Annotated in this window: 48 protein-coding genes (2 of these 48 running past the window's edge); 30 read left to right on the plus strand and 18 right to left on the minus strand. The window is 65.7% G+C overall.

What is annotated here, in order from left to right:
- From Q0082_RS14755 to glpK, 9 genes are all read left to right on the plus strand, one after another.
- Positions 1 to 55, plus strand: partial view of a sarcosine oxidase subunit beta family protein gene (locus Q0082_RS14755; RefSeq protein WP_298194033.1) — the final stretch only. 1,199 nt of this gene lie to the left of the window's left edge; only the last 55 of its 1,254 coding nucleotides appear in the window; its start codon lies beyond the left edge, outside the window; its stop codon occupies positions 53 to 55.
- Between the two features lie 10 nt (positions 56 to 65).
- On the plus strand, positions 66 to 338 hold the full coding sequence (locus tag Q0082_RS14760) for a sarcosine oxidase subunit delta (protein ID WP_298194036.1): 273 nt from the start codon (positions 66 to 68) through the stop codon (positions 336 to 338).
- Complete coding sequence (locus Q0082_RS14765; protein WP_298194039.1) at positions 335 to 3,199, plus strand: 2Fe-2S iron-sulfur cluster-binding protein; 2,865 nt, start codon at positions 335 to 337, stop codon at positions 3,197 to 3,199. The genes Q0082_RS14760 and Q0082_RS14765 overlap by 4 nt, the downstream gene beginning before the upstream one ends.
- The gene (locus Q0082_RS14770; protein WP_298194041.1) at positions 3,192 to 3,719 is read left to right on the plus strand and encodes a sarcosine oxidase subunit gamma family protein; all 528 of its coding nucleotides are present in this window, start codon (positions 3,192 to 3,194) and stop codon (positions 3,717 to 3,719) included. The genes Q0082_RS14765 and Q0082_RS14770 overlap by 8 nt, the downstream gene beginning before the upstream one ends.
- Positions 3,716 to 4,225, plus strand: a complete 510-nt coding sequence (locus Q0082_RS14775; RefSeq protein ID WP_298194044.1) for a prolyl-tRNA synthetase associated domain-containing protein — start codon at positions 3,716 to 3,718, stop codon at positions 4,223 to 4,225. Before Q0082_RS14770 ends, Q0082_RS14775 begins: the two co-directional genes overlap by 4 nt.
- Positions 4,222 to 5,598, plus strand: a complete 1,377-nt coding sequence (locus tag Q0082_RS14780) for an L-serine ammonia-lyase (protein ID WP_298194046.1) — start codon at positions 4,222 to 4,224, stop codon at positions 5,596 to 5,598. The genes Q0082_RS14775 and Q0082_RS14780 overlap by 4 nt, the downstream gene beginning before the upstream one ends.
- 111 nt (positions 5,599 to 5,709) lie before the next feature.
- Entirely contained in the window at positions 5,710 to 7,488 is a 1,779-nt protein-coding gene (locus Q0082_RS14785) for an amidohydrolase (RefSeq protein ID WP_298194049.1), read from the plus strand.
- A 133-nt stretch (positions 7,489 to 7,621) separates the two neighbouring features.
- On the plus strand, positions 7,622 to 8,437 hold the full coding sequence (locus Q0082_RS14790) for a DUF6454 family protein (RefSeq protein WP_298194051.1): 816 nt from the start codon (positions 7,622 to 7,624) through the stop codon (positions 8,435 to 8,437).
- A gap of 123 nt (positions 8,438 to 8,560) precedes the next feature.
- On the plus strand, positions 8,561 to 10,045 hold the full coding sequence (gene glpK / locus Q0082_RS14795) for a glycerol kinase GlpK (protein ID WP_298194053.1): 1,485 nt from the start codon (positions 8,561 to 8,563) through the stop codon (positions 10,043 to 10,045).
- On the opposite strand, the gene Q0082_RS14800 is transcribed toward glpK, so the two are convergent.
- The 8 genes from Q0082_RS14800 to Q0082_RS14835 all read right to left on the minus strand — a co-directional run bounded on the left by Q0082_RS14800 (position 10,042) and on the right by Q0082_RS14835 (position 16,152).
- Positions 10,042 to 10,626, minus strand: coding sequence for an NTP transferase domain-containing protein (locus tag Q0082_RS14800; protein ID WP_298194056.1), 585 nt, complete (start codon positions 10,624 to 10,626; stop codon positions 10,042 to 10,044). The two genes, glpK and Q0082_RS14800, sit on opposite strands and share 4 nt — an antisense overlap.
- On the minus strand, positions 10,607 to 11,602 hold the full coding sequence (locus Q0082_RS14805; protein WP_298194057.1) for an XdhC family protein: 996 nt from the start codon (positions 11,600 to 11,602) through the stop codon (positions 10,607 to 10,609). The genes Q0082_RS14800 and Q0082_RS14805 overlap by 20 nt, the downstream gene beginning before the upstream one ends.
- Positions 11,599 to 12,138, minus strand: a complete 540-nt coding sequence (locus tag Q0082_RS14810; RefSeq protein WP_298194059.1) for a cytochrome C — start codon at positions 12,136 to 12,138, stop codon at positions 11,599 to 11,601. The genes Q0082_RS14805 and Q0082_RS14810 overlap by 4 nt, the downstream gene beginning before the upstream one ends.
- A 57-nt stretch (positions 12,139 to 12,195) precedes the next feature.
- The gene (locus Q0082_RS14815; protein ID WP_298194060.1) at positions 12,196 to 12,738 is read right to left on the minus strand and encodes a methylamine dehydrogenase light chain; all 543 of its coding nucleotides are present in this window, start codon (positions 12,736 to 12,738) and stop codon (positions 12,196 to 12,198) included.
- Between the two features lie 55 nt (positions 12,739 to 12,793).
- A complete protein-coding gene (locus Q0082_RS14820; RefSeq protein ID WP_298194062.1) occupies positions 12,794 to 13,396 on the minus strand; it encodes a methylamine utilization protein MauD in 603 nt (200 codons plus the stop codon).
- Between the two features lie 4 nt (positions 13,397 to 13,400).
- Positions 13,401 to 13,973 carry a MauE/DoxX family redox-associated membrane protein gene (locus Q0082_RS14825; protein ID WP_298194064.1) on the minus strand — a complete coding sequence of 191 codons (573 nt, stop codon included), beginning with the start codon at positions 13,971 to 13,973 and terminating at the stop codon, positions 13,401 to 13,403.
- Positions 13,973 to 15,166, minus strand: a complete 1,194-nt coding sequence (locus Q0082_RS14830; protein WP_298194067.1) for an amine dehydrogenase large subunit — start codon at positions 15,164 to 15,166, stop codon at positions 13,973 to 13,975. Before Q0082_RS14830 ends, Q0082_RS14825 begins: the two co-directional genes overlap by 1 nt.
- 281 nt (positions 15,167 to 15,447) lie before the next feature.
- Positions 15,448 to 16,152, minus strand: coding sequence for a TetR family transcriptional regulator C-terminal domain-containing protein (locus Q0082_RS14835; protein WP_298194069.1), 705 nt, complete (start codon positions 16,150 to 16,152; stop codon positions 15,448 to 15,450).
- Positions 16,153 to 16,396: 244 nt separating this feature from the next.
- Between Q0082_RS14835 and Q0082_RS14840 the strand changes: the two genes are divergently transcribed.
- Both Q0082_RS14840 and Q0082_RS14845 read left to right on the plus strand, forming a co-directional pair.
- Positions 16,397 to 16,870: a (2Fe-2S)-binding protein gene (locus tag Q0082_RS14840; RefSeq protein WP_298194071.1), complete on the plus strand. Its 474-nt coding sequence runs from the start codon at positions 16,397 to 16,399 to the stop codon at positions 16,868 to 16,870.
- Positions 16,867 to 19,053 carry a molybdopterin cofactor-binding domain-containing protein gene (locus Q0082_RS14845; RefSeq protein ID WP_298194073.1) on the plus strand — a complete coding sequence of 729 codons (2,187 nt, stop codon included), beginning with the start codon at positions 16,867 to 16,869 and terminating at the stop codon, positions 19,051 to 19,053. The genes Q0082_RS14840 and Q0082_RS14845 overlap by 4 nt, the downstream gene beginning before the upstream one ends.
- Positions 19,054 to 19,284: 231 nt before the next feature.
- Here the strand turns inward: Q0082_RS14845 and Q0082_RS14850 are convergent, their stop codons facing one another.
- On the minus strand, positions 19,285 to 21,981 hold the full coding sequence (locus Q0082_RS14850; RefSeq protein ID WP_298194075.1) for a TonB-dependent receptor: 2,697 nt from the start codon (positions 21,979 to 21,981) through the stop codon (positions 19,285 to 19,287).
- Positions 21,982 to 22,380: 399 nt separating this feature from the next.
- Between Q0082_RS14850 and Q0082_RS14855 the strand changes: the two genes are divergently transcribed.
- On the plus strand, positions 22,381 to 24,441 hold the full coding sequence (locus Q0082_RS14855; RefSeq protein ID WP_298194077.1) for a tetratricopeptide repeat-containing sulfotransferase family protein: 2,061 nt from the start codon (positions 22,381 to 22,383) through the stop codon (positions 24,439 to 24,441).
- On the opposite strand, the gene Q0082_RS14860 is transcribed toward Q0082_RS14855, so the two are convergent.
- Positions 24,438 to 26,441, minus strand: a complete 2,004-nt coding sequence (locus Q0082_RS14860; protein WP_298194078.1) for a TonB-dependent receptor — start codon at positions 26,439 to 26,441, stop codon at positions 24,438 to 24,440. The two genes, Q0082_RS14855 and Q0082_RS14860, sit on opposite strands and share 4 nt — an antisense overlap.
- A gap of 148 nt (positions 26,442 to 26,589) precedes the next feature.
- Here Q0082_RS14860 and Q0082_RS14865 point away from each other — a divergent pair, with 148 nt between their 5' ends.
- Entirely contained in the window at positions 26,590 to 27,366 is a 777-nt protein-coding gene (locus tag Q0082_RS14865; RefSeq protein ID WP_298194080.1) for a thioredoxin family protein, read from the plus strand.
- 50 nt (positions 27,367 to 27,416) lie between these two features.
- Positions 27,417 to 28,022: a GNAT family N-acetyltransferase gene (locus Q0082_RS14870; RefSeq protein ID WP_298194081.1), complete on the plus strand. Its 606-nt coding sequence runs from the start codon at positions 27,417 to 27,419 to the stop codon at positions 28,020 to 28,022.
- A gap of 67 nt (positions 28,023 to 28,089) precedes the next feature.
- Here Q0082_RS14870 and Q0082_RS14875 read toward each other — a convergent pair whose 3' ends face one another.
- Positions 28,090 to 30,621 (minus strand): TonB-dependent receptor, encoded by a 2,532-nt coding sequence (locus tag Q0082_RS14875; RefSeq protein ID WP_298194083.1) that lies wholly within the window; start codon positions 30,619 to 30,621, stop codon positions 28,090 to 28,092.
- A gap of 151 nt (positions 30,622 to 30,772) precedes the next feature.
- On the opposite strand from Q0082_RS14875, the gene Q0082_RS14880 reads away from it, so the two are divergent.
- Genes Q0082_RS14880 through Q0082_RS14905 form a run of 6 tightly spaced genes read left to right on the plus strand, consistent with a single transcriptional unit; the run spans position 30,773 to position 38,189 of the window.
- On the plus strand, positions 30,773 to 31,450 hold the full coding sequence (locus Q0082_RS14880; RefSeq protein ID WP_298194085.1) for a GntR family transcriptional regulator: 678 nt from the start codon (positions 30,773 to 30,775) through the stop codon (positions 31,448 to 31,450).
- Positions 31,451 to 32,368: a hydroxymethylglutaryl-CoA lyase gene (locus tag Q0082_RS14885; RefSeq protein ID WP_298194087.1), complete on the plus strand. Its 918-nt coding sequence runs from the start codon at positions 31,451 to 31,453 to the stop codon at positions 32,366 to 32,368. It abuts the gene before it with no gap.
- A 3-nt stretch (positions 32,369 to 32,371) separates the two neighbouring features.
- Positions 32,372 to 34,420, plus strand: coding sequence for a hydantoinase/oxoprolinase family protein (locus tag Q0082_RS14890; RefSeq protein ID WP_298194088.1), 2,049 nt, complete (start codon positions 32,372 to 32,374; stop codon positions 34,418 to 34,420).
- A 13-nt stretch (positions 34,421 to 34,433) separates the two neighbouring features.
- Positions 34,434 to 36,320, plus strand: coding sequence for a hydantoinase B/oxoprolinase family protein (locus Q0082_RS14895; protein ID WP_298194090.1), 1,887 nt, complete (start codon positions 34,434 to 34,436; stop codon positions 36,318 to 36,320).
- A gap of 5 nt (positions 36,321 to 36,325) precedes the next feature.
- Positions 36,326 to 37,528, plus strand: coding sequence for a CoA transferase (locus tag Q0082_RS14900; RefSeq protein ID WP_298194201.1), 1,203 nt, complete (start codon positions 36,326 to 36,328; stop codon positions 37,526 to 37,528).
- Between the two features lie 19 nt (positions 37,529 to 37,547).
- Positions 37,548 to 38,189 carry an isochorismatase family protein gene (locus Q0082_RS14905; protein ID WP_298194092.1) on the plus strand — a complete coding sequence of 214 codons (642 nt, stop codon included), beginning with the start codon at positions 37,548 to 37,550 and terminating at the stop codon, positions 38,187 to 38,189.
- Here Q0082_RS14905 and Q0082_RS14910 read toward each other — a convergent pair.
- Together Q0082_RS14910 and Q0082_RS14915 are read right to left on the minus strand one after the other, a co-directional pair.
- Positions 38,179 to 38,619 (minus strand): MarR family winged helix-turn-helix transcriptional regulator, encoded by a 441-nt coding sequence (locus Q0082_RS14910; RefSeq protein WP_298194093.1) that lies wholly within the window; start codon positions 38,617 to 38,619, stop codon positions 38,179 to 38,181. The genes Q0082_RS14905 and Q0082_RS14910 overlap by 11 nt on opposite strands.
- A gap of 111 nt (positions 38,620 to 38,730) precedes the next feature.
- Entirely contained in the window at positions 38,731 to 40,479 is a 1,749-nt protein-coding gene (locus Q0082_RS14915) for a cation:proton antiporter (protein ID WP_298194204.1), read from the minus strand.
- A gap of 168 nt (positions 40,480 to 40,647) precedes the next feature.
- Here Q0082_RS14915 and Q0082_RS14920 point away from each other — a divergent pair, with 168 nt between their 5' ends.
- Positions 40,648 to 40,947, plus strand: a complete 300-nt coding sequence (locus Q0082_RS14920; protein WP_298194095.1) for a hypothetical protein — start codon at positions 40,648 to 40,650, stop codon at positions 40,945 to 40,947.
- 37 nt (positions 40,948 to 40,984) lie between these two features.
- On the opposite strand, the gene Q0082_RS14925 is transcribed toward Q0082_RS14920, so the two are convergent.
- Positions 40,985 to 41,437 carry a PaaI family thioesterase gene (locus Q0082_RS14925; RefSeq protein WP_298194096.1) on the minus strand — a complete coding sequence of 151 codons (453 nt, stop codon included), beginning with the start codon at positions 41,435 to 41,437 and terminating at the stop codon, positions 40,985 to 40,987.
- 36 nt (positions 41,438 to 41,473) lie between these two features.
- Positions 41,474 to 44,245 (minus strand): calcium-binding protein, encoded by a 2,772-nt coding sequence (locus Q0082_RS14930; RefSeq protein ID WP_298194098.1) that lies wholly within the window; start codon positions 44,243 to 44,245, stop codon positions 41,474 to 41,476.
- A 108-nt stretch (positions 44,246 to 44,353) separates the two neighbouring features.
- On the opposite strand from Q0082_RS14930, the gene Q0082_RS14935 reads away from it, so the two are divergent.
- From Q0082_RS14935 to katG, 9 genes are all read left to right on the plus strand, one after another.
- Positions 44,354 to 46,339 carry a toll/interleukin-1 receptor domain-containing protein gene (locus Q0082_RS14935; protein WP_298194100.1) on the plus strand — a complete coding sequence of 662 codons (1,986 nt, stop codon included), beginning with the start codon at positions 44,354 to 44,356 and terminating at the stop codon, positions 46,337 to 46,339.
- On the plus strand, positions 46,336 to 48,123 hold the full coding sequence (locus tag Q0082_RS14940; RefSeq protein ID WP_298194102.1) for an adenylate/guanylate cyclase domain-containing protein: 1,788 nt from the start codon (positions 46,336 to 46,338) through the stop codon (positions 48,121 to 48,123). Before Q0082_RS14935 ends, Q0082_RS14940 begins: the two co-directional genes overlap by 4 nt.
- A 96-nt stretch (positions 48,124 to 48,219) precedes the next feature.
- Positions 48,220 to 49,605 (plus strand): hypothetical protein, encoded by a 1,386-nt coding sequence (locus tag Q0082_RS14945; RefSeq protein WP_298194104.1) that lies wholly within the window; start codon positions 48,220 to 48,222, stop codon positions 49,603 to 49,605.
- Positions 49,606 to 49,685: 80 nt separating this feature from the next.
- Entirely contained in the window at positions 49,686 to 49,997 is a 312-nt protein-coding gene (locus Q0082_RS14950) for a septum formation initiator family protein (RefSeq protein ID WP_298194106.1), read from the plus strand.
- Positions 49,998 to 50,042: 45 nt separating this feature from the next.
- A complete protein-coding gene (folE, locus tag Q0082_RS14955; protein WP_298194107.1) occupies positions 50,043 to 50,657 on the plus strand; it encodes a GTP cyclohydrolase I FolE in 615 nt (204 codons plus the stop codon).
- A gap of 22 nt (positions 50,658 to 50,679) precedes the next feature.
- A complete protein-coding gene (locus tag Q0082_RS14960) occupies positions 50,680 to 51,555 on the plus strand; it encodes an alpha/beta fold hydrolase (protein WP_298194109.1) in 876 nt (291 codons plus the stop codon).
- Complete coding sequence (locus tag Q0082_RS14965) at positions 51,552 to 52,103, plus strand: MOSC domain-containing protein (RefSeq protein WP_298194110.1); 552 nt, start codon at positions 51,552 to 51,554, stop codon at positions 52,101 to 52,103. The genes Q0082_RS14960 and Q0082_RS14965 overlap by 4 nt, the downstream gene beginning before the upstream one ends.
- Before the next feature lie 230 nt (positions 52,104 to 52,333).
- Positions 52,334 to 53,071 carry a TorF family putative porin gene (locus Q0082_RS14970; protein ID WP_298194111.1) on the plus strand — a complete coding sequence of 246 codons (738 nt, stop codon included), beginning with the start codon at positions 52,334 to 52,336 and terminating at the stop codon, positions 53,069 to 53,071.
- 134 nt (positions 53,072 to 53,205) lie between these two features.
- Positions 53,206 to 55,389 (plus strand): catalase/peroxidase HPI, encoded by a 2,184-nt coding sequence (gene katG / locus Q0082_RS14975; protein WP_298194113.1) that lies wholly within the window; start codon positions 53,206 to 53,208, stop codon positions 55,387 to 55,389.
- A 13-nt stretch (positions 55,390 to 55,402) separates the two neighbouring features.
- Here the strand turns inward: katG and Q0082_RS14980 are convergent, their stop codons facing one another.
- The 3 genes from Q0082_RS14980 to Q0082_RS14990 form a co-directional block, all read right to left on the minus strand.
- Entirely contained in the window at positions 55,403 to 56,032 is a 630-nt protein-coding gene (locus Q0082_RS14980; RefSeq protein WP_298194116.1) for a hypothetical protein, read from the minus strand.
- 45 nt (positions 56,033 to 56,077) lie between these two features.
- Positions 56,078 to 57,076, minus strand: coding sequence for a sterol desaturase family protein (locus Q0082_RS14985; RefSeq protein ID WP_298194206.1), 999 nt, complete (start codon positions 57,074 to 57,076; stop codon positions 56,078 to 56,080).
- Between the two features lie 151 nt (positions 57,077 to 57,227).
- On the minus strand, positions 57,228 to 57,671 hold the 3' portion of the coding sequence (locus Q0082_RS14990; protein ID WP_298194117.1) for a peroxiredoxin. It continues 36 nt past the right edge of the window; 444 of the gene's 480 nt are visible here — the last part of the coding sequence; its start codon lies beyond the right edge, outside the window — the gene reads right to left on this strand; its stop codon occupies positions 57,228 to 57,230.

Genomic DNA, 57,671 nt, shown 5'->3' on the forward strand with positions numbered 1-57,671 from the left:
GTTCCGCAATGGCCGGCTGATCGACGAGGCGGCTGCGGCCGCCGTCGCGCACTGAGGCACACGACATGCTGCTGATTCACTGCCCCTATTGCGAAGAGGCGCGGCCCGAGGTCGAGTTCGCCTATGGCGGCGAAGCGCATATTGCGCGGCCCGTCGATCCTTCGACCTACTCTGACGAGCAGTGGGAGGAATTCCTCTACATCCGCAGCAATCCGCGCGGGCGGCACCATGAGCGGTGGCGCCATTCGCATGGCTGCGGGCGCTTCTTCAACGCGGTGCGCGATACGGTGACGGACGTTTTCGAGACAACTTATAAGGCCGGGGAGGCCCGCAAGTGACCGGTTTTCGTCTGGCAGACGGCGGGCGGATCGACCGCCGCACGAAGCGCAACTTCACGTTCGATGGCAAGGCGCGCTGGGGCTATGCCGGAGACAGCCTTGCCTCCGCGCTGCTGGCGCAAGGGCAGATGCTGTTCGGGCGCTCGTTCAAGTATCACCGGCCGCGCGGTATCCTCGGTGCTGGCGTGGAAGAGCCCAATGCGCTGGTGACGGTGGACCGCGGCCCGGGCCGGGTCACGCCGAACCTGCGCGCGCCTTCGGTTGCGATCCACGACGGGCTCAAGGCTGTGAGCCAGAACCGTTTCCCGACGCTCAAGACCGATCTGATCGCGGTCAACAACGTGCTGTCTGCATTCTTCCCGGCGGGCTTCTACAACAAGACCTTCATGTGGCCGCGCGCCGCGTGGGAGAAGGTCTACGAGCCGATCATCCGGCGGCTTGCGGGGCTGGGCGACAGCCCGACGACGCGCGATCCCGATCATTACGATGCGACGTACGCGCACTGCGAGACACTGGTGGTGGGTGCTGGGCCTGCGGGCATTGCTGCGGCGCTGGAAGCAGCGGCGACCGGCGGCCGCGTGATCCTGATCGACGAGCAGGAAGAAATCGGCGGCGGCGCGCTCAGCGATCCGGCGCAGTGGGCGTGGCTGGCGGAAGCGAGCGCGAAGCTGGCGGCGATGGACAACGTGACCGTCCTCTCACGCACGACGGCCATTGGCCACTATCACCAGAACTTCGTCGTCGCGGCCGAGCGGCTGACCGACCATCTGGCGGTGAACGAGGCCGAAGGGCCGCGCGAGAAGCTTTGGCGCATCCGGGCGGGCGAAGTCGTGCTGGCGATGGGCGCCATCGAACGCCCGCTGGTGTTTGAAGGCAACGATGTGCCCGGCGTGATGCTGGCGAGCGCGGCGAAGACTTTCGCGCTGCGCTATGGCGTAGCGGTGGGCCGCAAGGTCGTCGTCATGGCGGTGCATGACAGCGGTTGGCGCGATGCGCTGGCGCTGCACAAGGCAGGCGTCAACATCGCTGCGATTGTCGATCTGCGGCGCGATGTTGCCTCCGACCTGATCGAAGGCGCACGGGATGCGCGGATCGCCTGCTATCAGGGCTATGCGGTGACAAGCATTTCCGGCGGGCAGGCAGTGAAGGGCGTGACCATCGCGCTGGCAGGCTTCGGCAAGGGGCAGCAGCTCGATTGCGACGCCGTGCTGATGGCTGGTGGCTGGACGCCGACGGTGCATCTGTGGAGCCATGCCAAGGGCACGCTGCGCTGGGACGAGGCCTGGGGCGCGTTCGTGCCCGACAAGACGCATGAGAACCTGCGCTGCGTCGGTGCTTGCGCGGGTGCGTGGAGCTTCGGCAAGGGCCTTCCGGGCGGGCTGTTGCCTGCGCCCAAGCCGCTGCATGAAAGCAAGGCTTTCGTCGATTTCCAGAACGACGTGAAGGCGCGTGATATCGGCCTGGCGGTGCAGGAAGGCTTTCGCTCGATCGAGCATATCAAGCGTTACACCACCAATGGCATGGCGACCGATCAGGGCAAGACTTCGAACCTCAATGGCCTCCAGATCGCCTCAGGCGTGCTGCACCGCCCGGTGACCGAGATCGGCCTTACCACGTTCCGCCCGCCCTATACGCCGCAAAGCTTTGGCGCGATCCTTGGCCACCACAAGGAAGCGCTGTTTCAGCCGCTGCGCAAGACGGTGATCGATGATTGGGCTGCGAGCCATGGCGCGGTCTACGAGAACGTCGCACAGTGGCGCCGTGCGCGTTTCTTCCCGCAAGGCTCCGAGGACATGGACGCGGCGGTGGCGCGGGAGTGCCGCACGGTGCGTTCGGCTGTGGGCGTGTTCGATGCCTCCACGCTCGGCAAGATCGAAGTGGTGGGGTCCGATGCGGCGGAGTTCCTCAACCGCATGTACACGAACCCGTGGAAATCGCTGGAGCCGGGCCGCTGCCGCTATGGTCTGCTGCTGGGCGAGCATGGGTTCATCATCGACGACGGCGTTTCGGCGCGGCTTGCGCCCGACCGGTTCCACTTGACGACCACGACCGGTGGCGCGGCGCGCGTGCTGAACATGATGGAGGACTACCTCCAGACCGAGTGGTCGGACCTCGACGTCTGGCTCACCAGCACGACCGAGCAGTGGGCAGTGATCGCGGTGCAGGGGCCCAAGGCCCGCCGCGTGATCGAGCCGCTGATGGAAGGCATCGACCTTTCGCCGGAAGCCTTCCCGCACATGGCGGTTCGGGAAGGCCGGATCTGCGGCGTGGAGACGCGGCTGTTCCGCGTGAGCTTCACCGGCGAACTCGGCTTTGAAGTCAACGTGCCGGCCGAACATGGGCGCATGGTGTGGGAAGCGATCTGGGCCGAAGGCCAGAAGCACGGCGCGGTCGCCTATGGCACCGAGACGATGCACGTACTGCGCGCGGAGAAGGGCTTCATCATCGTCGGGCAGGATACCGACGGGACGATCACGCCGGACGATGCGGGGCTTGGCTGGGCCGTCGGCAAGAAGAAGCCAGATTTCGTCGGCAAGCGCTCGCTGGCGCGGCCCGACATCGTGGCGCCGGGCCGCAAGCAGCTGGTCGGCCTGCTCACCGATGATCCGCAGGCCGTGCTGGAGGAGGGCGCGCAGATCGTCGCCGATCCGAACCAGCCGGTGCCGATGACGATGCTGGGGCACGTGACGTCTTCGTACCACAGCGCGACGCTGGGCCGCTCGATCGCGATGGCGCTGGTGGCGGGCGGACGTGACCGGATGGGCGAGACGCTGCACATTCCGATGCCCGCGGGGACGATCAGCGCCAAGGTGGTCGCACCGATGTTCTATGATCCGGAAGGGAGCCGCCTGAATGGTTGAGATCGCAGAGATCGCGGTTTCGGCGGCGGAGCTGAAGCTGGGCACCGAGCCGGTGCAGGGTGATGGCGTTCGCCTTTCGCATGCTGACCCCAAGGCGCGCTATTCGCTGCGGGCGCGCGATGCCAAGGTTCTGGCCGCGGTGATCGGGCGCGCATTGCCAGGGAAGATCGGCGATACCGATGGCGGGATTGCCTGCCTTGGTCCAGACGAATGGTATGCGTTGCTGCCCGCGGGGACCGACCTGCCGCGCGTTGAGGGCTTGCCGGCGAGCGTGGTCGACGTTTCCTCGCGCGCGCTGGGACTGGTGCTTGAAGGGCCGGGGGCGCTCGCGGTGCTATCCAGCGGCTGCCCGCTCGATCTGGCGAAGATGGGCGTGGGCCGCGCGACGCGGACGGTGTTTGAGACGGTGGAGATCGTGGTCTGGCGCGAGGCAGAGGATCGCTGGCACGTGGAAGTCTGGCGCAGCTTTGCGACCTGGCTGTGGAACGCGTTCCTAGCCGTGATGCCGCACGCGAAATGAGCGAGGCGGCGCTCAAGGATGCCCTCGCGGCGCTGGGGATCGATTGGTCGATCCTCGAGCATGAGGCGGTCTATACCGTCGAGGAAAGCCTTGCGATCCACGATGCGCTGCCTGGTGCGCATACCAAGAACCTGTTCCTCAAGGACAGCGGCGGGCAGTTCTGGCTGGTGACGGTGGAGCATTCGCGCCGCGTTGACCTCAAGGCGCTGGCCGGCGCGATCGGCGCGAAGAAGCTGAGCTTCGGCAAGGCCGAGGACATGGAGCGGCTGCTGGGGGTGACACCGGGTTCGGTGACCCCGCTGGCCGCGATCAACGATACGGGCGGCGCGGTGCGCGTGGTGCTCGATCCCGAACTTGCGGCGGCGGATGCGGTGCACGTCCATCCCTTGCGCAATACTGCGACGGTGGGCTTGCCGGGCGCGGATCTGGTGCGCGCGCTGGCGGCGTGGGGGCATGACCCGCTGATCGTGACGATCCCCGAGCGCATGGTCGCCGACCCGGCATGACCGTCTCGACCTTCGAGCTGTTCAAGATCGGCATCGGGCCTTCAAGCTCGCACACCGTGGGCCCGATGGTCGCGGCACGGCGGTTCGGTCTGCTGCTGGAGGAGCGCGGGCTGCTGGCCGAGACGGTGCGGGTCGAGGTCGATCTCTATGGCTCGCTGGCGCTGACGGGGAAGGGGCATGCGTCCGATACCGCCGTCCTGCTGGGGCTGATGGGCGAGACGCCGTCCGAAATCGACATCGACGCGGCGCCCGGGAAAATTGCGGCAGTGCATGAGACGGGGCAGATCGACCTGCTCGGCCGGCACCGCGTGCGCTTTGCGCCGGTGGATGATCTTCATTTCCACCAGCGCGAGCGGCAGCCTTTCCACAGCAATGCGATGGCAATTTCCGCGTTCGGCAGGGATGACGCCATCCTGCTGCGTAGGTTCTACTATTCGGTTGGCGGCGGCTTCGTGCTCGACGAGGACGAGGCGGGCCGGAATGCGCCTGCGGGGGATGCCGCGCCGGTGCCCTATCCCTTCACGACCGGCGATGAGCTGATCAAGATGGCGGGTGAGGCTGGCCTGACGATTGCCGAGCTGATGCTGGCAAACGAGACGGCGCTGCGGCCGCTCGCCGAGGTGGAGCAGGGGCTCGACCTGATCGCCGATACGATGGCTGCCTGTATTGACCGGGGTACGTCGCAAGGCGGCGTGCTGCCGGGGGGCCTTCGGGTCAAGCGCCGCGCGCAGGGCATCGCGGCGGAGCTCGTCGCGCGCCAGCAGGCGGCGCTGAGCGATCCGCTGGTGGTGCTGGACTGGATCAACCTCTGGGCCATGGCGGTCAACGAGGAGAATGCCGCGGGCGGCCGCGTGGTGACCGCGCCAACCAATGGTGCGGCGGGGATCATCCCGGCGGTGCTGCGCTATTACGAACGCTGCTATCGCGGCGATCAGGCGGGGCGGCGTGTGTTCCTGCTGACGGCGGCGGCGATCGGCGCGCTCTACAAGCGCAATGCCTCGATCTCGGGCGCGGAAGTGGGGTGCCAGGGCGAAGTTGGGGTCGCGTGCTCGATGGCGGCAGCGGGGCTGACGGCGGTGCTCGGCGGGTCTAACGCGCAGATCGAGAACGCGGCCGAGATCGGCATGGAGCATAACCTCGGACTCACCTGCGATCCGGTTGGGGGCCTCGTGCAGATTCCCTGTATCGAACGCAATGCGATGGGGGCCGTGAAGGCCATCGACGCCTCGCGCCTCGCGCTGCTGGGGGATGGGGAACACATGGTCAGCCTCGACAAGGTGATCGAGACGATGCGCCAGACCGGGTTCGATATGCGCGACAAGTATAAGGAAACCTCGCAGGGCGGGCTCGCGGTCAACGTCGTCGAGTGCTGAAGGCATAAATAGGGACTGTCCCTATTTATGGAGGGCAGGCACATGCTCGTCGACAGCGCTTGCACCCCTTGATACGATCTAGGACAAGTGTTCGGGGTTGGGGGTATCGACATGGCGGTTTCGCGTTTCGGCAAGTGGCTGCAGGGTGGGTTTGTGGCGGCGGCGCTGGCGCTTCCGGCGGGGCAGGCCTTGGCCAAGGAAGCGGTCGATCTGATCCTCCACAAGGGCCAGGTGATCACCGTCGACCGCGCGTTTACGCTCAAGACAGCGGTGGCAGTGAAGGGCGAGCGCATCGTTGCGGTGGGCGGCGAGGAGCTGCTGAATGCCTATTCCGCGCCCAAGGTGATCGACCTTGGCGGCAAGACGTTGATGCCGGGCTTTACCGATACGCACCTCCATCCCAAGCCCGTCTCGCCCAATGATATCGCGGTGCAGGATGCGAAGAGCATCACCGAAGTTCAGGCGATGCTGCGGGCCAAGGCAAAGGAGCTGGGGCCGGGCAAGTGGATCACCGGCTATGGCTGGCAGGAATCGAACTTTGCCGAGAAGCGCAATCTGAGCCGCGCCGATCTCGATGCGGCGGCGCCCAACAACCCGGTCGCGCTGCTGCGCGCGGGATCGCATTCGGCGGCGTACAATACGGCAGCATTCAAGATCGCCAAGGTAGACAAGTCGACGCCTGAGCCTGCGACTGGCCTGATCGAGCGCGGGCCGGACGGCGAGCCGAGCGGGATCATCCGTGAGCGCATGGATGTGGTCTCGAAGTTCATTCCCGATCCAGGCTGGGAAGCGATGCGTGGCCCCACGATCACCTGGCTCAAGCAGATGCTCGCACTCGGCATCACCAGCTTCCATGATGCCAGCGGCACGATCGATGACGAGCCGGTGGACAAGGGCGGCACGGACTCGAAGGACCTGGATCCGCTGTGGGGCGCGTCCAACATGACATGGACGCGCGCGCGCGAGATCTACGCCAAGATGGGCAACGAGCTGCCGCGCATCACGATGTACATCATCCATCCCGGCGCAGAGCGACTGAAGGCATTTCCCTATCACACCGGCTATGGCGACAACCAACTGCGGCTCGGCGCAATCGGCGAGAATGCGGTCGATGGCGGCTTCACCGGGCCGACCGCGTGGCTGCTGGCCGACTACAAGGGCCAACCCGGTTTTCGCGGCAAGGGACGCTTTACCGATGCCGAGTTGCAGGAACTGGTCGACAGCGCGGCCAAGCTCGGCTGGCAGATGGGCATCCATGCCATCGGCGATGCGGCCATCGTGCAGGCAGTGAAGGCTTATCACAACGCGCTGACGACAATCCCCGATTCCGCCCTTGCATCGAATGACCGGCGCTGGTTCCTTGATCACTTCACGATCATGCCGCCCGACGCGACCATGGCGACGATGGCGCAGGATCACGTGATGATCTCGCAGCAGCCCAACTTCCTCTACAATCTCGATGACCGCTATGCCGCGCTGCTCGATGACTGGCGGCTCGCGCACAACAATGCCGTGGTGACGCCGGTCAAGAAGTTCGGCCTATTCATGGCCTTTGCCAGCGACAACCTGCCGATCGGGCCGCTGGTGGGGCTCTATGCCGCGGTAACCCGCAAGGGGCCGAGCGGGGCGGTGCGCGGGCCGGAGGAAGCCGTCACCCGGCAGGAAGCGATCCGCATGTATACGGCGAACGGGCCGTACCTTTCGTGGGAGGAAAACGAGAAAGGCACGCTGGAGCCGGGCAAGCTGGCCGACATGATCGTCCTGCCGTTCGATCCGCTGACCGCGCCGATGGAGACGTTCCTCACTGGTGCGGTCGACATGACTTTTCTTGGCGGGAAGCTGGTCTACCAGCGTCCCGGTAGTGGCAAAAAAGCCGCACTCGCCAAGTAATGGCCTGTGGATAAGGCTGGGGAAGCCGGCAATATTGCAGTAATGGGGCAATTCCCGCGAATTGCCATCGATCTGACTCCGTATCGCGCCAATGCGCGGCCGAAACCCATGGGCTTCGGAAAGCATTACGGCGATGATCGGCAAGCTTCTGCGCAGCGGTTTGATGGCGATGCTGCACCTCGCCTCGAGTCTTTCGGTCGCGACTGTGCCCGGATTGTCTGGCACCGGACTGGAGCATGCGAGATTGATCGGTGCCCTGCAGCTGCAGGGCGAGGTCTTCCATGTTCAGGGTCTGGCACTCGACCCGGCCCATGTCTGGATCACCTCGGTCGACCATGAGCGGCACCGGGCATTCCTCCATGTGTTCGACCGCGCGAGCGGCCAGTTCCTGCGGCGGATCGAGCTCACCGACGGAGCGCGCTACCATCCCGGCGGGCTCTCGCTGGTTGGGGGATCGCTGTGGGTGCCGGTGGCCGAACTGCGGCCGGACAGCTCTGCGGTGCTGCTGGAAATCGATGCTGTGACGCTTTCGGTTCGCCGCCGGATTGCGGTCGCGGATCATATCGGCTGCGTGGCGGCAGAGGGCACACGTCTTGTGGCCGGCAATTGGGACAGCCGGATGCTCTACGAGTTCGATCTGGCGCGTGGCGACAAGCCGGTGCGCGTGGTCCCGAACCCTTCGGCAACGCACTTTCAGGACATGAAGTTCGCCGGCGGAAAGCTGGTTGCGGGCGGTAATGTCGGTTGGCTCGACGGCACGGTCGACTGGATCGATCCGGCAAAGATGCGCGTTACCCGCTCGCTCAAGGCCGGTTTCATCGGCACGGTGCGCCCGTTCGGTCGCGGTGGGCCGATCACCGGCGAAGGCATGGCGATCGAGGGCCGCGAGCTCTATGTCCTGCCCGAGGACGGCCCGAGCCGGGTGTTTCAATTCCGCCTCGACGCCTGAGGACCTTGGGGCTGATCGCCTCCCGATATCAAAATTCTATGGGCTGCATGCAAACGGCGCTTCCGGAGCGCGCGCCGCTTGGATAGGCAGGGGCAAACGGCGCAAGGCCACGAGAGGAGACCCATGCAGCCCCCCTATATTCTTGCCATCGACCAAGGCACCACCTCCAGCCGCTGCATCGTTTTCGATGCCGCCGCGAAGCCGATCGCGGTGGCGCAGCGCGAATTTGCACAGCATTACCCGGCCTCGGGCTGGGTCGAGCATGATCTGGAAGACATCTGGCAGGATGTTGTCACCGTGCTGCGCGAGGCGGTCAGCAAAGCGGGAATCGATGTGGCGGACATCGCCGCCATCGGCATCACCAACCAGCGCGAGACGGTGGCGGTGTGGGACCGAGCGACGGGCAAGCCGATCCACCGCGCGATTGTCTGGCAGGATCGACGCACGGCAGATACGTGCGCAAGACTCAAGGCAGATGGGGCCGAGCAGCTGTTTGCGGCGAAGACCGGGCTTCTGCTCGATCCCTACTTCTCGGGCACCAAGCTCGCGTGGATTCTCGATGAAGTGGCCGGCGCGCGCGCGGCGGCGGACCGGGGTGAACTTGCCTTCGGCACGATCGATTGCTTCCTCCTTTCGCGGCTGACGCGCGGCAAGGTCCATGCGACCGATCCGAGCAACGCCTCGCGCACGCTGATGTTCGATATCGGCAAGCAGCAATGGGATGAGGAACTGCTGCGCCTGCTGCGCGTGCCTGCCTCTGTGCTGCCGGACGTGCAGGACAATTCTTACATATTCGGCGAGTGCGACCCCGCGATCCTCGGCCGCGCAATTCCGATTGCGGGCATGGCCGGGGACCAGCAGGCGGCGCTGTTCGGGCAGGCGTGCTTCCGCCCCGGCATGACCAAATCGACCTACGGCACTGGTGCCTTTGCGCTGATGAACATCGGCACCAAGCCGATCCCTTCGAAGAAGCGCATGCTGACAACCGTGGGCTACCGCCTCAACGGTGAGACGACTTATGCGCTGGAAGGCGCGATCTTTGTGGCGGGTGCGGCGGTCAAGTGGCTGCGCGATGGGCTCAAGATCATCACCCATGCCTCCGACACGCATGACATGGCGGTGCGCGTGCCGGACAACCACGGCGTCTACATGGTGCCGGCCTTCGTGGGGCTGGGCGCACCGCACTGGAACCCCGATGCGCGCGGGCTGATCTGCGGGCTGACGCTGGATGCGGGCGCGGCGCATGTCGCCCGCGCGGCGCTCGAATCGGTGGCGTACCAGACGCTCGATATGATCAATGCCATGCGCGAGGATGCCAACCCCGGCGATGCCGCACTGCGCATCGATGGCGGCATGGCGGCGAACGACTGGCTGGGGCAGTTTCTGGCTGACGTGCTGGTCGCGCCGGTGGAGCGGCCGGTCAGCGTCGAGACGACGGCGCTGGGCGCGGCGTTCCTCGCCGGACTTGCGACGGGCGTGTGGAGCGATCTCGCGGCGCTGGAAGCAACCTGGACCAGCGACCGCCGCTTCGAGCCGAAGATGAGCGCGGCGCTGCGCAGCGATCTTGTCGCCGGGTGGCACAAGGCCGTGGCGCGGGCGCTGCTCTAAAGCAGCGCTGCGGCGCGGACGAGGTCTTCGGGTCGGTCCACATCGAGCGCGAGCGCGGGATCGAGCGGAACGACAGGCGCGCCCTTGAGCCGGCCTGCGCCGCCGCGATCGCCATCGAGTGCGGTGAGGGCGGCATAGTGGGCCGCGCCGAACAGGGCGGGCGGCATGGTCACGCCATCCGCTTCGGTGGCTATGCGGTCTCCATCGAACTGGGTGACGAGCGCGTGGATGTGGGCTGGCGGGACCAGCGGCATGTCTGCCAGCGCCACCAGCACGCCGCGCGGCCCCGCCGCCTGCGCAGCGGCGATCCCCAGCGCGAGGGAGCGGGCCTGCGGAGCGCCGGGCGGTGTCAGCGGCACGCAAGTGTAGCCGAGGTCGGAAAGGTCGGGCACATGAGGTCCGATCACCGCATAGCGCGCGGCGAAGGGCAGGGCCGCCAGCATCTGTGCCGCGTGAAGCGCGAGTGGCTTGCCGCCAAGCGGCGCGATCAGCTTTGGGCCACCGAAGCGCACGGACTGCCCGCCAGCGAGCAGAACCAGCGCGATGCCGGTGTAGTCCGTCTCAGTTGCGGGTGGGGACATGCGCGGCGGGATCTTGCCCCGACCGGCCCGGGGCGTGCCCGCTCCAGCCTGGTAAGCCCGCGCAGGCCTGATAGTCCTGAACCAGTTCACCGAGGATCGAGAGCGCGAGCGTCGCGGGATCGCGCGTCGCCGGGATGAGGCCGATCCCGCCGCGCAGTGCATCGAGGCTGGCCTGCGGAACGCCGATGGTGCGCAGACCCGCAAGCCGCGCCCGGTGCGTGCGCGCGCTGCCGACCGCGCCGTGGTAGAACCCGTCCTGCGCCAGGGCGAGGGGCAGGAGGTGTTCCTCCCAATCGTGATCGTGGAAGAGGAACACGAAGGCCGTCCAGGGATCGCCGAGCAGCAGCGGCAGCGCGGTGCGGCTCGCCAGCAGCGTGATGCCGGGCTCAGCCGCGGCGTGGCGATCGGTTGCAGGTGCGTAGGCCTCCACCGCAAGGCCGAAAGCGCGCGCAAGGCGAACGAGGGCAATGAGGTCTTCGCCGTGCCCGAGCGCGACAAGCCGCAGCGGCGGCGCATAGGCGCGCTGGAAGCCCTGTGCGCCCGGGGCGTCGGCCAAGGTGACTCCATCCTCGCCAAGCCGGAGTGTGGCTGCCTTGCGGCCGACAAGCCGAGCAAGAACCTGCGCGATCACGGCGGGATCGGGACGCGGCGTAAACAGCAGGTCGATCCCGCCGCCGCAGGGCAGGCGGATATCCAGATAGGGCGAGCCGATGCCGTATCGCACCGTACGGCCTTGGCCCCGCGCCAGCACGTCTTGCGCTTCTGCGATCACGGCAGCTTCGACACAACCGCCGGAAAAGGACCCGGCGCTGCGGCCATCAGCAAGCACGGCCATCTGCGCGCCGATCCCGCGCGAGGAGCCCCCTTCGATCCCGGTCAGCGTGACGAGCACGCCTTCGACACCGGTTGCAGCGCCTTCGAGCAGCAGGCCGAGAATGCTGCGATCATCGTGCGCGGCCCCGCTCTGAGCCGTCATTGCTTGGAGCCCGGATACTGGAGACGCAGCGAAGCCGGGGCGCGGCACTTGCGGATCGATTCATTCGCCAGCCGCAGCCGTTCTGCCTTGAGCGAGACACTGGTGAGGGCGAACTGGCGCTCGTGCGCGACTTCCTCGCCGGTGAACGGCTTGGTGCCGGCGGGCACGCTCTTGCCGCCGAGCACGAAGACCACGTAGTTCATGAGGTCCGCGAGCTGCGCATTGTCGGTGATACGGCTGTGCGCGACATTGGGCAGGCGCAGCAGATAGGCGCGGCTTTCCGGCGTGCACATGAACCAGCCGACGCGGTCCTTGATCTCTGGCAGGTGTGCGGGGACGGTCGTGCCGCGCAGGCCATGGCAACCGGCGCAGTTCTCGATAAAGTCGCTCTGCGCAAGTTCAGGGTCTGCCATCATGGCGCGCACATCCGCCGTGATCTCGGGCGAATGGTTGTCCGGCTCAGCCGCGCGGAGCGAGCCGAGCGACACGGCGCCAAGCAGGGCGGCAGCGGCGATGAGGCCCATGCGCTTGTTCATACGCCTATCCTTAGACCCGTTCGCCGCCTGCCGGAACCCCCGTTCGACCCAGCAGCGTCAGGCCGTGCCGACGAGGACCGCGGTCGAGCAGTGGTATTCCATGCTCGTCGTGCCGAAGCACCAGATCACGTCGTTGTTGAGCTGCGGCACGTAGAGCTGCGTTTCGCGGTCCGTGCCGTCGCAATCGCACTTGTTGCAGTAGGCCTTGCCGCAGCAATCGCGGTAGGCGATCAGGTAGGCACGGCCGTCATCGGGATTGATGCAGGTGCCCACCCACGAGACGGGCGAGTGTTCCGCGCCCGGCGGACAGCGGTTGACCGCGCCGCCGCAGCACGAGCAGAGCGAGCCGTCGATGGCGCAGTAGCGCCAGTAATCGCACTTGGTGTCGTCCTTGCTCTGAGCATTGCGGGCGAAGGTCGTCTTTGCCTCGGGTGAGCGATCGGGCTTGGCGGCGCTGGCGCGGCTGACCGGCAGGACCGGGAAGACCGGCGCGGCAACCAGCGCGAGGCCGAGCCGGGCGAGAATGCCGCGGCGCGAGGTACCGCCGGCAAAGCGGCGGAGCAACTTTTCGCCCATGGCGTCGGGATTGAAGGTCTTCATGAGCTTGTCCCCTGTAGTGCGCTGGAACCGTATGCGTTGGATGGGATAAGGGCGATCAATTGGCGACGGCCTTGAGCTTGCCGATATAGTCTTGGACCGAACGGATGCCCATTTCGTGGGCGATGATCAGGCTTTCGAGATGCTCGCGGCTGTTGACGAGGCCCTTGGAGAGGATCGTGCCGTGCTCGTCCATCAGAACGGCATAGGGTAGCTTTGCGACTTCGTAGGCCTGCCCGACTTCCGGACCGTTGATGAACTGATACCCGCCAAGGCTGTGTTCGGCGATCATCTGGCGCTGCGCGGCCACATCGTCATCGCCGATGAAGACGAGCTGCACACGTTCATCGCGGGCGAAGGACTTGGCCATCGGGATGAGGTTCTTGCATAGCGGGCATGAGGGCGAGACGAACATCAGCAGCCGCAGCGGCACGCCGTGAACGTGGCCGCCCACCGTGGTCGCGGTGCCTTCGATCGTCGTGGCGGGGATCGCGGTGGCCGCGCTGCCGACCGCAGGGCCAGCCGAAGTCGTCAAGGCGCCGGCGGGGGCCACGCGCATGTGCAGCACGCCAACCTGACGGGCGAGCGCAAGTAGCGCGACCACCAGCAGCAGGATGACGATCCACGACACGATCGTCGAGACGAGCAGAGCTTGCAGCATTCGGTTACCTCCGCTGGGCCGCGAGCGGCGAAGCCGCCAGCGCCCCGATGGCGTTGAAAAGCAGGTAGAGCAGGTAGACAGCGATGCCGCCGGCATAGGCAACAGCGCGGTCCATCGGGGCAAGCCCGGTTTCCGGCACGAAGACGAGGCAGAGCGCAAGGAGGGCGGCGAGCGCAAGATTACGCCCGACAAGCAGCCAGCTGAGCGGTTGACGCAAGTCCGAACGGCCGCACCCGCAATCAATCTCCCGGCGCCCGCGGACGATGTTGATACCCATCGCAGCGGCGAAGATGACCAGCAAACCGATGGCGACAGGCGCGAAGAGCCAGGTGCCGATCATCAGGCCGATGCCTACCACCAACTCCAGCCACGGCAGCACCGCAGCGACCGGAGCGACCAACGCGGTGGGCAGCAAGCGATAATTGGCGATGACGCCGCCCAGAAGATCGGTGTGGCGCAGCTTGGCCTGGCCAGCGCCTAGAAACACGAGCCCGACGCCCACCGCCCCGGCATAGCCGAGCACGCTGAGCCCCGTCCCGCCGAGCACCGCCAGGGTCAAGGCGCCCCCGTCTGCCATCAGGGCTCCAGCGTCCGCAGCACGCCGCCCGCCGACTTCTCGAGCTTGAACTTCTCTTCGCCCGTCTTGGCATCGAGGATCAGCAGCGTCCCGCTTTCGCCCGCGAGCACCAGCTTGGCGTTCGGTTCCTGGGTCACCGCGATTTCTTCAGCCGGATCTTCCAGCGGGATGCGTTTCACGACCTTCTTGGCCGCGACGTCGAGTTCCCACACTTCGGTGCCGGGCGCCTTGTGCGTCCAGTATTCGCCGGTGTGCATCAGCACGAAAGCGTGACCGGTGCCGAGGTGATAGGCAAGGCCCTGGCGCGCGCCGGGATACCAGTGCACGTCGAGCGGCTTGGTATCGGCGGGCGAAACTCCGGCCGCGGCCTGGATCGAGAAGGGCTCCGAAATGGTCGGCGTCGCGCCGAGCTTGGCGGTGTAGACCTGGCCGGTATAGGTCAGGAACACGGCCTCCTGCTTCGCGCCGTCATAGCCGAAATTGTCGAAGATCGGATCGTTGGTGGCCGAAAAGAACGGCGCGGAGCGGGTGATTTCCGGCTTGGTGGCGGCGACCTTGACGGTGGCGAGCGAGCCATCGGAGCACAGTGCCGAGAAACCGACGCCGGTGACCGGCATCAGGCTGGCGCAACCGGGCAGCTCGATCTTCTTGAGGAACTTGCCCTTCACCATATCGATCACGTTGACCGACGAGGCCGGATCGAGGTTGTAGACATAGGCTGTCTTGCCGGCGTCGGCGATCACGAAGTTGAACTTGCGTCCGCCGATCAGGATGCGGCCGGGCATCGTGATCTCGCTCTTCAGCTTGAGCGTCGCGGAATCATAAACCGTGATCATGTCCTGCCGGGTGCCGCGCCAGCCCTTGGTCCAGATGCTTTCGGACACGTAGAAGGCCTTGCCGGCGGGATCGAGCGCGAGGTCCGAAAGGTTCGAAGACTCGATGAGGCCGAGCATCTTGCCGGTATCGGTGTCGTAGATCGCGTTGCCCGGCATGACGAAGCCGCGCTCAACGAAGACCCAGCTGGGCTTCGGCGCGGGAAGCGTGACGGCCTCCAGCTCTGGATCGGGCTGCAGCGGATCAGCCGCGTGGGCGGCCGGGATGCCGCCCAGCAAGGCGATCGCGCAGGCAGCCGCAGCGGTGTTCCTGCCCATGACGGAGAGCGATGATTTGCCCTGAACCTTCATCATCTTCATCTGGCCTGGCCCCTTCTGCCTGAAACGCCTGAACCCTTCGATCTGCAGCAACGCAGCCCCTGCAGGTTGCGATCCCGCCCGCTACCATGAGGTACTTGCGAGAGGCCGGCAATCTGCTGCGCGTTGTGCAGTTGCGAGAAAGTTTTGACGAGCGTCCAGTTTTAGTCAAGCGCTTTGTCGGGGATTTTTTTGACCGATGCGAATGGCTTGAATGGCAGGTCGGAAGAGGGGTGCGGTGTGTGCCCTGCTGCCGCCACAGCCCGCGTCAGGAACCCGGTTTCCTAGTGCGCCTGCGCAATCTGTTCGGGCGTGATCGACTTGACGAGTGCCACCATGGCCTCGGCGGCAATCGTGGTGATCTGCGGCATCTTGTCGGCCCAGGGCTTCTCGAAACCGAGGAAGGGTGTCGTCCCTTCCATCGAGGCGCTGATGTACAGCGCGAGCGTGTGGACCTGGTCCGGCGAAAGGGCAGGATTGAGCTCGATAACCACCTCGCCGATGAAATCGTGCACACGCTGGTAGAACGCGCGCACGCGGTCGGCGACGAAGGGATTGTGATTGGCCAGCGCCCATAACTCGGTGAACAGGCGCGTGGTGCGCTTGCCGGCGATATCGTCGAGACACAGCTTGACGATCAGGCGCAAGCGGTCTTCCGGCGAGATCGCAGGCTGGCGGACTTCGCTTTCGAGCAGCTTGTCGTAGCTCTCGAGCAGCTCGTCCAGCATGATCTTGATCAGCATTTCCTTGCGCGGGAAATGGTAGCTGACATTGCCGACCTTCATGCCGCTGGCGCTGGCGATGCGGCGGATGGTGAACGCGCTCGCACCTTCCTCGATCAGCACATCGTGCGCGGCTTTGAGGATGACGCCAACGGTTTCGGTGCCCCGCGCATAAGTGCCGGGGCGGGGGCCGCTGGCCATGGCTTCGTCAATGGGAATACCGGCTTCGCGGAGCTCTTCTGCCAGCGTGACGGTATTACGATCCATGCGCGAGGCGTAGCATGGGCGGACAAGCGCCACCAGCCTGCCCTTTCAGCAAATCGCTCTTGACGGAATCTTGAACTTTGTCCAGACTTTACGGGGTAAAGTTTAGTATATGTAATTAAACGGTTATTACCCGGCCTAAGCTCGATTGATACGTTGCTGTATCGCCGAGGAAACAGGGTGGAAATTCTCGCGACTTTGCCGGTCTGGCGTGCCGATGCCGCCCCGGCCACTTGAAAGGACCGCAATGGCGATCTCGCTGACCGTGAACCGCAAGCCCCGCACCGTCGATGTCGAGCCTGACAAGCCGCTGCTGTGGGTGCTGCGCGAGGACCTCAATATGCCGGGCACCAAGTTCGGCTGCGGCGCAGGCCTGTGCGGCGCCTGCACGGTGATCCTGAACGGGGAGGCGGTGCGCTCGTGCCAGACGGCGCTCTCCGATGCTGCGGGCAAGGATATCGTGACAATCGAAGGCGTTGCTGCCTCGCCGGTCGGCGCCAAGGTGGTCGAGGCCTGGACCGCGCTCGACGTGCCGCAGTGCGGCTATTGCCAGGCCGGCCAGATCATGTCGGCCACCGCGCTGCTGACAGCGACGCCCAAGCCCTCCGCCGATGAAGTAACCGCGGGCATGGCGGGCAACATCTGCCGCTGCGCAACCTATCTGCGCATTCAGAAGGCCATCGCCGAGGCGAGCAAGGCCATTTCGGGAGCTGCCGCATGAACGCCGTCTCCGTCTCCCGCCGCTCGTTCCTTGCCGCCTCGCTGGCCGGCGGGGCCGCCCTGACCTTCGAGGCAAAACTGGCTTTCGCTGCTGCACCGGGCGGCGCCGAACCCGCCATGCTGGGTGTTTTCGTGAGCATTGCGCCCGACAACACGGTGACAATCCTCGCGAAGAACCCCGAGATCGGGCAGGGCGTGAAGACCATGCTGCCGATGCTGATCGCCGAGGAACTCGACGTCGCGTGGAGCCAGGTCAAGATCCAGCAAGCCGACGATGATGGCGCCAAGTATGGCCCGCAGTTCGCCGGCGGCAGCATGACGACGCCGCTCAACTGGCTGCCCGCACGGCAGGCCGGTGCCGGCGCCCGCGCGATGCTCATTGCCGCTGCCGCGCAGCAGTGGGGCGTGCCCGCCGCCAGCCTTACGACGAGCGAAGGCAAGGTTCTGCACGCTGCGAGCAGCCGTTCGATCACCTATGCCGCGCTTGCGCCGGTGGCCGCGAAGATGGCCGCACCCGATCTCGAGAAGGTGCCGTTGAAGTCGCCCAAGGACTTCAAGATCGTCGGCAAGCCGATGAAGGGCGTGGATACCCCGGCGATCGTCCGCGGCGAGCCGCTGTTCGGCATCGATGCGCACCCGCCGGGCATGCTCTATGCCGCGATGGTCAAGTGCCCGGTGATCAGCGGCACACTCAAGCGCTTCGACGATGCCGCGGTCAAGAAGGAAAAGGGCGTCCTCGCGGTCGTGCCGATCACCGATGGCGAGGTTGCGGCGGGCAAGCACAATGCCGTCGCGATTGTCGGCGACAGCTGGTGGCGCGTCCACAAGGCGCGCGAGAAGCTGGCGGTCGAGTGGGATACGGCAGGGTTCGACGGCTATTCGACCAACGGCTATAGCGCCATGGCCAAGGCGATGCTGGCGGCGGCGCCGGCGGCGGACCTGTTCAAGGCCGGCAACGCCGACGCGGCGCTTGCCAAGGCGGCCAAGGTGGTGACGGCAGACTATGCCTATCCCTTCCTCGCCCACGCCACGTTAGAGCCGCAGAACTGCACCGCGCTATGGCATCCGGACGGCAAGCTCGAGTTCTGGGCGCCCACGCAGGATCCGGGCACCGCGCGCGGCGATGTCGCCAAGGTGCTGGGGATCGATCCGGCTGCGATGACGATCCACATGACCCGTATTGGCGGCGGCTTCGGCCGGCGCCTGATGAGCGACTTCATGGTCCAGACCGCCTGCATCGCGAAGGCGCTGCCAGGCCGGCCGGTCAAGCTGCTCTATGATCGCACCGACGACCTCCGGAACGATTACTTCCGGCCCGCCGGATGGCACCGCATGACCGCGGGGATCGATGCGAGCGGCGCGCTGGTGGCGCTCAAGGATCACTTCATCACGTTCGGCGCAAACGGCAAGCCGATGCGCGCGGCGGCCATGCTCGCGAGCGAGTTCCCCGGGCCGGCGTTGCCCGATGTGCATTATGGCGTCTCGTACCTCAAGACGAACGTGACGACGGGCTGGCTGCGCGCGCCGACCTCGAACGCGGTGGCTTTCGTGTTCCAGGGCTTCCTCGACGAAGTGGCCGAAGCGGCGGGCACGGACTTGCCCTCGCTGATGATCATGACGCTGGGCGCGCCGCGCCAGTTTCCTTCGTCTGATCCCGATGAGCCGGTGTTCGACACGCCGCGCGCGCGCGGCGTGGTCGAGGCGGTGACGAAGTTTGCGGGCTGGACGGGCAAGCGCTCGACCACCGCCGGCAAGGGGCGCGGTTTCGGGTTCTATTTCAGCCACCGCGGCTACTTTGCCGAAGTGGTGGACCTCACCGTGGCAGACGGCCAGATCACGATCGACAAGGTCTGGGTGGCGGGCGATATCGGCAGCCAGGTGATCAACCCGCTCAATGCCGAACACCAGATGCAGGGCGCGGTGATCGACGGTATCGCGCAGGCGCTGGTGTGGCAGCCGACCGAACAGAAGGCGGGCGCGGTGACGACCGAGAACTTCGGCGACTTCCCGCTGATCCGCATCAACCAGACGCCCGGCGAGGTCGCGATCACTTGGGTGGTGACCGAATATCCGCCGACCGGGCTTGGCGAGCCGACCTTGCCGCCGGTGATCCCGGCGATTGCCAATGCGATCAAGGATGCAACGGGCAAGCGGCTGCGCAGCCTGCCTCTCTCGCTGGCGTGACGTCGCTGGCGCCGTATTGGCGCCGGGTTGACATCGCCTGATGGCGCAAGAAAGGACCCCTCCCGCATTGGCGGGAGGGGTCCTTTCTTGCCTGTTCGAACCCTTGCCGTTTTCGCGAATGTTGAAATGACGGTTGGTGCGCAGCGCGCGCCATCAAAAAAGAACCCCCCGCGGCCGGAACCGCGAGGGGAAGGGTGCCTTTCGGCAGGGTAATCTGATGTAGCCCGCGCCTTAGTAGCGATAGCCCAACTTCAGCCCGAAGAACTGCGGGCGGATCGTGAAAGTGCGCGAGGAACCGGCGCAGACCGAAATCGAGCAGAAGGTATTGCGCGTCAGCTGGCCGCGGCGGTCGAACGCGTTCTGGATGAAGATGTCCGCCGTCCAGTGATCCTTGCGTACGCCAGCGCCGAAATCGAAGCTGACGAAGCCGGGGGTATTGCCGAGCAGGCCGTTGTTGAACTCGTTCAGATCCTGCGTCGCGCCAGTCTGGTAGAGCGCCGCACCCTGGATGTAGCCCTTCATCGAACCGAAATCGGTATCATAGCGGATCGTCGTGGTGCCCTTGAATTTGGGCTGGCGCGGCAGGCGGGTGCCATCGGCCGCCGCGACCGACGGTGTATCGAGGTTGCCGGGGATGAACTCGCCGGGCGCGCACGTCGCGAGCTGCGAGATGATCTTCGTATCGCGGTTCGCAACGAAGTTGCAGAAGTTGCCCTTCAGCTTGCCGTCGTTGTAGGCGCCGCTGCTGGCGATCGTGAACTTGCCGAGCTTGAGCTCAGCGTCATACTCGATGCCCTTGACCTCGGCCTTGCCGGCATTGCCGGTGTAGCCTGCACCCTGCGCGCCCGCCACGACGAGGCCGTACTGGATATTGTTCCATTTTTCCAGATAGATGGCCATGTTGAGACGGAACACGTTGTTGAACGTGCCCTTGAAGCCGAGCTCAAAGTTGGTGAGCGTTTCGGACTCGAAGGGGGGCGCGGCAACCACGACCTGTGGCTGCGTATCGGTCTTGCGCAGGCGCAGCGGGCGGTTGTAGCCGCCGGGTCGGAAACCGGTCGAGTAGTTGGCATAGAGCAGTTTCTGATCGGCAAACTGCCAGTCGACCACGATCTTGTGCGTCTGGCCCTTCTCGCTGTAGCGGCCGATGCTTTCAGGATCGAGCGCGTTGGTGTTGCGGCATTGCAGGCGCGGACCCGTAAGGGGCAGTGGGCAGCCGATCGCACCCGTCGGCAGGAAGATGGAGGGAGCAACGGCCGCGGAGGCGCCCACGCCCTGGAAGCCGGCTGTCTGGAAATCGGTCCAGAAGTAGCGGATGCCGCCCGTTACCTTGATCGTCGGCGTGATGTTGTAGTGCGCTTCGGCAAACACCGCTGTATCGTGGTAGAGCGTATCGAACTCTTCGAGGTAATACGCATCACCACGCACCGCAGGGGTGCCCAGGATCATCGTGCCGCCTTGCGCCTGCGGGATGCCAAAACCGGCCGGATTGCTATCCCCGCCGCCGGATTCGGTATAGCCGACGATCTGATCAAGCCCGCGAATGGCATAGTTGTTGTCGGTGATGTTTTTCTGGCGCTGATAGAATGCGCCAACTGTCACATCAAATGGCCAGGTCTTGGGCGTGGTCAGCCGGACTTCCTGCGTGAACTTCTTGTTCTGCTGCACAGTGTGATAATACTGGTTCGGGTTGAGCAGGGTGGTGCACTTGAGCGTTGCGCCCGAACCGGTGCAGCCGGACTTGTCGAAGAACTGGAGATAGTTCTCGTATCCGGCGCCGAAGCTGTCGTAGGTGACGGTGTAGTAGGTATAGTCGTTGTTGATCTTGCGGTTGCGGTAGTAATAACCGGTGGCCGACACGAGATCGAAATCGCCGATGTGGCCGTGCACCGTCAGCGCTGCCTGGACCCACCTGTCGTCGTTGCGGGTCAGGTCGTAGTCGTGGACCTGAAGATCGCCGACGCGCGGATCGTAGCCGAAGTAGCCGTAGGAGATCTGGCGCTGCGCGGTGACCGACGGGGTGATTTCCCAGCCATCGGCAATGTCCCACAGCATCGAGAGACGGCCGCCGTATTCGTAGACCGGGTTGTAGTCCTTCTTGGCGATCGACGAATTGCTCAGCGTGAAGGACGTCGCTGGATTGTCATCACCCAGATTGAGCACTGCGGGGCGCGGATCGGGCTTCAGCGGATCATCGGTCGTGCCGCTGATGAACTGGCCCTTGTTGTCGGTATTGTCGATGTAGCCGCCTTCCTTGCGGTAGTAGCCCATCGCGCGGATGGCGAGCCTGTCGCTCACCGGAATGTTGACATAGCCCTTGAAGGTGCCGCCGTAGCCGCCCTTGCCGAACTTGTTGACTTCGGAATCGACGCCGAGTTCGAACGAGCCGATCTTGGGCTTGGCAGTAATGAAACGCAGCACGCCCGCAAGCGAGCCAGCACCAAACAGCGTGCCTTGCGGACCCGACAGAGCTTCGATGCGCTCCATGTCGTAGACCTGGATATCGGGCACTTCCTGGCCGGTGATGGGGATTTCATCGAGATAGTAGCCAACCGAGGCATAGGCACCGCCGGCAGGAACGATGCCGCGGAAATAGACCTCGTTGCGGCCCGGCCCGATGCCGGCGATGGAAACCGAGGGAAGCAAGGCTGCGTAGTCGGCAAGGCCCTTCACCTGCCGCTGGGCAAGGAAATCGGAGCTCAGTGCCTGGATCGCAATCGGCACCTTCTGCACGCTTTCGGACTTGCGCGTGGCAGTGACGATGATCTCGTCGAAACCGCCGGTCGGCTTGGTATCGTCAGCAGGAGCAGCCTGAGGTGCGAGCGCTTCCTGCGCAAACGCGGCGTGCGGTGCGGCGATGCCGGTAAGAATGGTAGAAAGGCACAGCGCCCTCAGCGTGTGCGACCGGCGACCGGCTTTGTTCTTCATCTCATTTGGCTCCCTGAATCAATACACTCAGTCCGTAAGGCTCCTTCGTGTTCGTTCCTGCGAAGCGACCATTGGCCGCCGTCACGCGCCGCTTGCGCGGTGCCTTCACCCGGTTCTTCCCGCCTGCGCTTTCGCAGTTTGCAAGAATAACCTTGGGCCATGGACGCTTAGCGAACTCTGGCCGAAACCGTGCGTGGGCACGGCATTATCTGTCTGTTGTATCCCCCGGGATGCGCCATTTTTGACGCCTGTCCTAAAGGGCGAGGATGCTACATTACAATCAGGAGTCAACATCCATTTTCGCATTTGCAGCATATGCCGGCGCAAGAGCCGTTGCGCCTGTAGCAAAACCTGCACATGATGACCTCTGGCGCAGCCGCAGCAGCAGCGGGACCCTTGATGACCACAGCCAATCCGACCATTCCGGCCCGCTCGGGCATGCCAAGCGCCGGACTGCGCGCTGCGCTCGATGCTGCAGCGGCGCGGCTCGAGGATGATCCCGCAGCGGCGCTGGACACCGCCGAAGCCGCCCTGCGCCAGGTGCCGGGCCTGCCGCCCGCCCTGTTCGTCGCGGGGCAGGCGCTGCGCCGTCTCGGTCGTCCCGGCGAGGCCGTAGCAAGGCTGGATACGATCAGCGGAGGCGCGCGTCGTCCTCCGATGGTGCTGTGGGAACTGGCGCAGGCTGCGAGTGAGGCTGCGGAGCATCAGGCAGCGATCACTGCGCTCGAGGCGCTGACGCGCCAGCAGCCGACCGTTGCCAGCGGGTGGCTGCTGCTCGCCGCGCAGCTGCGCAAGGCGGGGCGCGAGGAAGATGCCTGGCGCGCGGACCTGTCGGCCGTCCACGCCGCCTCACGCGATCCCGAACTCCTCGCTGCCGCTACCGCCATGAACGGGGGCAATCTGGACGAAGCGGCGGCAAAGCTGGATGCGCGCGCGGCGCGGCTGCCGGACGATCCCGTTGGAACGCGCATGCAGGGCGAGCTTGCCTGGCGGCGCGGCGACATGGCGCAAGCGCTGCGCCTCGTCGAGCGCGCGGTGGCGCTGGCACCCGGGTTCGATCTGGCGCGCGATTTCCTTGTGCGGTTGCTGATGCAGGTGAACCGCCTTCCCGATGCGCTTGTCCATGCCGAGATGCTGGCAAAGAGCCCCGTGGCCGGGTCTGCAGCCGAGCTCGTGCTATCCTCGGTGCTGGTGCGGCTCGGCGATCAGGCGCGCGCGCGGGCCATCTACGAGCGCCTGCTTGCCGAGCAGCCCGACCAGCCGCTGCTGTGGCAGAACCTGGGGCATGTGCTCAAGACGCTGGGGGAGCAAGGCGAGGCGATCAAGGCCTATCGCGCGGCGGTGGACCGCCAGCCCGCGCTGGGTGAGGCGTGGTGGAGCCTTGCCAATCTCAAGACCGTGAAGCTCGAAGCCGAAGACATCGCGCGGATGGAGGCGGCGCTCGGGGCGCTGGCGGGCGAGGAAGGGCGCGACGAGGACGTGTTCCACCTCCATTTCTCGCTCGGCAAGGCTTATGAGGACGCAGGTGATATTGCCCGCTCGTTCGAGCACTACGACAAGGGCAATCGCCTGCGCCGCACGCTCGTGCGCTATGATCCCGATCTGCTCTCGGCCGAGGCGGGGGCAGCGGCAGCGACGTTCACCGCGCCGTTCATTACGGGCATGGGGGAGGGCGGCTGCCCGGCGCCCGATGCGATCTTCATCGTCGGCCTGCCGCGTTCGGGCTCCACGCTGGTCGAGCAGATCCTATCCAGCCACAGCGCGATCGAAGGCACGATGGAGCTTTCGGAAATGATGGTGATTGCCGCGCGCCTGCAATCGCGCGTGGATGAGGGCGAGTTCGCCGATTTCGCGGCGATGGTGCGTTCGCTGGGGCCGGTCGAGCGCCGGAAACTGGGCGAGGAATACATCGAGCGCACGCGAGTGCACCGCAAGACCGAGCGGCCGCGTTTTACTGACAAGATGCCCAACAATTGGCAGCATGTTGGCCTGATCCGGCTGATCCTGCCGAACGCGAAGATTGTCGATGCGCGGCGGCATCCGATGTCGTGCTGCTTTTCGGGCTGGAAGCAGCATTTCGCGCGGGGGCAGACGTTCACTTACGATCTGGACGAGATCGGTCGCTACTACCGCGATTACGTGCGACTGATGGCGCACTACGATGCGGCGGCGCCGGGGGCGGTCCACCGCGTGATCTACGAGCGCATGGTGGCCGAGACCGAAGCCGAGGTGCGGCGCCTGCTCGACTACCTTGGCCTGCCGTTCGAGGAAGGCTGCCTTGAATTCCACCGCAACACGCGCGCCGTGCGCACAGCGAGTTCGGAGCAGGTTCGGCGGCCGATCTATACCGACGCCGTCGAGCACTGGAAGGCGTTCGCGCCATGGCTTGGCCCGCTCGAAGCGGCGCTCGGTGACGTGGCGACGTGCTATCCCGAAGTGCCGGCGGCGCTGCTGCCTTAGCGGAAGGCCACGCGCACCCCGGCCCAGAGCGTGCGCGGGGTGCCGAGATCGATCGAGCCGCCCGAATTGCGCGTGACCACGGTCTCGTCAAACAGGTTTTCCCCGCGCAGCACGAGGCTGAACGGACCGGCAAGCGGCGCTTCGGCATAGGCATCAAGCGTGGTTGCGGCAGGCAGGACATCGGTTTCCAGATCGTCCTCGAACTGGGCGCCGGTGTGGCGCAAGGTCAGCGCGAGGGTGGTGCGCGGTGAAGGCCGCCATGCGGCCGTTGCGCTTGCGGCATAGCGGGGGGTCTGCGCCGGGCGCTTGCCGTCAAGCGCGGTGCCGGCGGCCTCCACCTTGGCGTCGGTATAGGCGAACGAGCCGCTAAGCGAGAAGGTGCCCAGCTTGGCCTCTGCGCCAAGCTCGATGCCCTTGGCGTGGACTGCGCCGACATTCTGGCGCTGGCGCAGATTGGGCGCGATGGTGACATTGGCGATGGCGCCGCGCACCTTGTTGTCGAAGGCCGTGGCCGAGAACGTGAGGCCTGCCGCGGGGCGCCAGTCAAGCCCGCCCTCGAAGCCGCGCAGCTTCTCGTTCTCGAGTGCGGCGTTGGCGCGCGTCACCACGGGGAACACGGTGAAGCTGCGATAGAGTTCGTTGAGCGTGGGCTGGCGCAGGCCGGTGTAGGCCGAGCCGCGCAGCGCAAGGCCGCCGCCGAGCTTTGCCACTGCGCCGCCGCGGAAGCTGCCGTTCCAGCCCGAGCGATCCGGATACCGCGTGGCGGACGGCACGCCGCCGAGCACCTGTTCGAGCGTGCCGTCCCGCACCGACCAGCGATCCGCGCGGGCACCTGCAGTGAGGATCAACGGGCCGACGGTCCAGTCATCCTCGATGAACAGGCCGAGATCGCGGTTGCTGCCGCCCGCGCGGCGCGTGCCGCTGATCCGGCCGGCTGTGTAGACGTCTTCATGCGTATGCCCTTCGGCAAAGCGCCAGTCGGCCCCCACGCGCAGGACGTGCGCCTTGCCGACCGGCGGGCGCAACTCGAACTTGCCGCCGATCCCGGTGGAGGGCGTCGCGCGCTGGTCGAGCGTGGGTAGGAAGGTGCGAGCACTGATCACCACGTTGTTGAAATCGCGGCTCTGCACATAGGCCAGTGCATCGAACTGCCACGCTCCGCGGCCCACGAGGCGCAGGCTGGCGTCCTGTCCGCTGGCAGCGGTATCCGCGCCCGCAAAGCGCAAGGTGCGGGCATCGTTGAACGCGGCCACGCGGGCCTGAAGTTCGATCTCGCTTGTCAGCGGCGCGACAGCGCGCAGGCTCGTCGACCAGCTTTCATACCGCGCGCGCACGCTGGCGGGGACGCGCTGGTCTTGCGGCGTCGTCCAGAAGCCGCGGCCGCGGTCCCACCGGCCCGAGGCGACGAGGTAGCCTGCGCCGAGCCGCGGCGCGAGCGTTGCGGACAGCTCGGTCTCGCCGCGATCATCGACCAGCGCGCGTCCATTGAACAGCCCGAGCTGATCGGGGCCGGCGCTTGTCAGGTCGATCGTGCCAGCCACTGCGCCCGCGCCGAACGCGCCCGAGCCGCCGCCGCGCGTGACGCGGGCCACGGCAAGCCGCTCCGGCGCAAGCGCGGAGAGCGGGACATAGCCGAAGAACGGATCGGCCATTGGTACGCCGTCGAGGAGCAGCAGGGTGCGGCTTGTCGCATTGCCGCCCAGCGCGCGCAGGGTGATGCCTTGCGCGGAAGGGTTCGAGGCGCGGCTGTCGGATCGGCGGAATTGCTGGAAGCCGGCCGCCGCCGATAGCGCGTCTTCAAGGCGCCCGGAAGCAGCAACCGCGAGGCGGTCGGCGTCGATCTCCTGCACATCGTAGGCTACCGCCGCCGGCGCGGCGTCGAGCCCGCGCCCGGTGACCACGATCTGGTCCGGCCCAGCCTCATCGGCCAGGGCGAGCGAGGGCAGGGCAATGCCAGCGAGGAGGGAAATCAGGGCAGCAGGGCGCAGGGCAGCAGGCACGAAGCGGTCGCTTTCGTTGAGAAGGATTGCCCCGGGCCGTTGCCTCGGCAGGCCCGGCTGTCAAGTGCGTGCGGAGTCACGTGGTGTAACCAGCGAACGTGCTGCGCCGAACCGGGTGACACATCCCCGACCAATTCAAGGCTATCCCATGTCCCGCTTCTCTTCCTTCGCGCGCCGCCTTGCTGCGATCGGCCTGCCGCTTGGCCTCGCTGGCTCGGCCTTGCTGGTCGGCCACGCCCTCACGCAGAATGCCATGGCCAATGCACCGACCGCTCAGCGCGCGCCGGCGACGTCCGCACCTGCCGCGCCGGTGCTCGTCGAGCTCTATCAGAGCGAGGGCTGCTCGAGCTGCCCGCCAGCCGAGGCCTATCTCAACAGCATTGCCGGGCGTGCCAATGTGATCCCGCTCGCCTTCGAGGTGACCTACTGGGACTACCTTGGCTGGAAGGACACGTTCGCCAGCCCGGCTTACACCCAGCGCCAGCGCGATTTCGCGGCGCGTTCGGCGAGCCATGAAGTAGCCACACCGCAGTTCTGGATCAACGGTTCGCAGAGCGTTGTCGGTGCCAATCCGCGCGGGGTGGAGGCCGCCATCGCATCAGCACGCTCCACGGCGCCGGTGCCGAGCGTGGGCGCAGGCAGCGTGACGATCGGCAAGGGCGCCGCGCCTGCGCGCCCGGCCGAAGTGTGGCTGGTGCGCTATGATCCGCGCACGATCGAAGTGCCGATCAGGGCCGGGGAGAACGGTGGCCGGACCTTGCCGCACAAGAACCTGGTGCGCGAGCTTACGAGGCTTGGCACGTGGAGCGGCGCGGCAGTCCAGTTTTCCTATGCGCCCCCTGCAGGGGGCCTGCGCAGTGCGGTGTTCCTGCAGGATGGCCGCGGCGGCGCGGTGCTGAGCGCGGGGAGCGATGCGCCGCACTGATACGCGCACCGCCTTGCGGGTAGGCCGGGGTTCCGGCTATTCGCCTTGCGATGACCCTGCTTCCCGGAACCGACCATATCGAGACCGAGCGCCTCCTGCTGCGGCGGATGGATCAAGGCGACCTCGATTTCATGATCGCGGTCCACGCCGATCCGGACGTCGCGCGCTACCTTGGCACCGGCAATGCTCGTACACCGGCCGAGACCGAGCAGTGGCTGGCCGATGTTCTCAACAGCTATGCCATTTCAGGCCTTGGTCCGCTCATGGTGACGCGCAAGAGCGACGGCAAACGCCTCGGCAGATCAGGCCTGAGCGATGGGGTCATCGAACTGAACCCGCCTGAGGGACAGCTGCGGCGCATGTGGTTCTTCCGGACGCACGTACCCGAAGGAACCACGTTCGAGACGATGCCCGAACTGGGCTATACCTTTGCGCGCGAAAACTGGGGGCAGGGCTATGCCTCGGAAGCCGCACGCGCCGTGTGGACTTATGCGCAGGCGCATCTTGATCACCCGGCGATCATGTCGGTGATCCACCCGGACAACGTGGCCTCGCGCTCGGTCGCGCTCAAGTTCGGGGTGCGCCATGATGGCGATGTCGAGATGGGTGGACGGCTCTACCAGCGCTTTGTGTGGCCTTCGCCCGGCAGCACCTGACAGAAAAAGGGCCCATGCCGCGCTTGCAACATGGGCCCTTTTCTTTCGAGCGTTGGAGTGCCCGGGATCAGAACTTCGCGCCGAGCTCCACGCCGATCATGCGGCGCGCGCCGGGCGAGATGAACGAGCCGCCGAACTCGATCGCGGGGATCACTTCGGCGAGGTACTTCTTGTCGGTTACGTTGTTGGCGAAGACCGCGATGCTGTAGCGATCGGTCTGCAGCGCGGCGCGCAGGTTGAGCACGCCGAAGGTATCGCGGCGGGCCACGTCATACTTGGCATCGCCGACGAACGCGGGGAGCTGCAGCGCCGAGATCGGCAGGAGGCCGGAGAACAGCGTCGGCGCGGTCTGGTTCTGCACGGTCGAGAACCAGGTCGGGCCGGTCACGCGGTAGTCGGCGCGGGCGAGGAAGCGCAGGTCGCCGCTGATCGGCTGCTCGATCTCGCCGCCAAGGTTGATCGTGTAGTCTGCGGTATAGGGCGACTTGTTGCCGATCGTGTTCGGGCGCGCCGAGTTCCGCTTGATCTCGCTGTCGGTGTAGTTGACCGAGCCGAACAGCTTGACCCCGCGCACGGGCTTGACCGCAACGTTGAGCTCGACGCCCTTCAGGTCGACCTTGTCGATATTCGAGACGACGCGCAGCAGGCCGAAGCTGCCGACGAAGAACTCGAAGAACTGCATCCCGTGGACCTGGGTGTAGTAACCCGCCAGATCGAAAGTCAGCTTGCCATCGAGCAGGTTGCCCTTGAGGCCCGCTTCCCACGCGCTCGACCATTCCTTGCCGTACTGGTCGTTGATGTTCACGTTGGCGTTGATGAACTGCTTGAAGTTGGCGTTGACGACCGCGGCCGAGCCCTGGTTGTTGAAGCCGCCTGATTTGAACCCGATGCCCCAGTTGGCATAGAGGTTGAGCTCGGGGATCGGCTTGTAGCTGAGCGTCACCTTGGGTTCGAACTGCTTGAAGGTCGCCGCCTTGTCGGTGATCGGACCGAAAGCCTGACCCGGATTGATCGGACCGCCGGTGAACGGATCGGTCGCGGTCGGAACAAGGCTCGAGGACTTGCGGCGCTCGATATCGTAGCGCAGCGCGACGCCGGCCTCGAACTTCTCCGAGGGCTTGTATTCAAGGCTGCCGAACGCGGCGTAGACGTTGGTCTTGAACTTGTCGGCCAGCAGCAGCGAGGTCGGGTTGGCACTGTCCGGCGCGTTGTAGAGCTGCTTGATCACGCCCTTGCCGGTGTCTGCACCGAGACTGACGCCGGTCGAGCGATCGATGTGCAGATAGTAGATGCCGACCTGCCAGTTGATCGGGCCGCCCGGCTCGCCGATCAGGCGCCACTCGGTCGAGAAGTCCTTCTGGGTGCGGACCTGGTACTGGGTGCCGTCGCAGGTCGTCGGGCTGTAGGGGCCGAAGGTCGAGCCGTTGGCGGGCGCGAAGATGAAGGGAACCGGGATCTGGCCGATGAAGCCGGGCTGGTTGACCGGGAAGCCGGTGTTGGCAGCGGTGCTGGCAAAGCACGCGTCAACCGCAGGCTTGGCTGCCGGGTTCACCGCATTGATATAGCGCGCGAAGTCCGCCGAGGTGCCATCGGCGACGAGGTCCTGATCGACATTCGAGTAGAGCGCCCAGCCGACGAGTTTGAGACCGTCCGCCAGCTGCTTGTCGAGCTTGGCCGAGAAATCGAAGCTGTTCTGATCGTTAGTGGCGCGAATGTTCGGATAGAAGCGGAATTCGTGCTTGTTGACGTTCTCGTAGAACGCGGGGTTCACGGCGGCGAAGTTGGGCAGGTGGAACGAGGCGTTGAACGGCAGTGAGGCGCCGCGGAACTGGGCATAGCGCGCCTTGAGGTCGATCTGGGTGTCGGTGCCCTTGCCGATCATCACGCGGCCATCGACGGACCAGTCTTCCTTGTCGGCAATGGTCTTGCTGCCATCGCGCTCGTTGCGCCAGAAGCCGTCGGTCTTGTAATAGGTGCCGGCGAGCACGAAGCCGGCGTTCTCGCCCAGCGGGCCGGCGATGTGCGCGGCGCCGTCGAAGGTGTTCTGCTCTGCGTAGGAGGCGCGCACGGCGCCGGTGAGCGTGTCGGTCGGCTTGATCGTCTGCAGCACGATGGCGCCGGCAGCCGCGTTGCGGCCGTAGATCGCGCCCTGCGGACCCTTGAGCAGTTCGACCTGCGAAAGCGTGCCCTGGCGCTGGTTGAGCTGCGCAGTGTTGGTCTTGAGGATGCCGTCGACGACGAGGGCGACCGAGCTTTCCGCGTCGCGCGCACCGTTGATGCCGCGAATGTTGATCTGGGTATCGCCCGCCTCGGCGGTGCCGGTCACGATCGTGACGCCGGGAGTAAGGTTGGTGAAGTCCGCCGCGCGGGTCGAACCGGTGTTGACGAGGGTGGCCGCCGTAAGCACCGAGACCGAGGCCGGAACGTCCTGCAGCCGTTCGTTCTGGCGGCGTGCGGTGACGATGATCGCACCTTCTTCAGCGGGAGCTGCCTGGGCCTGCGGCTCGCTCTGCGCGAGGGCAGGGGTGGCGGCGAAAGCCATGCTGCAGGCGGAAGCCGAAATGAGGCTGGCGGTGCTCAGCCACTGCGAGATGCGCATCGGTGGTACTCCCTGTTATCGTTGGTGCCGTTTTCGGCTGCCGCGTTGTGATCCTGCCCTCATGGCATTCACGGCTTGATAGGGGCAACAGATATTGTATACAAATGCCATCGGTCAAGCCGATTGGTTGCCTAAAATTGCGGGAGCTTCGATGTCGCGCGCCTCTGATCGTGCCTACAGCGCGATCCGGAACATGATTCTTTCAGGAGAGCTCCCTGCCGGCGCGCAGCTGGGTGAGGAAGCGCTCGCTGAAATGTGCGGTGTTTCGCGGACTCCGGTGCGCGAGGCGTTGCGCCGCCTCGAGGCCGACATGCTGGTCGGGCGCACTGACACGCAGCGCACGTTCGTGGCGGACTGGTCTCTGGGCGATGTCGCGGATTCCTTTGAACTTCGTTCGATGCTGGAGGCGCGCGCGGCACGCCGTGCGGCGGAGCGGATGACCGATGCTGCGCTTGCCCGAATTCGCGCAGCGAATCGGGCGCTTTCAGCGGCGATCCAGCAGCCGGTTCCCGACGTCGCCGGGTTCCTTGAAGGCAATCGCGAGTTCCACGCGATCATCCTCGAAGTGGCGGGCTCGCGGCGTTTGACTGCCCTTTTGTGCACGCTGATCGAGCAGCCGGTCGTGTTGCGTACCGCGCGGCATTATTCGCGTGAGGAACTGCGCCGCTCGCATGCCGAGCATGAGGAGCTGACGGCCGCGTTCGCACGGCGTGACGGGGCTTGGGCGGAAGCGGTTATGACCAGCCATATCCTGCGTGCCTATCATGCCTATGCCGACGCGCACCGGGCGCATCTCGATGCCAGTGACCAACAGGAAGCGGCCGAGTAAATGTATACAAATTCAATCGAAATGGTCGAAGTGAGCCCCCGCGACGGGCTCCAGAACGAGAAGGCCATGGTGAGCACTGCGGACAAGCTCGCGCTCATCGACCGGGCGCTGGCCGCAGGTGTGCGCCGTATCGAGGTGGCAAGCTTCGTGAACCCGCGCGCGGTGCCGCAAATGGCGGATGCCGAGGCGGTCTGCGCCGGGCTGCCGATCCGCGGGGACGTCACCTACATCGGACTCGTGATGAATGCGCGCGGAGCAGACCGGGCGATTGCCACGGGGCGGATCGACCAGCTGGGTGCGGTTTCGGTGAGCACCGATACCTTCGCGATGGCCAACCAGGGCCAGACGTCCGACGGATCGATCGAGGCCGCGACCGGGATCATCCATGCGGCGCGCGCGAACGGCAAGCTGGGCCAGGTCACGATTGCTGCCGCGTTCGGCTGCCCGTTCGAGGGCGAAGTGCCCGAGGCGCGCGTGCTGGCGATGGCTGAAAAGCTCGCCGCGGCAGCGCCGGTCGAGATTGCGCTGGCGGACACCATCGGAGTTGCCAACCCGGCGCATGTTTCGCGTCTGGTGACGGCAGTGCGCGAACTTGTTGCGCCGATCCCTGTGCGCGTCCACTTCCACAACACGCGCGGCACCGGCCTCGCCAATGTCTGGGCGGCGGTTGAAGCCGGGGCGCGCACGATCGACGCGTCGATTGGCGGGCTCGGCGGGTGCCCTTTCGCGCCGGGCGCGGCAGGCAACGTTTCGACCGAGGATGTCGTCTACATGCTCGAGCGCGCCGGTGTGCGCACCGGGCTCGATCTTACCGCGCTCATCAGCGCCAACCACTGGTTGGCCGAGGTGATGGAGCGCACTCTGCCGGGCATGGTGGCCAAAGCACCGGCATTTCCGAAACAGCTTCAAGAGGGATAAGGTATGGGTTACCGTCTGGGTGTCGACGTTGGCGGCACGTTTACCGATCTGTTGCTGTTCAACACGTCGAACGGCGCGTTCTGGCGGCACAAGACGCCGTCGACCCCGCATGACAGCTCCGAGGGCATCCTCAATGGCGTGACCGCGATCTGCGCCAAGGCCGGGATCACGACCGGCGATATCGACTATTTCCTCCACGGAACCACCGTCGCGACTAACGCGGTGCTGGAAGGCAAGGGTTCGCGCGTCGGCCTCGTGACGACAGAGGGCTACCGCCATATCCTCCAGATCGCGCGCAGCTTTGTGCCGGGCGGGCTTGCGGGCTGGATCATCTGGCCCAAGCCGACCCCGCTTGCCGCGCTTGAGGATACCGTGACCGTCAAGGGCCGCATCGACGCCGAGGGAGGCGAAGTGCGTCCGCTCGACGAGGCCGATATCCGCACGCAGCTTGACGTCCTGAAGGCGCAGGGCGTCGAGGCGGTGACGGTGAGCCTGATCAACGCTTACGTGAACGGCGCGCACGAGGCGCGGGTTGGCGAACTGGCAGCCGAGATCCTCCCCGGCGTGCCGGTTTCGCTGAGCCATCAGGTCCTGCCGGAAATGCAGGAATACGAACGTACGCTGACGACCGTGGCCAATGCGGCGGTGCGTCCGGTCGTGGGCCGCTATGTCTCGAACCTGCGCGACCGCCTTGCCGCGGAAGGGATGACCGGCAAGCTCTCGCTGCTGCGTTCGGACGGCGGCCTCATGTCCGCCCAGAAGGCCGAGGAGCACCCGGTCAATATCCTGATGTCCGGCCCGGCGGGCGGCGTGACGGGCGCGATCTGGGTGGGGCGCAATGCGGGCATCCGCAATATCCTGACGCTCGACGTCGGCGGCACCTCGACGGACGTCGCGCTGATCGAGAACCTTGAGCCGCGCCGCCAGCGCACGACCGAAGTGGGCCACCTTTCGGTGCGCGCCTCGGCACTCGACGTCAAGACGGTGGGCGCTGGCGGCGGTTCGATCGCTTATGTGCCGGAGCTGACCAAGGCCCTTCGTGTCGGTCCGCAGTCGGCAGGCGCGGTGCCGGGGCCTGCGGCTTATGGCAAGGGCGGTGAGCTGCCGACGGTGACGGACGCCAACGTCGTCCTGGGCTACCTGCCGGAGAATCTGCTGGGCGGCACCTTCCGCCTCGACCGCGAGGCTTCGACCAAGGCGGTGCAGACCATCGCCGATGCGCTGGGGATCGACCTTATGGCGGCGGCGCGCGGGATCATCGACATCGTCAACGAGAACATGTTCGGCGCACTGCGGATGATCTCGGTGCAGCAGGGCTACGATCCGCGCCACTTCGCGCTGATGGGTTTCGGTGGCGCGGGGCCGCTTCATGTGAACGCGATTGCCCGCCTGCTGGGCGCATGGCCTGCGGTTTCGCCCGTCTCGCCGGGTGTGCTCTGCGCGCTGGGCGATGCGACGACACGGATGCGGACCGAGACGGCGCGCAGCTTCTCGCGGCTTGCCACGCAGACCGAGGCGAGCGAGCTGATCGCGATCCTCGCCGAAATGGCGGCGCAGACGCGCGGCGAGCTGCTTTCCGATGGCGTGCCGGAAGACGAGATCACCACCGAGTTTGAAGTCGACGTGCGTTATGCCGGGCAGGCATTCGAAGTGCCGCTGACGATTTCAGCCGAAGTCCTCGAAGCGGACGGCATCGCCGGGATCCTCGCGCGCTTCGATGCTGAGCATAAACGGCTTTTCACCTTCAACATGGATACCCCGCACGAGATCGTGAACTTGCGCGCCGTGGCGCTCGGCCGCGCTCTCGATCTGCCGGCGGCTGAACTTCCCAAGGGCGACGGCAATTCGGCGGCGGCGAAGATGCGCGACCACACGCTGTGGATGGATGGACGCGAGCAGGCGGCGGTGATCTATGACCGTGCCAAGCTGCGTGCCGGGGATGTGATCCCCGGGCCGGCCATCGTCTGCGAGATGGACTCCACGACCCTTATCGAGAGCGGCTGCGTCGGCACGGTCGATGCTGTCGGCAACATCCTGATCAATCTGGCCTGAGGACGCGCGAACCATGCCTGCAACCATTGTCCAGACCAACCCCGTCCCCTTCAACCGCGTCGCCATCGATCCGGTGACGCTCGACATTATCGAGAACGCGCTGCGCAATGCGCGCATCGAGATGGACGCGACGCTCGTTCGCACCGCGATGTCGCCCGGCATCCGCGAGCAGGGTGACGCCTTCCCGCTGATCGCCGATCACACCGGCAAGATGATCGTCGGCCAGTTCGGCAGCTTCATCGGCGGCTTCCTCGACAACTTCGACGGCACGCTTGAAGACGGCGACATGATCTTCCTGTCCGACCCTTACTCCGTCGACGGCGCGATCAGCCACTCGAACGACTGGCTCGTGCTGCTGCCGGTGTTCAAGGACGGGCGGCTGATCGCCTATACGTCGATGTTCGGCCACCAGAGCGACATCGGCGGCAAGGTCGTCGGCTCGATGCCGATCAACGCCCGCTCGATCTTCGAGGAAGGCGTGCGCATTCCGCCGGTGAAGATCTGGAAGAAAGGCGAATACAACGACGACCTGATGAAGCTCGTCATGCACCAGACGCGCAAGCCTGACTGGTGCCAGGCGGACCTCAACGCGCTGATCGCGGCCTGCCGCGTCGCCTCGCGCCGGGTGATCGAAATGGCCGAGCGCTTTGGCGATGACGTCTATGTCTCTGCCACGCAGGACCTCCTCGCGCGCAACCACCGCGCGATGCAGGCGTTGATCGGGATGGCGATTGCCGAGGAGCCGGTGAGTTTCGAGGACTACATCTGCGACGATGGCATGGGCTATGGCCCCTACAAGATCAAATGCACGATGTGGCGCGAGGACGGACGCGTGATCCTCGATTTTGCGGGCACCGATCCGCAGAGCCAAGCCTCGATCAACTTCTTCCTCAATGAAAACATGTTCAAGATGTTCTTCGGCATCTACATGATCATGGTCTTCGATCCGCAGATCCTGTTCAACGACGGGTTCTACGATCTGATCGATGTGCGTATTCCGGAAGGTTCTCTCCTCAAGCCGAAGTTCCCCGCAGCCCTTTCGGGTCGCACCCATGCGCTGGGGCGGATCTTCGACATTCTGGGCGGATTGCTGGGCCAGAAGACGCCCGAGTTTCTCAATGCAGCCGGGTTCTCGTCTTCGCCCCACCTCTTCTATTCGGGCAACGATGCGCGGCCCGGCAAGAAGGGTGAGTGGTTCCAGCTGTTCCAGATCGGCTTCGGCGGCATTCCGGGCCGTCCGATGGGCGACGGGCCGGACGGCCACTCGCTCTGGCCGGGCTTCACCAACGTGCCCAACGAGTTCCTCGAGCGCTACTTCCCGATGCGCATCGAGCGCTATGAATGCGCAGCCGATAGCGGCGGGGCGGGGCTCCACCGCGGCGGCAACGGCATTCACATGACCTACCGCTTCCTCAGCGCCGGCACGATCTCGATCCACGACGACCGCTGGTTCGTGCCGCCGTGGGGCGTGAACGGCGGCGAGCCGGGGCAGCGTGCGCGCAAGGTGCTCGAACGCGTTGATGGCACGAGCGTGATCGTCGGCAACAAGGTCGAGGACGTCGAAGTCGAGGCGGGCGACCAGCTGCACTTCATCACCTGGGGTGGCGGTGGCTGGGGTGACCCGCTGGCGCGTGATCCGGCGCTAGTCGGCAAGGAAATCGTGCAAGGCCTCGTGTCGCCGGGAGGCGCGCGCGATTATGGCGTGGTGGCGGATGCTGCGGGCGTCGTCGACACGGCGGCGACCGAAGCGCTGCGGGCCGAGCTGCGCGCGGGCCGTGGCGAATTGCCGCTGTTCAACTATGGTCCGGGAATCGAGGCGCTGCGCGTGGCGTGCGAGAGCGAGACCGGTCTTGCCGCGCCGATCCAGCCCGTGTGGCCGCATCTGGAACCAGCGGAGTGAGCGGCATGAATGCAGGTGCATTGAACGACGTTCGCGTCGTTGAGCTGGGCCAGTTGCTGGCGGGTCCGTTCTGCGGCCAGCTGCTCGGCGACATGGGCGCGGACGTGATCAAGGTCGAGCCGCCGCATGTGGACGGAAAGGGCGGCGGCGACCCCATGCGAGACTGGGGGCAGGGCGACGAGAAGGTGCAGTGGGAAGTAATCGCGCGCAACAAGCGCTCGGTTTCGGCCAATCTGCGCGTTCCGGCAGGCCAGGCGCTGGTCCGGCGGCTGATCCGCGAGGCGGATGTGCTGATCGAGAATTTCAAGCCGGGTACGCTGGAGAAGTGGGGCCTGGGGCCTGATGTGCTGCTCGGCGAACAACCGGGGCTGATCATCGCGCGGATGTCGGGCTATGGGCAGAATGGTCCCTATTCGGACCGCGCCGGCTTTGGCGGAATCGGTGAGGCGATGGGGGGGTGGCGCTATATCGTGGGCGAGCCGGACCGGCCGCCGAGCCGCATGGGCGTTTCGATCGGCGATACGCTGACTGCGACCTACGGCTGCATGGGCGTGCTGGCGGCGCTGCATGTGCGCGAGAAGACCGGCAAGGGTCAGGTGATCGATGCGGCGCTTTATGAAAGCGTGCTGCAAGTCATGGAAGGCCTTGTCCCTGAGTACGACCGCATGGGGCTGATCCGCGAGCGCTCGGGCTCGATCCTCAAGGGCATTGCGCCGTCCAACGTCTATTCGTGCAAGGACGGCGAGTTCATGATCGGCGCGAACAAGGATTCGCTGTGGAAGCGCCTTGCTGTGGTGATGGGGCAGCCTGAGTTGGGCGATGATCCGCGTTTTGCGACCCACCTGGCGCGCGGGGCCAATCAGACCGAGATCGACAACCTGATCAATGATTGGACCAAGACCAAGACGGTCGACGAGGTTGATGCCTTGATGATCGAGGCTTCGATCCCGGCGGGCCGCGTGTACCGCGCGCCCGACATGCTCGCTGATCCGCACTTCGAGGCGCGCGGCGCGATCATCGAGGTCGAGACCGAGCGTTTCGGTCCGCTCAAGATGCAGGGCGCGTTCCCGAAGCTTTCGGGCACCCCCAGCGGCGTCCGCCGTCCCGCGCCGGCCACGGTTGGCCAGCACAATGCCGAGATCTACGGCGGCCTCCTTGGCATGAGCGCGGCGGAACTGGCCGAGCTTGCGGCAGGCGGCGTGATCTGATGGCGCGGAGCGCTTTTTGATGTCGCGGAGCGAGGCGGATCTTTCCGGCAACTATGCGGGCGCGTTCGACGGCTCGCTGCCGTTCGGTTCGCGCCCTGCTGTCATCGTGATCGATATGGTCGAGGCCTACCTGCAGCCGGGCTCGCCGCTCTATGCCGGGGTCGAGGATGCGGTGGCGAGCGCAGCGCGGCTGGTTGCGGCGGCCCGCGAGTGCGGTTCGCCGGTGATTTTCACCAATGTGGAATACCAGCCCGGCGGCGCGGATGGCGGCGTGTTTTTCCGCAAGGTGCCGGCGCTCAAGGTGTTCGAGAAGGGTTCGCCGCTCGGTGCTTTCCCGGCGGGGCTGAGCCCGGAGGCTGGCGATTTCGTCATCACGAAGCGCTATGCCTCGGCGTTCTTTGCAACGCATCTGGCAGCGACGCTTACCTCGCTGGGTGTCGATACGCTGGTGATTGCCGGGGTCTCGACGTCAGGTTGCGTGCGTGCCACCGCGCTCGATGCGTGCCAGAACGGTTTCCTGCCGTTCGTGGTGCGCGATGCCTGCGGGGACCGCCATGCCGCGCCGCACGAAGCAAACCTGTTCGATCTTCAGGCCAAATATGCCGAGGTCGTTACCGAGGCGCAGGTGCTGGCGCTGATGGCCGCGACCGTCACGCGCTGACGGGCTCCGCAAGCGGGGCGAGCAAGCGGGCCAGCGCTGTGCGGTCCTCTTCCACAACGCGCGCGCCGAGCGCCGCCTCGATGGCTTCGGCATAGACCGGCCACATCGCGGCGCGCATGGCGCGGCCTTCGATCGTCAGGTGCAGGGTGTGGCCGCGCGCATCGTCGGGGCAGGGCACCCGGATGAGCAGACCAGCCTTGACCATACGATCGACAAGGCGCGAGAGGGCATATTGCTCGGTGGCCAGCGCGGCCTGCAAATCGCGCGGGCGCTGCGCACCATGTCGCTCGATCGCCAGCAGCACATCATACCATTCGGGCGGTGGCAGGCCGAGCGAGCGCAAGGTTGCCGCACAGTGCTGGCTGGCGAGATCGGCGGCGCGGAGCAGGCGGGTCCACGCAAGCAGGGTCGTGGCGGCGGGCATGGCCATTGGGGGCAAGCCTTTCGATGCGGATGCATGGATAAATCCATGCTGTTGCATCGAGAAAATGTTGCAGTTGCATGGGAATGTCCATGCAAGTGCAACTACTTAGCCCTGAGCCTAGCCGGGTTCGCCTTCCACTTCCTGAGGCTCGGGAGCGGTGAGGATCCGGTCGCGGGCTACTCGGGGATCGCCGGCTTCGACCTGCAAGGCGAGGCGTTCGCTGTCGCGTACCCGGAACAGCGTTTCGGCGCGCGTGATCGCCTCGTTGCTGAGGCCGGCATTGTCGAGCGCGGCGCGGGCCATGGCGATGGCGGATTCAAAAGTTTCGCGCATGATCAGCGTCACCGGCGCATCGCGCAGCTTGATCACCGCGCGGCGATCGAACGCGCGCACGAACACCGCAGCGCGCGGGAAGGCTTCGTGCACGGCGGCGAGCATGGGGGCATCGAGCTGGTCGCCGTCGATGCAGAACAGGATCATCTCGGCCTCGGCCGCGCCTGCCTGGCGGAGCATGTCGATCCTTGTGCCGTCACCGAAATAGACCTTGGCGCCAAACGTGCCGGCAACGTCGATCATCTCGACATCGGTGTCGATCAAGGTGACGGTAATGCCGCCGGCCTGCAGGACCTGGCCCACGGCCTGCCCGAAGCGGCCATAGCCGACGATCAGTGCATTAGCGCCGTCGTTGCTGGGGCCTTCTCGCGTGGCGGCGGTCTTGGGCACGGGTTCGGCGCGGAAGCGGCGGGTGGCCATCATCAAGAACGGCGTGGTCGCCATCGAGAGCGTGACGACCGCGCCGAACAGGCTGGCGGCCTCTGGCGCGATAAGCAGGGCATGGCTCGCCTGTGCAAACAGCACGAAGCCGAATTCGCCGCCCTGGCTCAGCAGCAGACCTAGCGCCAGCGCGCCGCGCCACGGCACGCCGAACAGCCTGGCTAGGCCGAACATCACCGCCGCTTTCACCGTGATCAGCATGAGCGCCATCGCGATCACAAACAGCGGATCGCGCGCGATGGCGCCGAGATCGAGCATCATGCCGACGGCGAGGAAAAACAGGCCGAGCAGGATCGAGCGGAACGGCTCGACATCAGCCTCAAGCTCGTGGCGATAGGGGGTATCCGCCAGCATGACCCCGGCGATGAAGGCGCCGAGCGCTGTCGAAAGGCCGAGAAGTTCCATCACCGCGCCCGCTGCCATCACGGTGAACAACGCGGCGACGATGAACATTTCGCGCTCGCCCAGATTGCCGATCAGGCGGAACAGCGGGCGGATGAGGAAGCGCCCCGCCGCGACAAGCCCCGCGATGGCGCCCACCGTCTCTAGGGCGAGCAGCCAGCCCGGCGGACTACCGACGTCTGCCGGATTGCGGCTCAGCGCGGTGATGATCGTGATCAGCGGGATGATCGAGAGATCCTGGAACAGCAGGATCGAGAAGGCGCGTTCACCGAAGCGCGTCTTGAGGCGGCCGGATGATTGCAGCATCGGCAGGACCTGCGCAGTCGACGAGAGCGCGAGCGGCAGGCCGAGCGCCAGCGCGGCGGCGGGCGAGAAACTGGTCGTCAGCATGATCGCGCCGGCAAGGGCCAGCCCGCAGATCGAAACCTGCAGCAGGCCGAAGCCAAGGATATCGCGCTTCATCTTCCACAGCTTGGTGGGATCAAGTTCGAGGCCGACAAGGAATAGCAGCAGGGTGATGCCCAGTTCGGCAAAGCCCAGCTTCTGCTCCGCATCGCCGACCATGTTCAGGACGAACGGACCGAGCACCGCGCCGGCGACGAGATAGCCCAGCGTCGCACCGAGGCCGAGGCGGCGGAACAGCAGCACGAACGCAAGGGCAAAACCGAGCAGCAGGAAGCCGTCGTGCATGATCGAGGCGGGATGGGATGCGGTCACTGGCGGGTTGTCAGGCCTTGAGCGCGCAAGGTCAACTGTGCTTGGGTTCGGGCAGTCGCGGGCCTAGCCTATTGACATTGATGTAGGCAGCGTGGTTCCTTGGCTACAGAACCACTGACGAAACCACTTGGGGAGAGATCCATGTCTGTTGCCGGCAAGTATGAATGCGTGACCCGTTCGCCGATGGGCGATCAAACCTCGATCCTCACCGTCGAAGTCGATGGCGCCAGCTTCAGCGGCAGCAATTCAGGGCCGATGGGCAACATGGAGATCACCGGCGGCACCGTCGATGGCAACACCATCAGCTGGTCGAGCAACATCACCGTGCCGATGCCGATGAAGCTCGATTGCACCGCGACGATCGATGGCGATGCATTGAACGGCACCGTGACGGCGGGCATGTTCGGCAGCTTCCCGATGACGGGCAAGCGCATCGGCTGATGCCAATCGGGGGAGGGCAAGGTCCTCCCCCTTTCTCCTAGCGCGTATGAATGCGCTTGAAGGTGCCCGAGAACGCAAGGGCTGGTTCGCCATCGGCCGTGATCAGGCCGCGCGCGAAGACAAGGCTGCGGCCGGCGCGGATGACTTCGCCGCGCGCTTCGAGCATCTGGCCGGCGCGGGCCGGGCCCACGAACTCGGCGTTGAACGTCACCGTCACCCCGCTCATTTCCTCGCCGGTCGCACTTGCGATCATGAACAGCGAAAAATCGCCGAAGGTCATCATGCAGCCGCCGTGGATGCTGCCGTGCGCGTTGCAGTTCTTCGCGGCCGGGCGGAATCCGGTGACCACACCCGCATCGTCACGGCGGACGTAGAACGGGCCGACGTCATCCTCGAACGGATCGTTGCCTGCCCAGTGATACCATCCGGCCCAGGCCGGATCGGCGGCAGGCTCAAGCTTTCCCGCAAAGGGCGGCGCGTCTGTCGTCATGGGGTCTGGTCTGTCCGTTGATCCTGCCGACCGCTCCTAGAGCAGCAGGTCGGCCGCGACCAGTGTGATCCCGGCGCCGAGCCGGATGTAGGCATCGCCTACGCCGTTGCCGTCGAGATCGGCGACGAGAAACGTAGCCGTCGCGGTTGACTGAACGCGCAGTTCGCCGACATGGCCGGTAAAGGCCGCCGTGCCGAGGAAGGTGAAGGCCTGATCGCCAGCCAGCAGCGGGTCCGCGTCGATCTGGCGCAAGTCGATCCGGTCGCGCTCGGCGTGGCTGAAATCGGTGATGCGGTCTGCGGCCGCCGCCGTGCCCGCATCCTGCAGCGCTTCGCTGGTGAAGATGAACAGATCGGCATTGGCGCCGCCGGTCAGGGTATCCTTGCCGGTGCCGGTATCGAGCCTGTCGATACCTGCGCCGCCGAGCAGCATATCGTTGCCCGCGCCGCCATAGAGCTTGTCATCACCGCCATTGCCGCTGATCGTATCCGCACCGCCGAGGCCGACCAGAGTATTGACCGCGTTGTTGCCGACCAGCCGGTTTGCCAGCTCGTTGCCTGTCGCGTTGATGGCGGCCGCGCCGACCAGCGAGAGATTCTCGATGAAAACGCGGCCCCCGGCGGCGACCGAATAGGTCACGCTGCTAAGCACCTTGTCCACGCCGCCCGCATCGAGCGTCCCGCCGACTGTGCTGGTTTCATAGACGCGGTCACGCAGATCATCGACCATGTAGGTATCGTTGCCGGCACCGCCGAGCATGGCATCTGCACCGGCGCGGCCGTCCAGCACGTTATCCCCGCCATTGCCCGCCAGCGTGTTCACCAACGCATTGCCGGTGCCATCGAGCGGGTCCGTGCCCGCAAGGTTGAGGATCTCGACGTTGTCCGGCAGCGTCCAGGTGACGCTGGAGACCACCTTGTCGATGCCCTCACCGACCCGCTCGATCACCGTATCGAGAGCGTTCTCGACACGATAGGCATCGTTGCCGGCGCCGCCTTCCATGCGATCTGCCCCGCCATCCCCGCGCAGGTTGTCGTTGCCGCCGCCGCCGATCAGCGTATCGTTCCCGTTGCCGCCCTTCAGCATGTTGGCGCTGTCGTTGCCGGTGATCGTGTTCTGAAGCTCGTTGCCGGTGCCGGCGAGTGCGCCCGCTCCTGCCTTGAGCGTGAGGTTCTCGAGATTGGCCCCGAGCGTCCAAGCCAGATCGGCGATGACGGTGTCGGTGCCTTCGCCGGATTTCTCCATGATCTCGTCGGTGGTCTGGTGGACGAGGAACGTGTCATCGCCAAGCCCGCCAGTCAGGACATTGTGGCGTTCAACCCCGGTTGCCGTGGAAAGCGAGACAAGCACCTGGCTCGTCGAGGAAAAGAAAGGCGTGTTCGAGGTGAAGATCCGGATGACATAGGTACCCGCCGCCAGATCGCTGACATCGAAGGGCTCGTCCGTCACGTTGCTGGCAATCACGGTCTGGTTTGCGTCGATGAGCTCGACATTGAAGCCGTCCGGGACCGGCAGGGTGCTGCTGTTCTCGACAACAAGGTGACCGCCTGCGCCGACCACGACCTTGTAATAGGCGTCGGAGAAGAAGTTGCTGATGATGTCGAACTGCAGCACGGCGAGCGGATCGGCGCCCTGGCGCGCGGTGAAGGCCCCTTCGACCGCGCGCGCGTCGCCGAAGAAGCTTCCGTAGCCGAAGATCGGAGGCTCAGGTACTGCGTCGCCGATTCCGGCATCGAGGATGTCATTGCCCGCGCCGCCATCGATCAGGTCAGCGCCTGCGCCGCCGTTGATCGCATTGGCTCCGCTGCTGCCCTGCAGCGCATCGTTGCCGGCGCCGCCGAGAATCTCGATCTGCTCGATTCCGGAGTAAGTGATCCCGAGGCTGGCGATGGTGCCGTCCTTGCCATCGGCGAGGGCAAGCGCGCGCCCGTCACTCTGCGCCGTGAAATCGATGATCAGGCGGTCGGTGCCGTCTCCACCGATGAACGTGCCGCCGGACGCGCCATAGAGGGTGTCGTTGCCAGTGCCGCCATCAAGCAGATCGCCGACGCCGCCCTTCAGGATGTCATTGCCAACGCCGCCGAACAGGTGATCACCGCCCTGGCCACCGATAAGCGTATCGTTGCCGTCATCACCGTGGAGATCACTGCCGCCTTTGCTAGCTGTGATGGTATCGTTGCAACCCAGTCCGTGGACCGTTTGCGGCGCACCGCTGAGGTCGATGATGTCGTCGCCCGCCGTACCGTCCCTCGCGAGCAGATTGGCGAGGCGGTAGGGGCCACTGGCGCTGTCGAATATGCCGTGCACGCCGGTGCCGAGATCGATGATCCCCGCGCCGCCGTCAATTTCCAGACGATCGTTGTAAATCCTGACGGCGGTCGCGTTGAAAATGACCTCGGTGTAGGCATTGGCGAAGCCGGTGCGCGAGGCGTTGCGGATATTGATCGTGATGTCGGTCTGGTTGGGATCGAAGTAACCGACCGTGATGTATTGCCCGGGAAACTGCGAGAGATCAGTTGTCGCGCTGGCATCGGTCACGAACGCGATCTGTTCCGTCGTCGGCGCTCCGAGCGAAATGATACCGATGCCCCAGACTGTGAAACTGCTCTCTGCCGTCGTGGCGGAGGTGTAGAGGAGGACGCTGAACGAAGCCCCGTCATCACCCGCTCCGTCCGTGCTGATGTAGATGTAGTCATCCGCACCATGATCGACGACGCCATCGGAGCCCTCGTTGCCTGACGCGAAATACGTCGCCCGCAGCAGCCATGTCTGATCGTCGTCGATGGCGAGGCGGCGGGTGCGAGACATCCGATAATTCTTCCCTTGAAACTGAAGGATTGCGCCGGATCGGCGGTTTGCTTTACCACTCTTCGTCGCATGGGAAGTGCGTTTTGTCACGCCTCAGGGCGGCTCGGCATGCACGGGGGGGGGTGCACGATCAGATACAGCGCCTTCATCAGCTACAACCATCGCGACCGGAATTGGGCGGTCTGGCTGCACCGCGCGCTTGAGCGCTACAGCATTCCGCCCCGGCTCAGGGGCCGCGACTCTCCGTTCGGACCGCTGGGCAAGCGGTTGCCGCCAGTTTTTCGCGACCGGGACGAACTTGCCAGCGGGGCCGATCTTGCGGCGGCTGTCCGGCAAGGCCTCGAGGATGCCGCGTTCCTGATCGTGATTTGCTCGCCCAATGGCGCGCGGTCGCGCTGGGTCAACGAGGAGATCCGGGCCTTCATCGCGATGGGGCGGCGCGACCGGATCAGGCTGATCATCATCGGCGGGGAGCCGATGTCGGACGATCCCGAACTGGCCGCGCTCCCGCCGGCCATTCTCGAAGGTGCCGAGAGCGAACCGCTGGCAGCCGATGCGCGCCCCGGGCAGGATGGCAAGCAGGGGGCCAAGCTCAAGCTGCTCGCGGGGCTGCTGGGCGTTCCGTTCGACGAATTGCGCCAGCGCGAGGCGGCACGGCGGCAGCGCCGTCTCGCGATCATCGCGGGTGCATCGACTGTGGGGTTTGTGGTGACAACCGGGCTTGCCATCGCAGCTGTCATTGCGCGCAGCCAGGCCGAGGAAGCGCGCCGCATTGCCGAGCAGCGCACGATGACGGCGGAGCGCACCCTCTCGTTTGTGAAGGGCATGTTCCGCGTCTCCGATCCCTCGATCGCGCAGGGCGAGGGCGAGAAAATCACGGCCCGCGAAGTGGTCGATCGCGGTGCGCGCATGCTGGAGACGGGGCTCGAGAAGGAACCGGCCGCACGCGCCGACCTCGGCGTCACGCTGGCCGAAGTGTACAACGCGCTGGGATTGTACCAGCGCGGCTATTCGATCGTGAGCACCACCTTCCGCTTCCGCCACGGAGAGGGCGATGTGCATGTGCGCCAGCTCTCGACCTTGGCCGAAACGCAGGTTCTGCTGGGCGACTATGCGCTGGCGGCGAAGAATTTTCGCCGTGCGCAGGCACTGCTTGGCTCCCCGCGGGTGACACCGGCGCTGCGTTCGCGGGTGCTTGCAGGCCTCGGCCAGCTGCAATCGCAGGAGGGTGACGCCAAGGGCGCCGAAGTGCTGCTGCGCGAGGCACTGGCGGTCGACCGCAGCCTGGGCGCAGAGGGGCGCGCGGATGTCGCGCGTGATCTGGAAGCGCTTGGGACCAATGCGTTTCGCGTCAAGGACTACAGCCTTGCGCGCAAGCTTGCGGCCGAAGCGCTCGCGATCCGCCTTGCAGTCGAGGGGGAGAACAGCCCGAGTGTTGCAGACAATCGCAACACACTTGCCTCGATTGCCTATCTTTCGGGCGATCTCAAGGGGGCCGAGGCGATCTACCGGGCCAATCTGGTCAAGGACGAGCGCGTGCTGGGGCCGAAGCATCCCGATATCGGCATCACGCTCAACAATCTGGCGCGGATGCTGATCGATCAGCGCCGGTTTGCCGAGGCGGGGCCGCTGCTCGAACGCGCGATCGCCGTTGTGGAGGCGCAGCGCGGCACGACCTATGACGACCTCGTGCTGTTCTACAGCAACCTCGCGCTGGTGCGCGGCAATACGGGCAAGCGCGCGGAGGCGGAACGGCTGTTTGATCATGCGGTGCGGCTTGCGCGCGAAACCGACCATCCGATGCTGGGGCCGGTGCTGACCGATGCTGCCGAGAATGCCTGCCTGGGAGGCCACAGAGCTGCCGGGCTCGCGCTGCTGGGCGCGGCCGCGCCGGCCATCGCACGCGATCATGCCGGAACGCCGTGGCGTGGCGGCTGGCTCGAGAATGTGCGCGGTGCCTGCCTCGTCAAGGGGGGACAGCCGGGGGAGGGGAAGGCGATGATCGCGCGCAGCCGGGCCGCGGTGTTCCAGCGCTGGCCGGCGGGAACCTACATCGGCAGCGCCGCGCTTGCGCACGAAGCGCCTGTGCCATGAGCGGCGCGGTTCCCTCGGCCGTGCATGCCGCCGCGCATGAAGCGCTCGCGCGGGGCGATGTGTTTGCCGCCTACGACCTGGCAACAGGCGTCGCGCAGCAGGACGGCGAGCTGGCCTATATCGAGGTGCGCGCACTTGCCGGCATGGGCGACTGGCAGGGCGCGTTGAGCCGCTACGAGGCGGCCGGCGTTGGCGCACGCGGCGATATCGACAGCCTCGCGCTGCGCGGGCGGATTCTCAAGGATGCCGCCTTTGCCGCGCCGCCCGAAGCCCGCCACGTGCGGTTTGCCGAAGCGGCGGAGGCCTATGGCGCGGTCCACGCAGCCAAAGGCGACTACTATTCGGCGATCAACGCGGCGGCGATGGCGGCAATGGCGGGCGATGCAGCAACGGCGCAGCGCTTCGCCCGGACCGCACTCGAGGGTGCGCAAGACGCACCCGTTCAGGACTATTGGGCGCACGCCACGGCCGCCGAAGCGCTCCTGCTGCTGGGGCGCGGGGCCGAGGCTGAGGCCATGCTGCAGGCAGCCGCCGTGCGGGAGGGTGCGACGGTGGCGGCGCGCGCTTCGACCTACCGGCAGTTCACGGCGCTTCTGGCGAGCCCGGCCTGCGCTGGCGTGGCCGTTTCGCTCGATCCGATCCGTCCGCCGCGCACGGCAGTTCTCACTGGCCACATGTTTTGCGAGGATCCTGTTGCCGAGGCGCGGATCGCCGCTGCGGTCAGGGCAGCGCTCGAGGCCGAGCGGATCGGCGCCATGTTCGGTCCGCTCGCCTGCGGGGCCGATATCGTCATCGCCGAGACGTGCCTTGCGCTGGGCATCGAATTCCATGTGATTCTGCCGTTTGCCGAGGAGGATTTCCTTGCGCTCTCCGTCCGCCCTGGCGGGCCGGGGTGGGAAGCGCGGTTCCGCCGCTGCCTTGGGGCGGCGGTAACGATCCACCGGGCCTCGGCGATGCGCTATGTCGGGGACGACACGCAGATCGCCTTCGGCAGCGAGGTCGCGATGGGGCTGGCGCGGTTGCGCGCGGCGCAGCTGGGCGGCGAGGCGGTGCAGATCGCGGTCTGGGATAGTGCTTATGCAGGTGGTATCGCCGGGGCCGGGGCCGACGTGATGCGCTGGCGCTCGGTGGGCGGGCGCACCGTGGTGATCGATGGAGCGGGGCTTCCGCGCGCGCGCGGCTCCTTTACGCCGGTGCCCACCGCAGGGGCGGCGACGGAGCGTGCACTGCGGGTCATCGTGTTTACCGACTTCAAGGGCTTCTCGCGCCTGCCCGAACCGGTGATTCCGCAGTTCTGGAGCGATGTGATGGGGCGCTGCGGCGCGGTGCTGATGGCGCACCGCGCTGAAATCAGATGCCTCAACACCTGGGGCGATGCGCTGTATCTCGCGCTCGAAGACGTCCGCGCGGCAGCTGCGGTGCTCTGCGGCTTGCAGGAGGCGCTGGCCGGAATCGATGCGGAGGCGCTCGGCCTGCCGCCTGGCAGCGGTATGCGGATCGCAGCGCACTACGGTTCGGTCTATGCGGTTGACGATCCTGTGACGGGCATGCCGAACTATTACGGGACCGAAGTCTCGCGCGCGGCGCGGCTCGAACCGATCGCGCCGCCGAGGCAGGTCTATGTGACCGAGCCAATGGCCGCTGCCATCGAGATGACGTGCCGGGACGCATTCGTCTGTCGCTATGTCGGGCAGCGCGCGCTCGACAAGGACTTCGGGATCGAGCGGATTTACCGGCTCGAACGGAGCATGGTTAATGGCAGCTTTGTCATAAAGGACTCATGAGAATCGGCTACGCGTTGCCCCCTAATCGACCACGGAAATGATCGTGGCGGGGATCGGAATCGTCACGAGATGGGGCAAGCCACTGAATACCCGGTGATGTCTGGCGAGCGCGCTGCTGCGCCAGCCGGCGCTGCGCCGATTCCGCGCGCGGCCCATCCGCTGCGTTCGATGGCCTTCAGTGCGCTTCGGTTCGCCTCGGTGCTGATTGGCGCTGGTCTGCTGCTGCGCACGGCGTCAGCCGAATATGTTGTATCGGCACCGCAAGGCGGGTCGCCCCAGCCGGAGAGTCGCGAACCTGCAGCGAAGCCGCTTGCGCGGCTGAGTTTGCCCAAGCCCGATTTCGGCCAGCCGGCGAAGGCGCATGAGCGGGTGGCGCAGGCCGTTCCGAAGCGGGAAACCACGCAAACGGAGGCGGTTGCAAGGTTATCGGCGCCGATTGTCGGAACCTCTTCAGCCAAGGCGCCCGCCGCCATGATGCCGGCCGCCGAGGTGAAGCTGGAGAAAGACACCGGTGCGGTTGCAGCCGTGCTGCCTGCGGAGCGTCCTGCTTCCGAGGCGCCGCATATTGGTGCGACGGCCGCAGCGCTGCCTTCTCCGCCGCGTCAGCAGGTTGCTGGTGCTGGGCTTCTCTCGCCAGTCCGGATTGTCAGCGGCAGGCCGTCGCAAGCCCCTGCCACTGCGGCCCCCGCCCCAGCAGCGGCGCCGGTGCCGGTTGCCACGCCGCCGGTGGCGCAGCCGGTGCAGATAGCGCTGGCGCCTCCAGTCATGCGCCCCGGGCCGCGGACCACCGTGCTGACGACCGATGTGCGTGCCGAAATGCGCCGCCCGGCTTCGGCCTGGGACTATGCCGAGGCTCTGCCGGCGGAATTAAGCGGGCGTCCTGCCGCTGCGCCGCGCCAAGCGGCAAGCGTGCAGCCTGCCGTGCCGCCCGTACAGATGGCGATGCCCTCGACCGTCCAGGCACTTCAGCCCAAGGCGGCGGCTGCGCGAGGCGCCCGCGAAGCCGTGGTGGCAGCCGGGCGCGCCAAGCCGCTGCGCCAGCCGGAAGCACCCGTCGCAGCGCCGCGCAAGGTGGCTGCTGCGACCGGCGCGTCGCCCGCTGCGGCGGCACGCGTCGTACGCCCAGGGAAAGAGAAGAATGCGCCGCGCGTGCTCGCCCTGCTCGATCAGCCGGGCCCCGCGGATCGGCCGCGCACGGTGGTAGCCCTGCCCATCAGCGACCAGCGTCGCGGTCGGTTGGCGGTGCTGGAGCGTACTCCGTCTGCACGGCTGATCGCGGACAAGCGTCGCTATCGCCTGCGCGGCGTTCGTGCGCCGGACCCCCAGCAGGTTCCAGAGGACAAGGCCGGGACGTTCTCCGCCGTCGAATCCCCGCTCGGAGTGTCCTCCGAACAGCGCAGTGACCTTGGCGAAGCGGTTCTTGCCGATGCATCCGCCAGCGAGATCAGTCTGCGCGACAGGATCCCGCTTCCGGCCTTCTGAGCGGTCGCGGCGAACTCTCTTCGGCTGCAATTGTGCTTTTACGGTTGAATCGACGGGACAAGTGTGATTCTGTCACTTTGATGAAACGGCGCAGGACTTCCCTCAAGCTTCCTCGCGAGAGTCTGACGCAAAGCTTTGCTCTCGTCACGCTGCTCGTGCTCGGTGCGGTCGCGATTGCGGGGCCGAGCGGAGTGCTTGCTTGGACGGAAAATGCCCGCCTGCTCGAGCAGCACCAAGCCGAAGTGAAGCAGCTCGAGGCCGAGCGCGATCGGCTGCGCAACCGGGTGCACTTGCTCGATCCGCGTCATGCCGATCCCGATCTGGTCGGCGAATTGCTGCGCTCCGATCTCAACGTCGCGCATCCGGACGAGATCGTCATCCAGCGCAAGTGATGCCATCCGGCGTCAGCACCGCGACCCTTACGGAGCCATTCCGACATGACCGTCCATCACGGGCACGATGACGATGACGTCAGCGAAGCCGGCAAGATCCCCGTTCCTGAGCACGTGCAGGAAGCGATCCGCACGCTGATCCGCTGGTCGGGCGATGATCCGGAGCGGGAAGGCCTGCTCGATACCCCGCGCCGTGTAGCGCGTGCGTGGAAGGAATATTGCCAGGGTTATGGCGAGGACCCGGCCGCGCACCTTGCCCGCCAGTTCGAGGAAGTGGGCGGCTACAACGAGCTGGTCCTGCTCAAGGACATCCCCTTCCAGTCACACTGCGAACACCACATGGCACCGATCATCGGCAAGGCGGCGATTGCCTATCTGCCACGGAACAAGGTGGTCGGCATTTCCAAGCTGGCGCGCGTGCTCAATGCTTATGCGCGGCGATTGCAGATTCAGGAACGGCTGACTGCAGAAGTCGCGACCTGCATCTGGGACAACCTCAAGCCGCACGGCGTGGCCGTGGTGATCGAGGCGCAACACGGCTGCATGACCGGACGCGGCGTGCGCACGCCGGGTGTGGGCATGGTAACCAGCAGAATGATGGGGACGTTCCTTGAAGACAACCGCAGCCGCAAGGAAGTGCTCAGCCTGATGGGCTACTGATCGAGGAGGGTTCGGCGGACATATGCAGGGAATTGCACGACTTGCCGCCGGAGCGCTTTTGCTTGCCGCTCCTGCCACATGGGCGGCGCCCGCCATCCCGCCTGCAATCTACACCGATCCGCCGGCCGACGCGAAGCATCCCGCCCGAATGGAAGTGCTTCATATCCCGACCGGTGGGGTCGAGATCAATGGCGTGGCTTATCTCGCCGCAGGTGCGGGTCCCCATCCTACCGTCGTGATCTGCCATGGTCTTCCCGGCAACGAGAAGAACCTCGATCTCGCGCAGGCGTTGCGGCGGCGGGGCTGGAATGCGATCACATTCAACTATCGCGGTTCGTGGGGGAGCCCGGGCACTTACCGGTTTGGCCAGAACCCCGAGGATGCCCGTGCCGTGCTCGCGTTCCTGCGCGAGCCGGGAACGGCGGCGCGGCTTGGTATCGATAGCGGGCGCATGGCCATGGTCGGGCATTCGATGGGCGGATGGGTCACAGCGATGGCCGGCGCCGAGGAGCCCGACCTCAAGGGCCTCGTGATGATATCGGCAGCGGATCTGGGTCTGATCGGCCAGATGCCCGAAGCGGATCGGATCAAGCTGGTGGCCGAAAACAGCGAAACCTTGAACAATACGCCGCAAGCGCTTTCGGACGAGTTCGCGGCCCATGCAGCCGAGTGGGATTTCGTGAGCCGCGCCGGTGCCCTGAAGGCGACGCCGCTGCTGGTGCTCACGTCAGACGACGGCCTTGCCCCGCATGGCGATGCGCTGGTTGCTGCCGTGCGCAAGGCTGGCGGCAGCAAAGTTCAGGCGGCCCATGTCGCGACAGATCACAGCTGGTCGGACCATCGCATCGATCTTGAGGCGCGTGTGATCGGCTTCCTTGAGCCGCTGTTCTCGCGGTGACCGGCGTCTGCGCGAGTGTCGTAGCGGTCTGCCGTGACGGCGGGCACCGGTTTTCCAAGGGTGTGGCGGACGATGGGATCAGGCTCGTTGCCGGTCTCGGTGTTGAGGGTGATGCGCATAGCGGCGAGACGGTCAAGCATCGCTCGCGTGTGGCGGTTGATCCCTCACAGCCCAATCTGCGGCAAGTCCACCTGATCCACGCCGAACTGCTGGAGGAACTGGCCGAGAAGGGCTTCACCGTCTCTGCCGGAGGCCTCGGCGAGAATATCCTGACGCGCGGGATTGATCTGCTGGGGCTTGGAGCAGGATCTCAGCTCAGGATCGGCAAGGCCGTGATCGAGATCACCGGTCTGCGCAATCCCTGCGCCCAGATTGAGCGGTTCCAGGCGGGCTTGCTCGCCGCGGTGCTGGACAAGGCCGCGGACGGGTCGCTGATCCGAAAGTGCGGTGTGATGGGCATCGTGCTGCATGGCGGCGCTGTGCAGGTCGGCGATTCCATCATCGTCACGCCGCCTCCAGCGGGCCATCGCCCTCTCGCCCCGGTGTGACTGGTGCGGAGCAATCATATGTTGCCAAGCGGTCGTTCTCTGCACATCGAGGCCTGCCCATCATTCGTTTGGCCCCGGACATGACCGGGCGAATGCAGGAGACCGAACTATGAGCACAGGCATACTTGCCGCGAGGGCGGTGGTGACTCTGGCGCTGGTCGAGCAGGACCGTGCGCTGCTTCTGGCCGAAGCCGACAGCACGAGGGGCGCACCGCGTGAGAGCTAAACCCTTGGCCGGTCTGGCAAAGCTGATGCTGGCAGGGGGGATCGTGCTTCTGCCAGGTGAGGCAGTACGGGCACAATCATTTGATGCCGGGATCGAGGCGGCGAGCAATGATGTGCGCGCCGGGATCAGTTGGAGCGGCGGACGGGCCACGGTCTCGGCCGATGCGCTGCTTGATCTCGGACCGGTCGATACGTCGCTTCGGGTGGCAGCGCTGCGCGGCGCATCGCGTCATGCCGGGGCGGAGGCGGTGGCCGATGTGGCGGTCGGTCGCAACTGGGCGCTCGGCGCCGTTACACTTCGCACCGAGGCGGTTGGCCACGTCTTCACAGGCGCCGCGCAGCGCATGGATTTCGGCGAGCTTGTGGTCGGCGCCCGTTACGATCTCGGCCCGCTGCGGCTTGCGGCAACAGCCTGGTATGCCCCGGAGCAGAGCACGATCGGCGGCGACAACCTCCATCTTCGCCTCGCTGCCGACGGCGGGATTCCTGGCCTGCCGATCACATTGTTGGTAAGCGTGGGCCATACAACGGGAGGCGGCAGTGATCCCCGAGCAGCGCGGTTGCGACCGGGCGGGGACTACACGGATTGGAAGCTGGGCGCAGAATACACGCGCTATCCGCTGACATTCGGGATCGACTACGTGGGGACCTCGGTGGCTGAAGATCGGGCAGCAACCTCTGCTTTTGCGGATCTTGCGGGAGCCGGTGACCGCGTGGTCGCGCGAGTGCGGTTCTCGTTCTGAGATTGATCAGAACAGCGATCACTGTGCGCATTTTGATGGTCAAATACGATCACTGCCATGAAGTTTACTCGCTTCCCGCCATAAGCCGCGAGGCGTAGCTTTGTTCCATCGAACACGCGATGGAGTCTCTCCCCATGAACATGCAGACCGGCGATGCCGCGGGCGGTTGCCCCGTCCACAAAGGTGCCGCGCGCGCCCTTTTGGGCCGTACGAACAAGGATTGGTGGCCCGAGGCGCTGCCGGTCGACATTCTCCACCAGGGCGGCGTTTCGCCCGATCCCACCGACCCCGGTTTCGACTATGCCGAAGCCTTCAAGGCGCTCGACTACGCTGCGCTCAAGGCTGATCTCACCGCGCTGATGACCGACAGCCAGCCCTGGTGGCCGGCTGACTACGGGCACTATGGCCCCTTCTTCATCCGTATGGCCTGGCACGCTGCGGGCACGTATCGCACTGCCGATGGGCGCGGGGGCGCCAACAGCGGCCAGCAGCGGTTCGCCCCGCTCAATTCCTGGCCCGACAACGGCAATCTCGACAAGGCGCGGCGCCTGCTCTGGCCGATCAAGGCTAAGTACGGGAAGCATATCTCGTGGGCCGACCTCTTCGTGCTCGCTGGGAATGTCGCGATCGAATCGATGGGTGGGCCAGTATTCGGTTTCGGCGGCGGCCGCGCCGACGTCTATGAACCCGAGCGCGATATCTACTGGGGTCAGGAGCCGCACTGGGTGGATTCGGCTGAAACGCGCATCCAGCCCGAGAAGGGAATGGACCTCGAGGAGCCGCTCGCCGCTATCCAGATGGGGCTGATTTACGTGAACCCGGAAGGGCCGGGCGGGATGCCTGATCCGCTCGCCTCGGCGCGCGACATCAAGATCACGTTTGCGCGCATGGCGATGAACCTCGAAGAGACTGTGGCGCTCACCGCCGGGGGGCACACCTTCGGCAAGGCGCACGGCGCTGGGGATGCCGCGAAAGTCGGCCCGGCGCCGGAAGCGGCGGACATCACCGCGCAGGGCTTTGGCTGGCTCAGCACGCACGGAAGCGGCGTGGGCGGCGATGCAATCACGAGCGGCATCGAGGGGGCGTGGGTCAACACACCGACCGAATGGTCGGGCAACTACTTCCGCCTCCTGCTCGACTATGAGTATGAGCTTGTTCGCTCGCCCGCAGGTGCGCACCAGTGGCAGCCGATCGGCCAGCGCGAGGAAGACAAGGCGCCGGCAGCGCACGATCCTTCGCTGCGTGTGCCGACGATGATGACGACGGCCGACATGGCGCTCAAGGTCGATCCCGAGTTCCGCGCGATTTCCGAGCGGTTCCGGAATGACCACGAGGCGTTCAAGGATGCGTTTGCACGCGCCTGGTTCAAGCTCACTCACCGCGATATGGGCCCCAAGGTGCGTTACCTTGGGCCGGAAGTCCCGGCGGAAGACCTGATCTGGCAGGATCCGGTGCCGGCGGGGCTGGTACCTTCGCCCGATGTGGAGGCTGCGTTCAAGGCCGCGATCCTTGGCTCTGGGCTGAGCATCGGCCAGCTCGTCAAGTCGGCCTGGGCTTCGGCTTCGACGTATCGGCGCACCGACCACCGCGGCGGAGCCAATGGTGCGCGCATTCGCCTCGCGCCGCAGAAGGACTGGGCGGTCAACGATCCGGCCGAGCTCGCCGAAGTCCTGTCGAAGATCGAGGCCCTGCGCGGCAGCCTTTCCATGGCCGATGCTATCGTTCTGGCCGGTACTGCGGCGGTCGAAGCGGCGGCCAAGGCAGGCGGCTTTGATGCGGCAGTGCCCTTCACCGGTGGGCGCGGCGATGCGAGCGAGGCGTGGACCGATGCCGAGAGCTTCGCAGTGCTGGAGCCCCGCGCCGATGGCTTCCGCAACTACCTTGCGGCCAGGCATTCGGTGAAGACCGAGGAACTGCTGATCGACAGGGCCTCGCTGCTTGGACTGTCGGCGCCCGAAATGGCGGTGCTTGTCGCGGGTCTGCGCGTGCTCGGCGCCAACCACGGCGGCAGCGACCGGGGCGTGTTCACCGATCGCGTGGGTGTGCTCACCAACGACTTCTTCGTGAACCTGCTAGATATGGGCACCGTATGGAGTGCGGTCGAGGGCAGCGGCGAAGAGGAGTTCCTCGGGCGCGACCGGGCGACCGGCGCGGTCAAGTGGCGGGCGAGCCGGGCGGACCTCGTGTTCGGCTCCAACAGTCAGCTGCGCGCGGTGGCGGAAGTCTATGCCGAAGCGGGCGGCGAGACGAAGTTCGTGCGCGACTTCATCAAGGCCTGGACCAAGGTGATGAACGCGGATCGCTTCGACATCGCCTGATCAGCCCGTGTGATCAGCCCGCCAGGGTTCGCTGGAACAGCCGCCTGATCAGCCACGGCTCGAGCAGGCGGCCCAGCAGCCACAAGGCGGCAAAGATGCCGGCGAAGACATAGGCGGGGGTGGGGGAGAAGCCGTCCTTCTCCCCCTTGCCGTCCTTCTTCTTGTCGTCCTTCGGCTTTTCAGGAGCAGGTGCGCCGAGGAACTTGTCGACGGGATTGAGCTGGATCTCGCCCTTCTTGTCCTTCTTTGCTTCGTCCTTCTTGGCCTTTTCTTCCGCCTTGGGCTTTTCGAGCGAGCCCAGATATACCGTCAGCTGGCCGACCGCGAGGAACAGCAGCGGGGCAAGGAAACAATAGAGCAGCGCGCGGCTGACGAGATGGTAGCGCAGCACCGCGCCCTCTCCGGCGGGATCGATGCGCAAGGTGCCGTGATCGACAACCGAAAGCGGATCCTGCGCAAGCTGGTCGCGCTTGGTCACCTTCACAAGGTCGCCCATCCGCGCGTGGGTTGTGCCCGAATGCGCAAACAGCGGATCGAGCTTCGCGAAAGCCTCGTCAGCGGACTGCCCATCCGCAAGCGGGACTTCGCCGCGAATATGCCAGATCCATGCGATCCAGCGCAGCGCCGATCCTGTCCCGCCCATGGATGAAACCATTCCGCCGTTCGGTGTGCTGAGCGATGCCACCCGCTATTCCGCCGGCACAGCAGAATGGTCGTCGAAGAACGGTTCGCGCGTCTTGCGCTCCTTGTAGGCCTTCCACCCTTCGGTAAAGGGGTAGAGCATCTGTTCGCGGATCGACATGCGCCGCCCGCCTTCCATGCCGAGCAGCTCGGCCTCGCCATCGATGCACGTGCCGAACATGCGGTCGATGAAGATGAAGGTGTTCGCGTAATTGCTGCGGGTCGATTCAAAATCCTGCGAATGGTGAAGGCTGTGGTGCTCGGTGGTGTTGAATGCCCAGCGCCACCAACGCGGCGAATTGAAGCGCACGTTGATGTGCTGATAGGCGCCCACCGACATGCCGATTGCGCCTGCCAGCAGGAAGGCGCGCGGCAGGAAATCGAACAGGCCGCCGATCCCGAGGCCGATCAGGAACAGCTCGACCGGGTTGCCCACCGCGCCTTTGTGAACGTTGAGCTGGGTGATGTAGTGGTGCACCGAATGCGGAAGCCACAGGGGATACCAGTTGTGCATGCCGCGATGCATCCAGTACTGGCCGAAATCGAAAATGAACAGGATCAGGAAGGCCTGAACGAGCAAGGGCAGGCCCGTGAACCACGCAAACTTTTCGAGATGGAGGCCTGACTGCAGTGCTTCGATCGCAACGTCGCTGCCGATGTAGTTCTCGGCCAGATTGACCATCGTGTAGGACACGCCGACGTAGAACAGATCGGTCGCGAGTTCCTTCCAAGTGATGCGCCAGCTTTCATGGCGCGGGTTCGTCAGCTCGAGGATCTGGAGAAGCACTCGAAAGCCGATGCCGATGCCGATGGCAGTCGAAGCTTTGGCGATCGAGTTTGGCGCATAGTACCAGAAAGCGATCATCCCGAAGAAGACCGCAGGCTGGAACCAGGTGAAGAACAGGCGCTTGAAGGGGCCGCCTTCGACCTTGGGGATGTTTTCCCACCCGATCGTTACCGGCGACTGGGTTCCGACAATTCGCTTCCCGACTCGTATACCGTCCATCATGCGTCCCCATGGTGCGGTGCAGCGAGGGGGAGGATGGCAAATATTTGACGGTCGTCAAGCCCGCAGAACCGGGACTTTCGGGCTAATTCATGCCGCAGTGCTGCGCCGTATGCGCTGCACTGCGGCATGAGTATTACGAATTATTACGTCAGAGGTTCTCGAGCACATACTCGGCCGAGGAAACCTTGAAGTCGCCCGGGGCTTCGACGTGGAGCTGTTCGACGGTCCCATCGTTGATAACCATGGCGAAACGCTGGCCACGGATGCCAAGGCCGAAGCCGGTGCCATCCATGGTGAGGCCGAGCGCCTTGGCGAAATCGCCGTTGCCGTCGGCCAGCATGGTGACGTCCGCCGAACCGGCCGCCGCGCCCCAGGCCTTCATCACGAAGGGATCGTTGACCGCAGTGCAGGCGATCTCGTCGATGCCCTTGGCGCGGATGGCGTCGGCCTTCTCGACGAAGCCCGGCAGGTGCTTGGCCGAGCAGGTCGGGGTGAACGCACCCGGGACCGAGAACAGCGCGACGCGCTTGCCGGCAAAGTATTCGGCGGACTGCACCGCATCGATGCCGTCGGCGGTGGCTTTCACCAGCTT

The organism is Novosphingobium sp. (genome assembly GCF_027489515.1).
GTDB lineage: Bacteria > Pseudomonadota > Alphaproteobacteria > Sphingomonadales > Sphingomonadaceae > Novosphingobium.

Coding starts and splice junctions, on each gene's coding strand:
- Q0082_RS14760 (WP_298194036.1), top strand. CDS start 66: ATGCTGCTGATTCACTGCCCCTATTGCGAAGAGGCGCGGCCCGAGGTC.
- Q0082_RS14770 (WP_298194041.1), top strand. CDS start 3,192: ATGGTTGAGATCGCAGAGATCGCGGTTTCGGCGGCGGAGCTGAAGCTG.
- Q0082_RS14775 (WP_298194044.1), top strand. CDS start 3,716: ATGAGCGAGGCGGCGCTCAAGGATGCCCTCGCGGCGCTGGGGATCGAT.
- Q0082_RS14780 (WP_298194046.1), top strand. CDS start 4,222: ATGACCGTCTCGACCTTCGAGCTGTTCAAGATCGGCATCGGGCCTTCA.
- Q0082_RS14785 (WP_298194049.1), top strand. CDS start 5,710: ATGGCGGTTTCGCGTTTCGGCAAGTGGCTGCAGGGTGGGTTTGTGGCG.
- Q0082_RS14790 (WP_298194051.1), top strand. CDS start 7,622: ATGATCGGCAAGCTTCTGCGCAGCGGTTTGATGGCGATGCTGCACCTC.
- glpK (WP_298194053.1), top strand. CDS start 8,561: ATGCAGCCCCCCTATATTCTTGCCATCGACCAAGGCACCACCTCCAGC.
- Q0082_RS14800 (WP_298194056.1), bottom strand. CDS start 10,626: ATGTCCCCACCCGCAACTGAGACGGACTACACCGGCATCGCGCTGGTT.
- Q0082_RS14805 (WP_298194057.1), bottom strand. CDS start 11,602: ATGACGGCTCAGAGCGGGGCCGCGCACGATGATCGCAGCATTCTCGGC.
- Q0082_RS14810 (WP_298194059.1), bottom strand. CDS start 12,138: ATGAACAAGCGCATGGGCCTCATCGCCGCTGCCGCCCTGCTTGGCGCC.
- Q0082_RS14815 (WP_298194060.1), bottom strand. CDS start 12,738: ATGAAGACCTTCAATCCCGACGCCATGGGCGAAAAGTTGCTCCGCCGC.
- Q0082_RS14820 (WP_298194062.1), bottom strand. CDS start 13,396: ATGCTGCAAGCTCTGCTCGTCTCGACGATCGTGTCGTGGATCGTCATC.
- Q0082_RS14825 (WP_298194064.1), bottom strand. CDS start 13,973: ATGGCAGACGGGGGCGCCTTGACCCTGGCGGTGCTCGGCGGGACGGGG.
- Q0082_RS14830 (WP_298194067.1), bottom strand. CDS start 15,166: ATGAAGATGATGAAGGTTCAGGGCAAATCATCGCTCTCCGTCATGGGC.
- Q0082_RS14835 (WP_298194069.1), bottom strand. CDS start 16,152: ATGGATCGTAATACCGTCACGCTGGCAGAAGAGCTCCGCGAAGCCGGT.
- Q0082_RS14840 (WP_298194071.1), top strand. CDS start 16,397: ATGGCGATCTCGCTGACCGTGAACCGCAAGCCCCGCACCGTCGATGTC.
- Q0082_RS14845 (WP_298194073.1), top strand. CDS start 16,867: ATGAACGCCGTCTCCGTCTCCCGCCGCTCGTTCCTTGCCGCCTCGCTG.
- Q0082_RS14850 (WP_298194075.1), bottom strand. CDS start 21,981: ATGAAGAACAAAGCCGGTCGCCGGTCGCACACGCTGAGGGCGCTGTGC.
- Q0082_RS14855 (WP_298194077.1), top strand. CDS start 22,381: ATGACCACAGCCAATCCGACCATTCCGGCCCGCTCGGGCATGCCAAGC.
- Q0082_RS14865 (WP_298194080.1), top strand. CDS start 26,590: ATGTCCCGCTTCTCTTCCTTCGCGCGCCGCCTTGCTGCGATCGGCCTG.
- Q0082_RS14870 (WP_298194081.1), top strand. CDS start 27,417: ATGACCCTGCTTCCCGGAACCGACCATATCGAGACCGAGCGCCTCCTG.
- Q0082_RS14875 (WP_298194083.1), bottom strand. CDS start 30,621: ATGCGCATCTCGCAGTGGCTGAGCACCGCCAGCCTCATTTCGGCTTCC.
- Q0082_RS14880 (WP_298194085.1), top strand. CDS start 30,773: ATGTCGCGCGCCTCTGATCGTGCCTACAGCGCGATCCGGAACATGATT.
- Q0082_RS14885 (WP_298194087.1), top strand. CDS start 31,451: ATGTATACAAATTCAATCGAAATGGTCGAAGTGAGCCCCCGCGACGGG.
- Q0082_RS14890 (WP_298194088.1), top strand. CDS start 32,372: ATGGGTTACCGTCTGGGTGTCGACGTTGGCGGCACGTTTACCGATCTG.
- Q0082_RS14895 (WP_298194090.1), top strand. CDS start 34,434: ATGCCTGCAACCATTGTCCAGACCAACCCCGTCCCCTTCAACCGCGTC.
- Q0082_RS14900 (WP_298194201.1), top strand. CDS start 36,326: ATGAATGCAGGTGCATTGAACGACGTTCGCGTCGTTGAGCTGGGCCAG.
- Q0082_RS14905 (WP_298194092.1), top strand. CDS start 37,548: ATGTCGCGGAGCGAGGCGGATCTTTCCGGCAACTATGCGGGCGCGTTC.
- Q0082_RS14910 (WP_298194093.1), bottom strand. CDS start 38,619: ATGGCCATGCCCGCCGCCACGACCCTGCTTGCGTGGACCCGCCTGCTC.
- Q0082_RS14915 (WP_298194204.1), bottom strand. CDS start 40,479: ATGCACGACGGCTTCCTGCTGCTCGGTTTTGCCCTTGCGTTCGTGCTG.
- Q0082_RS14920 (WP_298194095.1), top strand. CDS start 40,648: ATGTCTGTTGCCGGCAAGTATGAATGCGTGACCCGTTCGCCGATGGGC.
- Q0082_RS14925 (WP_298194096.1), bottom strand. CDS start 41,437: ATGACGACAGACGCGCCGCCCTTTGCGGGAAAGCTTGAGCCTGCCGCC.
- Q0082_RS14930 (WP_298194098.1), bottom strand. CDS start 44,245: ATGTCTCGCACCCGCCGCCTCGCCATCGACGACGATCAGACATGGCTG.
- Q0082_RS14935 (WP_298194100.1), top strand. CDS start 44,354: ATGCACGGGGGGGGGTGCACGATCAGATACAGCGCCTTCATCAGCTAC.
- Q0082_RS14940 (WP_298194102.1), top strand. CDS start 46,336: ATGAGCGGCGCGGTTCCCTCGGCCGTGCATGCCGCCGCGCATGAAGCG.
- Q0082_RS14945 (WP_298194104.1), top strand. CDS start 48,220: ATGTCTGGCGAGCGCGCTGCTGCGCCAGCCGGCGCTGCGCCGATTCCG.
- Q0082_RS14950 (WP_298194106.1), top strand. CDS start 49,686: ATGAAACGGCGCAGGACTTCCCTCAAGCTTCCTCGCGAGAGTCTGACG.
- folE (WP_298194107.1), top strand. CDS start 50,043: ATGACCGTCCATCACGGGCACGATGACGATGACGTCAGCGAAGCCGGC.
- Q0082_RS14960 (WP_298194109.1), top strand. CDS start 50,680: ATGCAGGGAATTGCACGACTTGCCGCCGGAGCGCTTTTGCTTGCCGCT.
- katG (WP_298194113.1), top strand. CDS start 53,206: ATGAACATGCAGACCGGCGATGCCGCGGGCGGTTGCCCCGTCCACAAA.
- Q0082_RS14980 (WP_298194116.1), bottom strand. CDS start 56,032: ATGGGCGGGACAGGATCGGCGCTGCGCTGGATCGCATGGATCTGGCAT.
- Q0082_RS14985 (WP_298194206.1), bottom strand. CDS start 57,076: ATGGACGGTATACGAGTCGGGAAGCGAATTGTCGGAACCCAGTCGCCG.